The 57,671-nt window shown below is 55.1% G+C and carries 49 protein-coding genes, 1 tRNA gene and 3 pseudogenes (1 of these 53 running past the window's edge); 25 read left to right on the forward strand and 28 right to left on the reverse strand.

Features of this window, described 5'->3' with window-relative positions; genetic code table 11:
* Nucleotides 1-1,208: 1,208 nt before the first annotated feature.
* The 3 genes from FGF66_RS00005 (at nucleotide 1,209) to FGF66_RS00015 (ending at nucleotide 3,551) form a co-directional block, all read left to right on the forward strand.
* On the forward strand, nucleotides 1,209-2,252 hold the full coding sequence (locus FGF66_RS00005) for a cytochrome-c peroxidase (RefSeq protein WP_139455671.1): 1,044 nt from the start codon (nucleotides 1,209-1,211) through the stop codon (nucleotides 2,250-2,252).
* 107 nt (nucleotides 2,253-2,359) lie between these two features.
* Nucleotides 2,360-2,530 carry a hypothetical protein gene (locus FGF66_RS12455; RefSeq protein ID WP_170181108.1) on the forward strand — a complete coding sequence of 57 codons (171 nt, stop codon included), beginning with the start codon at nucleotides 2,360-2,362 and terminating at the stop codon, nucleotides 2,528-2,530.
* Nucleotides 2,531-2,969: 439 nt separating this feature from the next.
* Nucleotides 2,970-3,551, forward strand: a complete 582-nt coding sequence (locus tag FGF66_RS00015) for an SIR2 family NAD-dependent protein deacylase (RefSeq protein WP_246046422.1) — start codon at nucleotides 2,970-2,972, stop codon at nucleotides 3,549-3,551.
* A 68-nt stretch (nucleotides 3,552-3,619) separates the two neighbouring features.
* Here FGF66_RS00015 and FGF66_RS00020 read toward each other — a convergent pair whose 3' ends face one another.
* Together FGF66_RS00020 and FGF66_RS12460 are read right to left on the reverse strand one after the other, a co-directional pair.
* Nucleotides 3,620-4,096 (reverse strand): DsrE family protein, encoded by a 477-nt coding sequence (locus FGF66_RS00020; protein WP_139455672.1) that lies wholly within the window; start codon nucleotides 4,094-4,096, stop codon nucleotides 3,620-3,622.
* Nucleotides 4,051-4,416: a hypothetical protein gene (locus FGF66_RS12460; RefSeq protein WP_170181109.1), complete on the reverse strand. Its 366-nt coding sequence runs from the start codon at nucleotides 4,414-4,416 to the stop codon at nucleotides 4,051-4,053. Before FGF66_RS12460 ends, FGF66_RS00020 begins: the two co-directional genes overlap by 46 nt.
* On the opposite strand from FGF66_RS12460, the pseudogene FGF66_RS00030 reads away from it, so the two are divergent.
* Nucleotides 4,378-5,197: pseudogene (locus tag FGF66_RS00030) on the forward strand (ion transporter). The gene FGF66_RS12460 and the pseudogene FGF66_RS00030 sit on opposite strands and share 39 nt — an antisense overlap.
* A 37-nt stretch (nucleotides 5,198-5,234) precedes the next feature.
* On the opposite strand, the gene FGF66_RS00035 reads toward FGF66_RS00030, so the two are convergent.
* The 3 genes from FGF66_RS00035 to FGF66_RS00045 form a co-directional block, all read right to left on the reverse strand.
* Nucleotides 5,235-5,768: a hypothetical protein gene (locus tag FGF66_RS00035; RefSeq protein WP_139455673.1), complete on the reverse strand. Its 534-nt coding sequence runs from the start codon at nucleotides 5,766-5,768 to the stop codon at nucleotides 5,235-5,237.
* Between the two features lie 3 nt (nucleotides 5,769-5,771).
* Entirely contained in the window at nucleotides 5,772-6,110 is a 339-nt protein-coding gene (locus FGF66_RS00040; RefSeq protein ID WP_139455674.1) for a zinc ribbon domain-containing protein YjdM, read from the reverse strand.
* Between the two features lie 104 nt (nucleotides 6,111-6,214).
* Nucleotides 6,215-7,918: an SWIM zinc finger family protein gene (locus FGF66_RS00045; protein ID WP_139455675.1), complete on the reverse strand. Its 1,704-nt coding sequence runs from the start codon at nucleotides 7,916-7,918 to the stop codon at nucleotides 6,215-6,217.
* 303 nt (nucleotides 7,919-8,221) lie between these two features.
* On the opposite strand from FGF66_RS00045, the gene FGF66_RS00050 reads away from it, so the two are divergent.
* The gene (locus FGF66_RS00050; protein WP_139455676.1) at nucleotides 8,222-8,707 is read left to right on the forward strand and encodes an L-2-amino-thiazoline-4-carboxylic acid hydrolase; all 486 of its coding nucleotides are present in this window, start codon (nucleotides 8,222-8,224) and stop codon (nucleotides 8,705-8,707) included.
* A 471-nt stretch (nucleotides 8,708-9,178) separates the two neighbouring features.
* Nucleotides 9,179-9,844: a transposase gene (locus tag FGF66_RS00055; protein ID WP_139455677.1), complete on the forward strand. Its 666-nt coding sequence runs from the start codon at nucleotides 9,179-9,181 to the stop codon at nucleotides 9,842-9,844.
* Between the two features lie 103 nt (nucleotides 9,845-9,947).
* Here the strand turns inward: FGF66_RS00055 and FGF66_RS00060 are convergent, their stop codons facing one another.
* From FGF66_RS00060 to FGF66_RS00070, 3 genes are all read right to left on the reverse strand, one after another.
* Nucleotides 9,948-11,399, reverse strand: coding sequence for a type I restriction-modification system subunit M (locus tag FGF66_RS00060; RefSeq protein WP_139455678.1), 1,452 nt, complete (start codon nucleotides 11,397-11,399; stop codon nucleotides 9,948-9,950).
* 180 nt (nucleotides 11,400-11,579) lie between these two features.
* A complete protein-coding gene (locus FGF66_RS00065) occupies nucleotides 11,580-13,034 on the reverse strand; it encodes a restriction endonuclease subunit S (RefSeq protein WP_139455679.1) in 1,455 nt (484 codons plus the stop codon).
* A complete protein-coding gene (locus tag FGF66_RS00070; protein WP_139455680.1) occupies nucleotides 13,034-15,781 on the reverse strand; it encodes a type I restriction endonuclease subunit R in 2,748 nt (915 codons plus the stop codon). The genes FGF66_RS00065 and FGF66_RS00070 overlap by 1 nt, the downstream gene beginning before the upstream one ends.
* 459 nt (nucleotides 15,782-16,240) lie before the next feature.
* Between FGF66_RS00070 and FGF66_RS00075 the strand changes: the two genes are divergently transcribed.
* The 4 genes from FGF66_RS00075 (at nucleotide 16,241) to FGF66_RS00085 (ending at nucleotide 19,476) form a co-directional block, all read left to right on the forward strand.
* Nucleotides 16,241-16,636, forward strand: a complete 396-nt coding sequence (locus tag FGF66_RS00075; protein WP_139455681.1) for a VOC family protein — start codon at nucleotides 16,241-16,243, stop codon at nucleotides 16,634-16,636.
* Nucleotides 16,637-16,646: 10 nt separating this feature from the next.
* Complete coding sequence (locus FGF66_RS12465; RefSeq protein ID WP_170181110.1) at nucleotides 16,647-16,814, forward strand: hypothetical protein; 168 nt, start codon at nucleotides 16,647-16,649, stop codon at nucleotides 16,812-16,814.
* A 653-nt stretch (nucleotides 16,815-17,467) separates the two neighbouring features.
* A complete protein-coding gene (locus tag FGF66_RS00080; RefSeq protein ID WP_139455682.1) occupies nucleotides 17,468-18,415 on the forward strand; it encodes a DNA-3-methyladenine glycosylase family protein in 948 nt (315 codons plus the stop codon).
* A 179-nt stretch (nucleotides 18,416-18,594) separates the two neighbouring features.
* Nucleotides 18,595-19,476 (forward strand): SDR family oxidoreductase, encoded by an 882-nt coding sequence (locus FGF66_RS00085; RefSeq protein ID WP_139455683.1) that lies wholly within the window; start codon nucleotides 18,595-18,597, stop codon nucleotides 19,474-19,476.
* Nucleotides 19,477-19,673: 197 nt separating this feature from the next.
* Here the strand turns inward: FGF66_RS00085 and FGF66_RS00090 are convergent, their stop codons facing one another.
* From FGF66_RS00090 to htpX, 4 genes are all read right to left on the reverse strand, one after another.
* Nucleotides 19,674-20,162, reverse strand: a complete 489-nt coding sequence (locus FGF66_RS00090; protein WP_246046425.1) for a nucleoside deaminase — start codon at nucleotides 20,160-20,162, stop codon at nucleotides 19,674-19,676.
* A 286-nt stretch (nucleotides 20,163-20,448) separates the two neighbouring features.
* Nucleotides 20,449-22,080: a reverse transcriptase domain-containing protein gene (locus FGF66_RS00095; RefSeq protein WP_139455684.1), complete on the reverse strand. Its 1,632-nt coding sequence runs from the start codon at nucleotides 22,078-22,080 to the stop codon at nucleotides 20,449-20,451.
* A 291-nt stretch (nucleotides 22,081-22,371) separates the two neighbouring features.
* Entirely contained in the window at nucleotides 22,372-23,241 is an 870-nt protein-coding gene (locus tag FGF66_RS00100; protein ID WP_139455685.1) for a hypothetical protein, read from the reverse strand.
* Nucleotides 23,242-23,389: 148 nt separating this feature from the next.
* Entirely contained in the window at nucleotides 23,390-24,265 is an 876-nt protein-coding gene (gene htpX / locus FGF66_RS00105; protein WP_139455686.1) for a protease HtpX, read from the reverse strand.
* A 298-nt stretch (nucleotides 24,266-24,563) separates the two neighbouring features.
* Between htpX and FGF66_RS00110 the strand changes: the two genes are divergently transcribed.
* The 4 genes from FGF66_RS00110 to purB all read left to right on the forward strand — a co-directional run bounded on the left by FGF66_RS00110 (nucleotide 24,564) and on the right by purB (nucleotide 29,835).
* Nucleotides 24,564-25,832 carry an MFS transporter gene (locus FGF66_RS00110; RefSeq protein ID WP_139455687.1) on the forward strand — a complete coding sequence of 423 codons (1,269 nt, stop codon included), beginning with the start codon at nucleotides 24,564-24,566 and terminating at the stop codon, nucleotides 25,830-25,832.
* Nucleotides 25,833-25,863: 31 nt separating this feature from the next.
* Nucleotides 25,864-26,898, forward strand: coding sequence for a Gfo/Idh/MocA family protein (locus tag FGF66_RS00115; RefSeq protein ID WP_139455688.1), 1,035 nt, complete (start codon nucleotides 25,864-25,866; stop codon nucleotides 26,896-26,898).
* A 33-nt stretch (nucleotides 26,899-26,931) separates the two neighbouring features.
* Nucleotides 26,932-28,362, forward strand: coding sequence for a CCA tRNA nucleotidyltransferase (locus FGF66_RS00120; RefSeq protein WP_139455689.1), 1,431 nt, complete (start codon nucleotides 26,932-26,934; stop codon nucleotides 28,360-28,362).
* Nucleotides 28,363-28,530: 168 nt separating this feature from the next.
* Nucleotides 28,531-29,835 carry an adenylosuccinate lyase gene (gene purB / locus FGF66_RS00125; protein ID WP_139455690.1) on the forward strand — a complete coding sequence of 435 codons (1,305 nt, stop codon included), beginning with the start codon at nucleotides 28,531-28,533 and terminating at the stop codon, nucleotides 29,833-29,835.
* 127 nt (nucleotides 29,836-29,962) lie between these two features.
* On the opposite strand, the gene FGF66_RS00130 is transcribed toward purB, so the two are convergent.
* The 4 genes from FGF66_RS00130 to FGF66_RS00145 form a co-directional block, all read right to left on the reverse strand.
* The gene (locus FGF66_RS00130; RefSeq protein ID WP_139455691.1) at nucleotides 29,963-30,304 is read right to left on the reverse strand and encodes a P-II family nitrogen regulator; all 342 of its coding nucleotides are present in this window, start codon (nucleotides 30,302-30,304) and stop codon (nucleotides 29,963-29,965) included.
* Nucleotides 30,305-30,312: 8 nt separating this feature from the next.
* On the reverse strand, nucleotides 30,313-31,644 hold the full coding sequence (locus tag FGF66_RS00135; protein ID WP_139455692.1) for an ammonium transporter: 1,332 nt from the start codon (nucleotides 31,642-31,644) through the stop codon (nucleotides 30,313-30,315).
* 306 nt (nucleotides 31,645-31,950) lie between these two features.
* Nucleotides 31,951-33,630: a glucose-6-phosphate isomerase gene (gene pgi, locus FGF66_RS00140; protein WP_139455693.1), complete on the reverse strand. Its 1,680-nt coding sequence runs from the start codon at nucleotides 33,628-33,630 to the stop codon at nucleotides 31,951-31,953.
* Nucleotides 33,631-33,654: 24 nt separating this feature from the next.
* Nucleotides 33,655-34,077 carry an ATP-binding protein gene (locus tag FGF66_RS00145; RefSeq protein WP_139455906.1) on the reverse strand — a complete coding sequence of 141 codons (423 nt, stop codon included), beginning with the start codon at nucleotides 34,075-34,077 and terminating at the stop codon, nucleotides 33,655-33,657.
* Nucleotides 34,078-34,323: 246 nt separating this feature from the next.
* Between FGF66_RS00145 and FGF66_RS00150 the strand changes: the two are divergent.
* The 3 genes and pseudogenes from FGF66_RS00150 to FGF66_RS00160 all read left to right on the forward strand — a co-directional run.
* Nucleotides 34,324-35,030 (forward strand): annotated as a pseudogene (locus tag FGF66_RS00150) (ammonium transporter); the annotation flags it as partial.
* Nucleotides 35,031-35,141: 111 nt separating this feature from the next.
* Nucleotides 35,142-35,484, forward strand: a pseudogene (locus FGF66_RS00155) (P-II family nitrogen regulator).
* Between the two features lie 94 nt (nucleotides 35,485-35,578).
* Complete coding sequence (locus FGF66_RS00160; protein ID WP_139455694.1) at nucleotides 35,579-36,247, forward strand: TorF family putative porin; 669 nt, start codon at nucleotides 35,579-35,581, stop codon at nucleotides 36,245-36,247.
* A gap of 157 nt (nucleotides 36,248-36,404) precedes the next feature.
* Here FGF66_RS00160 and FGF66_RS00165 read toward each other — a convergent pair whose 3' ends face one another.
* The 6 genes from FGF66_RS00165 to truA form a co-directional block, all read right to left on the reverse strand.
* Nucleotides 36,405-37,538: a GNAT family N-acetyltransferase gene (locus tag FGF66_RS00165; protein ID WP_139455695.1), complete on the reverse strand. Its 1,134-nt coding sequence runs from the start codon at nucleotides 37,536-37,538 to the stop codon at nucleotides 36,405-36,407.
* Nucleotides 37,539-37,598: 60 nt separating this feature from the next.
* Nucleotides 37,599-37,802 (reverse strand): YgaP family membrane protein, encoded by a 204-nt coding sequence (locus FGF66_RS00170; RefSeq protein WP_139455696.1) that lies wholly within the window; start codon nucleotides 37,800-37,802, stop codon nucleotides 37,599-37,601.
* Nucleotides 37,803-37,849: 47 nt separating this feature from the next.
* A complete protein-coding gene (locus FGF66_RS00175) occupies nucleotides 37,850-38,911 on the reverse strand; it encodes a 3-deoxy-7-phosphoheptulonate synthase (RefSeq protein WP_139455697.1) in 1,062 nt (353 codons plus the stop codon).
* A 182-nt stretch (nucleotides 38,912-39,093) separates the two neighbouring features.
* Complete coding sequence (locus FGF66_RS00180; RefSeq protein ID WP_139455698.1) at nucleotides 39,094-40,281, reverse strand: ArsA family ATPase; 1,188 nt, start codon at nucleotides 40,279-40,281, stop codon at nucleotides 39,094-39,096.
* Nucleotides 40,282-40,486: 205 nt separating this feature from the next.
* Nucleotides 40,487-41,908, reverse strand: coding sequence for a lytic transglycosylase domain-containing protein (locus tag FGF66_RS00185; RefSeq protein ID WP_246046428.1), 1,422 nt, complete (start codon nucleotides 41,906-41,908; stop codon nucleotides 40,487-40,489).
* Nucleotides 41,909-42,227: 319 nt separating this feature from the next.
* Complete coding sequence (gene truA / locus FGF66_RS00190; RefSeq protein WP_170181113.1) at nucleotides 42,228-42,962, reverse strand: tRNA pseudouridine(38-40) synthase TruA; 735 nt, start codon at nucleotides 42,960-42,962, stop codon at nucleotides 42,228-42,230.
* A 226-nt stretch (nucleotides 42,963-43,188) separates the two neighbouring features.
* Between truA and FGF66_RS00195 the strand changes: the two genes are divergently transcribed.
* From FGF66_RS00195 to cfa, 8 genes are all read left to right on the forward strand, one after another.
* Nucleotides 43,189-44,997, forward strand: a complete 1,809-nt coding sequence (locus FGF66_RS00195; RefSeq protein WP_139455908.1) for an alpha-amylase family glycosyl hydrolase — start codon at nucleotides 43,189-43,191, stop codon at nucleotides 44,995-44,997.
* A gap of 43 nt (nucleotides 44,998-45,040) precedes the next feature.
* A complete protein-coding gene (locus FGF66_RS00200) occupies nucleotides 45,041-45,952 on the forward strand; it encodes a carbohydrate kinase family protein (RefSeq protein ID WP_139455699.1) in 912 nt (303 codons plus the stop codon).
* Between the two features lie 238 nt (nucleotides 45,953-46,190).
* The gene (locus tag FGF66_RS00205; RefSeq protein ID WP_139455700.1) at nucleotides 46,191-47,951 is read left to right on the forward strand and encodes a sodium:solute symporter family protein; all 1,761 of its coding nucleotides are present in this window, start codon (nucleotides 46,191-46,193) and stop codon (nucleotides 47,949-47,951) included.
* Nucleotides 47,952-47,953: 2 nt separating this feature from the next.
* Nucleotides 47,954-48,547: a Maf family protein gene (locus FGF66_RS00210; protein ID WP_139455701.1), complete on the forward strand. Its 594-nt coding sequence runs from the start codon at nucleotides 47,954-47,956 to the stop codon at nucleotides 48,545-48,547.
* 2 nt (nucleotides 48,548-48,549) lie between these two features.
* Nucleotides 48,550-49,491, forward strand: coding sequence for a tRNA (adenosine(37)-N6)-dimethylallyltransferase MiaA (gene miaA / locus FGF66_RS00215; protein ID WP_139455702.1), 942 nt, complete (start codon nucleotides 48,550-48,552; stop codon nucleotides 49,489-49,491).
* Between the two features lie 79 nt (nucleotides 49,492-49,570).
* On the forward strand, nucleotides 49,571-49,861 hold the full coding sequence (locus FGF66_RS00220) for an addiction module antidote protein (protein WP_139455703.1): 291 nt from the start codon (nucleotides 49,571-49,573) through the stop codon (nucleotides 49,859-49,861).
* A gap of 323 nt (nucleotides 49,862-50,184) precedes the next feature.
* A complete protein-coding gene (locus FGF66_RS00225) occupies nucleotides 50,185-50,823 on the forward strand; it encodes an STAS domain-containing protein (RefSeq protein ID WP_139455704.1) in 639 nt (212 codons plus the stop codon).
* Between the two features lie 163 nt (nucleotides 50,824-50,986).
* A complete protein-coding gene (cfa, locus tag FGF66_RS00230) occupies nucleotides 50,987-52,225 on the forward strand; it encodes a cyclopropane fatty acyl phospholipid synthase (protein WP_139455705.1) in 1,239 nt (412 codons plus the stop codon).
* Here cfa and FGF66_RS00235 read toward each other — a convergent pair.
* From FGF66_RS00235 to FGF66_RS00260, 6 genes are all read right to left on the reverse strand, one after another.
* A complete protein-coding gene (locus FGF66_RS00235) occupies nucleotides 52,122-53,330 on the reverse strand; it encodes an exo-beta-N-acetylmuramidase NamZ family protein (protein ID WP_139455706.1) in 1,209 nt (402 codons plus the stop codon). The two genes, cfa and FGF66_RS00235, sit on opposite strands and share 104 nt — an antisense overlap.
* A gap of 152 nt (nucleotides 53,331-53,482) precedes the next feature.
* Nucleotides 53,483-53,558: transfer RNA gene (locus tag FGF66_RS00240), tRNA-Met, on the reverse strand.
* 51 nt (nucleotides 53,559-53,609) lie between these two features.
* Nucleotides 53,610-55,721, reverse strand: coding sequence for a methionine--tRNA ligase (gene metG, locus FGF66_RS00245; RefSeq protein ID WP_139455707.1), 2,112 nt, complete (start codon nucleotides 55,719-55,721; stop codon nucleotides 53,610-53,612).
* Between the two features lie 72 nt (nucleotides 55,722-55,793).
* Nucleotides 55,794-56,792, reverse strand: a complete 999-nt coding sequence (locus tag FGF66_RS00250; RefSeq protein ID WP_139455708.1) for a PSP1 domain-containing protein — start codon at nucleotides 56,790-56,792, stop codon at nucleotides 55,794-55,796.
* Between the two features lie 70 nt (nucleotides 56,793-56,862).
* The gene (locus FGF66_RS00255; protein WP_139455709.1) at nucleotides 56,863-57,642 is read right to left on the reverse strand and encodes a lysophospholipid acyltransferase family protein; all 780 of its coding nucleotides are present in this window, start codon (nucleotides 57,640-57,642) and stop codon (nucleotides 56,863-56,865) included.
* Between the two features lie 9 nt (nucleotides 57,643-57,651).
* A protein-coding gene (locus FGF66_RS00260) for a pyridoxal phosphate-dependent aminotransferase (RefSeq protein ID WP_139455710.1) crosses the window boundary here: on the reverse strand, nucleotides 57,652-57,671 show its 3' portion. It continues 1,183 nt past the right edge of the window; 20 of the gene's 1,203 nt are visible here — the last part of the coding sequence; the start codon falls outside the window, past its right edge; the stop codon is at nucleotides 57,652-57,654.

Consider the following 57,671-nt stretch of genomic DNA (forward strand, 5'->3'; position numbering starts at 1 on the left):
CAACCAGTTTTCCATTAAATTCGAAGGACGGCTTCCCGTTTGATTACGACCGTTTACACACTTAGTTGAACAGACCCTGTCTTGAATTCAAAAGGGCATATACTTCATCACAAAAAAATTAAATCCAGCGACACAAGAAAACATATACGACATATAAAAAAGCCAAAAAATATACACAAAAAAATATACTGCAACCATCACAAATACAAGATAATTGTGCTATCATCTCCGCATTGTCAGATATTCCATGGATCAATTATGCTCTTCACACTGAACCACTTTATATGCCACAGAACAATTCACTCAAACCCGACAATGCGAGCCGATTTCATCTACCAAATCAGCTTCAGAATAGACTGTAACGACAACATTCAGGAATGTAATCCCTATCCAGTAACTTTACAATACTTTACAAAAAAATAAGACAGCAGAAATATTGATTGATTTTACAAATAATTTTTTTATATGATAATCTCAATTTCCAGATTATATCACACATAAGCCAAGACAAGATTGCCAAGTTGCATACCGTAATACATATATCAAATCCTCACAAGATCAACAAATTAACTTTAACTACAGCTAAATACGCTTCAAAAACAGGTTATAAGTCATTTTCAACTTGAATATCTTGCTTCTCATCCGCGTGAACCCTATACTCCCAAGAAACAGAACACAAGATACTCTTTAAAAAGTGATCAACAGAGCTGACAAGAGATCGAAGACATACTTTTTTTATTCTCGCAAGCACAACACATTATACCAAAAACATATAACAGAAGACGACCTCACTCTTTTCTTTAAGAATTTCATCGAAAAACATCGCTGACATATTATATATTCAGTTTTTAAATAATCTGATGCAATTATGAGCAGGTTACATTCTGATCAAATAACCTCTCTCTTCTGGTGGTGCAATACAGAAAAACATTCTAACAATGCGACAAAGAAGTTGACAGTACTGGCTTCTGATAAGATATTTTTCACGGTACAGAATGGCCAGTCATTGCGATGAAGGGATTAACACTTTTGAAGTCCATTGTTTTTCTCTAAATTTCACAAGCACACTACGTCAAAAACGTACAAGCAAGCACACCGCACAAAAAAAATCAAAACACCAACGATCAACCTCATGCAATAGCAGCTTCACTTTCCGCTTCCCGCTCTTTGTCCACTCGAACAATCAGTAATTCAAAAATGGAGGGTTTATGACAAAAATATCGTTCGTTGCAGCACTCGCTATCATGGCCACGGCAACGGCTTGCTCTTCGAAAACTCCGCCGAAAACGCCAGAAAAGATTCAACAGGCCATCACCCAGAAAAGAGGCGATGAACCTGTAAAAATCATTAAACCGGCAAAAGTCGCCGATCCGGCGATGGTCGAACTCGGCAAGAAGCTCTATTTCGATCCGAGACTCTCCAAATCGGGATTTATTTCGTGCAACTCGTGCCACAATCTGAGCATGGGTGGAAGCGACAATCTCAAGACCTCGATCGGCCACAAATGGAGCCAAGGTCCTATCAACGCGCCGACCGTGCTGAATTCAGGCATGAATATCGCCCAGTTCTGGGACGGGCGGGCCAAGGATCTCAAGGAACAGGCTGGCGGCCCGATCGCCAATCCCGGTGAAATGGGCTATACTCATGAGCTTGCGGTTGCTGAATTGCAGTCGATCCCCGGCTATGTGGACGAGTTCAAAGCGGTATTCGGAACGGACAAGATCGACATCGACAAGGTTACCAAAGCGATCGCCGCTTTCGAACAGACGCTCGTAACGCAGAACGCTCCCTTTGATGATTGGCTGGCGGGCGATGACAACGCCATCACCAAAGAGGAGCTTGAAGGATACGAGCTGTTCAAATCGAGCGGCTGCACCGCCTGCCACAACGGAGAGGCTCTCGGCGGAAACTCGTTCCAGAAAATGGGAGTCGTCGAGCCATACAAGACGACCAATCCCGCCGAGGGACGGGAAGCCGTCACCGGCAAGGATGCTGACCGCTTCAATTTCAAGGTGCCAACATTGAGAAACGTCGAGCTGACCTATCCGTACTTCCATGATGGAGCGGCACAGACGCTGGGTCAGGCGGTTGACGTCATGGGAAAAATCCAGCTTGGAAAGGCATTTTCACCGGAAGAGAACGCAAAAATCGTCGCCTTCCTGAAGACCCTGACCGGCGAACAACCAGCATTCATGCTGCCCATTTTGCCTCCGTCGTCCGACAAGTCACCCCGGCACAATCCGTTCAACTGATAAAAACGGCGAGCGCCGGTTGTCATTTCACTACAAAAAACAGCCTCCTGAACGAGGCTGTTTTTTTTTGTTTATGGACACGCATTTGTCGCGCTTATCTGCTGCCAATGGCCAAGAAACGCCAGACGAAATCGGCATTGAATGGACAGTTCAAGACATCGAGCCGTCCAACGGTCACCGTCAACACCACCATTTTGAGCAGCCACGGCAGAGCTGAATCCTTCGCCAGCCACGCGCAAGTCATTTCGAGAGATGTTGGGGCGCCAAATGCTGGTTGACGAGCGACACAAACACGCCAGACACTATCGCGCAGAGCGGCCCGGAGCCGATCGACGGCGAACTGGCAATAGAGCGATGTTTACCTGAGAGTGTCCGGATCAGATGGCGGAAGGGTCTCCCAGTCCTCCTCTCTCTCGTTTGCGGGATCGCTGACGGGGGCTGCCGAAGTGCGATTTTCCTTCATCATGGCGTCAGCGAAAAACAAACCAGCTCCTGCGATAAGAAGACCCGGCAAGCCGCAGGCAACGATCGACACTCCGATTGGAGGCAGAAGTAACGCGCCTCCCGTAACAGCAGCAGCTTCTTTCAACATAGCAACTCCGTTGATTCGGTAAGAGAATCTTCTCTATGAATATTTTCTTCAATATAATTACCTATACACTTCTTTGCAGCATTCCCGATAACAAATGTCTGCCTGCCAGCCGACTCATACAATCCGTGAAACCTCATGACAATGATCGACCTCGAATCATACCGCAGCATCGTCTTCTTCACCGGAGCCGGTACGATTACGAGGAGTACGCCTGCCAAGAGGCGTTCGGGCGCGATCCCGAAAAGGTGCTGTGCTTTCATGAACTCCGGCGCAGAGCGGTGCTCGACTGCCATCCGCACGACGGACACCGCCTCATCGCCGCCATGCCGGAGGCCCGCGTGATCACGCAGAACATCGACGGTATGCAACAGCGAGCCGGGTCGCGCAAGGAGGATTTCGGGCGCAGCTACGAAACCTTGCGGTGCGATTGCGGCGAGTGGCTCCGGCCCGCCATCGTCTGGTTCGGCGACCTGCTCGACGAGGCGGTCATGCGAGAAGCTTCGGCGACGGTCGGCGACTGTGACCTCTTCGTCAGCATCGGCACCTCCGGCACCGTCTGGCTAGTTGCGAGCTACCCCGCCCTGGCCCGGAAAACCGGTGCCTGCTGCATCGAAATCAATCCCGAGCCATCGGGCGCGATCGGCTACGACCTGGTCATCCGCGAACCGGCAAGCAAGGCGCTGCCAGAGCTGTTCGCCACGAAATGAGAGAGCGCTGCCGCCAATTACCGGAAACCGGATCGGCGGCAGCGCTCTGAAAAACAGATCCGGACGGATCAGAACGTCAGCAGCTTGATGCCATCCTCAGCCATGGCGGCGGCGACGGCTGGCGGCTGGGCAACCGTGACTCCGTCAATGAGAGCGGAGGGCTGCTTGCCGGTGTTCGGCAGGTAAAGCGGGCAAACCTCGACCGTGACGCCCTTGGCGATCAGCCCTTTGAGCAGCATCTGGGGTGACTTGTCGAGCGGCTTGAAAAGCTTCTCCTTGCTGCCTTTCAGCACAAGCTCGCCAGCCTTGCCGCAAACCAGTACGCGGACGGAACGGCCCTGGGTGAGCGTCTGGGTCGAAAGCACCATCGCCATCATCTGCGTCATGGAGTCATCGGAGGTGACCACCACGAACAAGCCTTTGGTGGCTGGCTGAACGGCTGCGGCCTGAGGTTCCGGGGAAGCGGCATTGAGCGTCGCGCCAAACGAAAAGATGGCGGTCAGCGCAAATGCAAGAATGGTGAACGATTTTCTGAACAGTGACATAATTTGCTCTCCTTTTCATGTTTAAGTGAATTAACGGTCTTAATATACAACAAAAACATCAGCTCCCGCGCAAGCTCGTCATGACGAGGCCATTGTTTCAATAACGTGACGCCCCGGCAAAACGCTGGGCCGACAGATGCGCCCCCTCTTTCAAACACCGCTCCCGGCCTCAAACATCCCGTTTCATAACCGGAAAAGGCCATTGTATATTTTTCACTGACGCTCACGCCCGCCATCCGGCGACAACCCTTTTTACCGAAACAAGAAACCCTGGCCCGAACATAACCCCGAAAAAGAGCATACGGCAGCAACTGCGCCATATCATCTTCGATTACGACACGATCCCGGCCAAAGCCTTCGATCTCGTGCTGATCGCGGCGATCATCCTGAGCGTCACCGTGGTGATGCTCGACAGCGTCGCGACGATTCATCAGGCATACGAACAGGCGCTCTATGGCGTGGAATGGTTTTTCACCATGCTGTTCACCATCGAATATCTCGTCAGACTGTATGCATCAAAATCGAGAGTGCGTTATATTTTCAGCTTTTACGGCATCATCGACCTGCTTGCCATCATGCCGACCTGGTTCAGCATCTTTGTTCCCGGAACCCAGTATTTGCTCGTCATCCGCTTTTTCCGGGTGCTGCGGATTTTCCGGCTGTTCAAGCCGGTCAAGTTCGTCAAGGAGGCCGAATTCGTCAAGGCGTCGATCATCGCTTCGGGTCGCAAGATCGTCTTTTTCCTCTTCTTCGTGCTCGTCACGGTGAGCATCATCGGCTCGCTCATGTACCTCATCGAGGGCGAGGAGAACGGATTCACCAGCATTCCGAAAGGGGGCTATTGGGCGATCGTCACCATCACCACGGTCGGCTACGGCGACATCTCTACCCGCAGACCGTCCTTGGCCGCACCCTTGCCGCCCTGCTGATGATCACCGGTACAGCGTCATCGCCGTGCCGACGGGCATCGTCAGCGCCGAAATGGCCGCCATGCACGAAAAGCTTGAGTCCGGACGCAACCACGGCGAATCGTGCTGCCAGCGCAACGCCCGCGACTCCGAAGCCCGCTTCTGCAAAGTCTGCGGACGGGCGCTGGAGTGAGGCAAACGCCCGTCCGGTCAGAAGCGCGTAACGTTCTTTATTCCCGAGAGTTCCGGTCGCTGAACATCACACCCGCCTTCGCCTCTTTCCAAAGGTCGCCGTATTTGAGCTTTTCGGCGTCGGAGAAGCGGATGGCTCCGGCAAGATACCACGACGCCGGGTGCTTCTCCGGGTCGTCGCCTTCGCTCTGGCCCATCGGCTTGAGCGCGGCGACCTTGCCGTCCTCGCCGCGAATCACCCTCCAGTGACCCATGATGTAGTGCGCCGCGCTGGCGGCCACCACGTCGAGCACCTCCTCGATCTCGCCAAGATCGCTGTCGCCCCGCAGCGCCAGACCGCCATAGGCGTAGGCTACCGCGCGGTGCTCATCGAGCACGAAGCGCAGAAATTTGTTCCGCGCCATCGGTTGCAAGGTCAGTCCGTCAGTCAGGTAGATGAACTGGCAGCCATCGGCGGCGACGCCGGAAATCGAGCGCGGCAGCACCCCATCCTCCTCGGCGAGGCTGAAGTACCACTCCGAATACTCCTCGTACAGCTCGCGGAGCAGCGCCATTGAATCGGCAGTTTGCATGACTCACCCCTTTTTGACGAATTCCGATTTCAGTTGCATCGCGCCGAAGCCATCGATCTTGCAATCGATGTCGTGATCGCCCTCGACGAGACGGATATTCTTCACCTTCGTGCCCCCCTTGAGCACCGACGACGCGCCGCGAACCTTGAGATCCTTGATGACCGTCACCGTGTCGCCATCCTGGAGAACGTTACCGTTCGCGTCGCGCCAGACGCGCTCCGCCTCGGCCTCGCCCGACCCGGCGCGGCTCCACTCGTGGGCGCACTCCGGGCAAACGAAGAGCGTCCCGTTTTCATAGGTGTATTCTGAATTGCATTCCGGACAGTTCGGCAGATCGCTCATGAGAGTACTTTTTTTGAAAATTAAGGCAAGGCGAAAATTGTGGCGACAGTATAACGATTTCCCGACAGCATCCATGACGCTGAGCGAGGCAAAGACGGTACTCTTCAGACGCGCGCCAGCTCCTCCATCAACGCCCTTCGCTGCGGGTAGAGCCTCCTCAAATCGGCGATAACCCCGTTCGCCTTTTCGCGCCCGCCGAGTTTTATCATTCTCCGCAAATACCGGCACGCTTCCTGATAGTGATTTCGCCCGACATTCTCTTTCAGATAATCGGCAATCGTCTGGGCGTACAATTCAACCAGCTCGGCAGGATACTGCCCGGCGAGCCTCGATTCGTACTCTTCTATGGTATGAAGCGTCGGCAACTGGCGAAGGAGATTCAACAACCGCTCCATCCACCCTTCGCTGATGAAAATTCCGGCGAGCAACTCCTGGGGAATGTATGGTTTTCTACTGCTCTCAATCTCGCCGAGAAGCTCCTCGACAAACGGAACCCACCGCTCCGGCTCGATCTGCTGCTTCAGGATGGCGTAATAGTTCTCCTGAAACCGGTTGCTCTGAAAAAACAGAAGGCGGGCGTATTGAATGACAAGCTCGCGCTCGCCCTGCGCCTCGGCGATTTTGAGCAGCCAGTCATGCCACTCGGCCACCAGCCTCGGATATTTCGGTTTGTCGTGCGCGATTCCATCCTCCGCGAGGCCGCGCACCTTGTCGAAATCGCGGCTCTCCATCGCCTTGCGGAGCGCGATCCGGCGCAGCTCCGGATTGCCGAGGTTCGCTTCGAGCCAGGCGTCAGCCGCCGCCTCGCCGCCGGTTTTCGCCATGAGTCCGTACTTGAGGCCCTGCGCGGCTTTTCCGTCGTAACCGGAACCGCCTTCACGCTCCAGCGCGGCGAGCAACGCGCGACGCTCTTCGTCGCTCTCGACCAGCTCCGCGGCCATCTCCAACATGCCAAGATGCCAGTTCCAGCCATAGTAGAGTCGCTTCTCTACTGCCTTCATGCAGTAGTCGAGCAACTGTTTTCTGATGCTCGCGTCGGGCTTCGATTGTGCGACGGCGAGCATCATAGCGCAGGCGTCGCTGATGCAGCCGGCGATCGAGCCGTCGCTGTCGTCGGCATGGTCCAGCGCACCAAGCAGCTTCTCCATAACGGCAATGCACACCAAAACTCCTTCGCGGTAGTTCCGGGCCTCGAAATGCTTGTGAGCCATTTCCAGAATATTCGCGACCCCCTTGGCGACCCGGTTCGACTCCGACCAGCCGATAAAGCCCGACCGGTCTTTGGCGCTGCGCACAATCGCCGTCAACTGCTGCGTGTAAAAGCTTTTCGAATCGCCGGAGTCGGGAGTGGCGAAGGTGGCGAGCACGAGGTTCCGGAACTGGACGCTCTGGCTCGCCTGCTCCCTGACGAACTGTTTGAGATCGCCCGGATCGACGGCTTCGAGCAAGGCATCGACCCGCTCCGCCACGGTTTTGCGCTTCGAGGTTTTTTTGGCTCCGGCGCTGTTGGTCGAGGCCTTTTTCACCTTCAGGCCAAGCTCGTCCTTGCGCAGGGAAAACAGCACCGCCGCCACGTGCTTGCAGACCGGCCCCATGTCGTACGGACAACTGCACACATGCTCGACCACCTCGCCGCGCTCGATGACGAGCTGCACGGTGTACAGCTCCGCGCCCGCCACGACAGCCTCGAACTCTCCCGGTGCGCCCTCGACAGGCTCGCTTACCTGGCCGTTCCGGAAATAGGTCAGGCCGCGTTTCAGAATTGGTTGATCGATACACTCGTCGAACCGGTTCAGAGGAATTCGCATGGCATTTTCAATGGATTGATAGTGTTCTGTTCTGCATGACCGGCGATCAACGCTGAATTTCCGGCCGATCCATCGCAACGGATGCGCGACAAACAAATCACCTTATTATAAATGCGCCATCGCCAAACGACAAGAGCCATCGCAGAAAAGAGCGCTCCGCCACGGCGCTCGAACCGGACAGTCCTGTTTTTGCTGTCGCCTTGTCGGGCAAATTTCCATCGCTCCCTGAACTTCTGGCGAGCATCGTCTGTTTTGGCGTAAAACCACAAATTCAAACACGAACCTCAAACAGGAGATGAAACGATGCAAAACGCAAAGACGGAACTGATCGAATCGGCGAGAAAAAAGTTCTCGCGATACAAAGCGCTGAGCCAGCAGCTCGGCGAGGCTGCTGCGTGGGAAGCGATGCTCGAAGGGTTCCCGGAAATCCAGAGACAGCGCATGGGGCCGTTGCTTGCCCGGCCCACGCTCGCCGAAGCTTTCCGCGAGGCTATCCCGCAGTTCAAAACCATCGGCATGGAGATGGAGGTGGTCGATATTTCCAACCGGGGCATCGATGCCGTGCTGGAAATCCAGCGAATCTGCCCGTGGCTGGAGGTGTGCAAGGAGTTCGGATTCGAGACGCCCTGCCATGTCATTTGCGAACTGGACACGGCCGCCACCCGCCGGGCATTTCCGGAGATGAACGGCGAAATCCTCTGCCGCCAGGCGCTCGGCGCGCCGGTCTGTATTTTCGAGTATGATCGCCCGGCGAAAGCCTCTTCCGGCCACGGCGCAGCATCCACCTGAAACCCGGCCCAAAAAGGATTACGCTGTTATTGCCTTACCTATCTCGACAACCCCGGATCATCGAATCTTGCGGGGAAAGATAGCTATTTTATATATACTTCACTATTTAAAGTTCTTTGCATACACAAAAAACATAAAATATTCATGACCAGAACAAACTGGATATAAGTTACATAAACTATTATTACATTTAAACATGAATACCGTATATTTATTGAAAACATCAAAGAACAGGATCCGGAACATTAACACATCTTTTATACGTTACTCCAAAGAATTGGTTGAACCTTGGCGCCTGCGGGCGCTGATTTTGTGCTGCGTAAAGGTGTCGATACAGAATGAATGAACGCGCTGAAGCCTGCTGACGGATAGTTCATTGAACTTCGATTTTTAAAGCTCTTCGCGCATACATCACAAATACATTTTGTCATGACCAGCACAGCTTATTTATGAATGTCCTAACCTCTTGTAATGTCGATTAATAATCGTTACATATATCGTTCAAAAATTTCAGAGGCAAAGTTCCGGGAGCTGGTACGCTATTTTTGCGACGATCTGGATGCAACGCAGATCACCTCGCTCAGTGGCCTGAACCGCAATACCGTGAATCGATACCTCAAGGCCATTCGGGAACGCATTGCCGAACATTGCGAGTCGGAATCGACGGTAACGAGCCAGGCCGAAGGCGACGAGTCCTTGTTTGGGCCTCATCGCGTTCAAATCAGACCTGCCGGTGACGCGACGACCAGAACCACCGTTTTCGGCATCATCAAGCAGTACAGCAAAGTGCACACCCAAATCGTGACGGATGGCGCGAAAGACTCGCCTAAAAAAGGTGTTATTGCGGGAATGGCGAGTCGTGACCGGGTGGCCTGCGCTGACGAACTGCCAGGAGGCGAAGGAGTTGAGGAGGATGCGGAGAACGAATTTGTCAGGAATCTCAGCCGAATCAATGGCATCGAGGGGTTCTGGAGCATTGCCAAAATGAGGCTCGTCAAGTTCCGTGGCGTGAACAAGAACACCTTTTACCTGCACCTCAAAGAGTGCGAATTTCGGTACAACCACCGCAACGAGAACCTGTACCTGAAAATCCTCAAAATCGTCAGGGAAAAACCGCTGTTCCAGGAATCGCCGTGAACACCCGCTCAAACCCCTGCAACCTGGCGAATTCGCCTTCCGAACTTCTCGATCAGCGCATTGCTGTTCAGATCGAAACGCTCTCCATTCTGTCTTCCTCGGCTCACTCTACCGTTTTGCCCAACGCTTCGGCGACCATCGTAAACTGTTCGAGGGCGGCTTGCAGGTTTTCGACGATTTCGGCGGCGATGACCTCCGGCGCGGGCAGGTGGTCGAGGTCTTGCAGGCTGTCGTCCTTGAGCCAGAAGAGGTCGAGGTTCAGCTTGTCGCGGCGGGTGAGATCGTCATAGCTGAAGCGGCGGAACCGGTCGGTTTCCTGGCGCTCCTTGAAGCACTGCACGAAATCGTCGAGATCGGCGGATTTGAGCGGGTTGGTCTTGAGCGTGAAGTGAACGTTGGTGCGGAAATCGTAGATCCACAGCTCTCTGGTTTGCGCCTCTTTCGAGGCGGGGCGTTTGCTGAAAAAGAGCACGTTCGCCTTGACTCCGGGGCTGTACCAGATGCCGGTCGGCAAGCGCAGGAGCGTGTGGAAGTTGAACTGCTCCAGCAACCGTTTGCGGATGCCTTCGCCAGCTTTTCCGGCCTCGAACAGCACATTGTCCGGCAAGACGACGCCCGCACGACCGTAGTCGTTGAGTATGGTCATGATGTGCTGGAGGAAGTTGAGCTGCTTGTTGGAGGTGGTGAACTTGAAGTCTGAGCGCTCGTAATTCTCGCGCTCGGTCGTAACCTGCCCGTCCTGGCCGACAACCTTGTAGCTGCTCTTCTTGCCGAACGGCGGGTTGGTGAGCACGACATCGTACCGTTCCTTCGGCAAAGTGGCGAGCGCGTCGCCCTGCCGCACCGGGCTGCCGCCGTTGCCGATGCCGTGCAGGTAGAGGTTCATGGCGCAGAGCCGCACGACCTCATCGACAATATCGATGCCCTGAAACGCTTCGTGGCGCAAGTGGCGAAGCAGTTCGCGATCCTGCTTCTGGGTTTTCATGAAGTCGTAGGCGGAGAGCAAAAATCCGCCGGTGCCGCAGGCGGGATCGCAAACGGTTTCGCCTATTCGCGGATGTACGCATTTGACAATTGCGTCAATGACCGGGCGCGGCGTGAAGTACTGACCCGCGCCGGACTTGACTTCCGAGGCGTTCTTTTCGAGTAGTCCTTCGTAAATCTGCCCTTTGACATCGACGCCAATGCCGATCCACGGCCCCTCGCTGGCGATGAGCGACACGACGCGCTTGAGCTTTGCCGGATCGGTGAGCTTGTTCTGGGCTTTGCGGAAAATGGTGCCGATCAGCCCTGGCTCCTTGCCGAGCTCTTCGAGCGAGTGGCGGTACTGCAACTCCAGCGCGTCGCCATCCCTGCCAGCCAACTGCGCCCAGCGATACTCGTCGGGAATGATCGACGGTTCGCCAAGCAGCGCCGTGCGCTCATCGTCCATCTTGAGGAACAGGAGATAGGTAATCTGCTCGACATAATCGCCGTAAGATATGCCCTGATCGCGCAGCACATGCGCATAATTCCAGACTTTGGAGACAAGTGACGAATAGTCGCGTTCGGTCATAGAGAAATTATGTTTTTTATGCTGTTCCGTCTGCTTTTCCTGTCATTCTGAGTCCGACAAAGTCGGGCGAAGAATCCAGACGATACCTGCAAGATATTCTGAATTCTTCACTTATTGCGATACCCAGCAATCTGGATTCTTCACTTCGTTCAGAATGACAACCCAGATTCTTGTTATCAGTCAAGCCATTGCCTTACGCCCGCGCCTTCCGGCGGTTTTCCGTGCGTTACCATCCTTCTCCGCCGATGCCCGTTCGGCCTGAATCCGCGCAAGAAGCTCGCTGGCCGGTTCATCCTCCGGGTCTTGCGGCACCAGCTCGCCGGAAAACGCCGCCTTCAGAATCGACTGCCGCAACATCCCGCTCCGCGCCAGCTCCGTAGAACACCACTTTTCCAGAGCATCGATTTGCGCAATAGCAGTATTCACTCGATCAACGATAATTTCCTGTTCTTCTTCAGAAGGAATCGGGATATGAAAATGAGAAAGATCACCTAATGTCACTGTTTTTTGAGCAACGCCTCTTGCGACCTTATGAGCATGAGATAATGTTATCGGTGAATTCAAAACAATCAACAAATAATCTAAATTGGCAATACCTTTGGTAGGCTTGATATGAGCAATATGCCTTTGAAACATAAACTTTTTTTCATCAACCACCTTTAATGCAATACCATAGGAGCCTACCGCAGTATAAAGAATATCACCTTTCTCAGGACGACAACGCCTTGTACAATCTTCATAGATTTCTTCAGAAACCCATTTTGAAACTTTATTCCAATCAATAAATCCATTTCTCACATCACCGATAACAACAAATGGCACACCTTCCTTCTGAAATTCGGGACTTTGATGAGTTCCGTCAGTAATTCTCTGAGCAATGACATCAAGTTCAACTATTGCCCAATTATCCGGCAGCTGAAAATATGAATGTCCTAAAGAAACCGGCTCCTGATATTTCCCACGACCTTTCCAATTATCACGACGCAACTTGAGAATTCGCTTTAAAAGAGCCTCGACGGATTCAAGCCTATGCTTGTTCTTTTCTCGCCACTCCCTCGTTAATTCACCCGTAACCGCCGCTTTCAAAACAGATTGGCGATAGACGACAAGCTGTTGCTGAACCTGCTTCAGCAGTGCTTCGCCTTTTTCGAGATCACTGAACAACGTCTCGATTTTATCAACAATTCGCTTTTGTTCATTTAAAGGAGCAATCGAAAATTCTAAATTCCAGAAAACTTCCGGATCAACATGAGGGGTTCCTGTCCCGCGTGGGCGAGAGTTGATAAATCGATATTTACTTTGAAGAAAATAATACAGATACTTAACATCGACAACCTTGGAATAAACACGAGCTAATGTTGACCCAAGAACGCCAGCGACACCAATTCCTGAAAAACCAAAACGAGAACCATCCCATACAACCAGCACATCATTTTCAGATGTCATAACTGCATTATTAACATTCGCATATCGCCTGACAGAAGCATTCTCAAAAGCGTTTATATCGACATAAGAAAGAAAACCATCTTTTGACTCTTCACTAAAAGACTTGGGTAATTTTCCTTTTTGATAAAAAACAATATCCCCTAATGGTTTAACGATCCAACCTCTTGGCAATTCCATATTTTCTCTCATCACCCTACCAACGCCGTTTGCAGTTCATCCATCAACTCCTGCATCCCAGGCTCGAACAACTGCCGGGCGGTTATCAATCCACCTTTATCGGCGAAAACCGGAATTGTCATAAAATCCTCCTTTGTTATTTCAGCATTCGCACCGATAAACTGCGCGATAGCCCGTAACCACTGCATCTGCATCTCCGTAAACTCCTTGCCCGCCCTCTTTTGCCGCCCGACCCACAAGTTGAAGCGCTGCTCCACCTTCGCGCCGAACGGCTCCAGCAGCTCATCCATGCCAAGCGCATAACGCACCAGCGAAATGATCTCCGTCAACTGCTGATCCACCGGAGCGCCCCGCACTTTCGACGCATCCAGCCGCTTGAACGCCTGCCAAACCGAAGCCACATCGAGATACCACGGCGGATCGGTCAGCTTGCGAGTCAGCTCGCGGATGGCCGCATAGGTGAGGCGCTGCCTGCCGTAGGGCTGATTATACAGAATTTGCAGGGCCAGAAGCTCATTTTTATGCTCCTCGATGAACTTCCTGAACGACTCGACCTTCCCGGCGGCGGCCTTCAGGTCATAGCCTGCGCTGAGAACCTCGTCGGTCGTGATTTCATCGATCACAATGTCCGACTTCTGCTTGATGTCCTTCAAAAGCTGGCGCAGCTTCGGATCATCGAACAGCCTGCACACCGCCTCGATCTGCTCGTTCTGCACCTTCGCGAAAGCTTCATCCGTCACCTCCCCGCCCGTTTGTAACAGAATCTTGTCGGGATCAATAGCGTCAAGCAGCTCGTTCGCCATGTCGCGCAACGACATGCCGCCGCTGGTTTCGACAATGCGCTGCCCGTCGTCGCGGTCGATCTTCCTGTCGAGCGCGGCCAGCCGTCCAGCCAGCGATGAGACGGCATCCTCGTCGCGGCGGCCCTGGGCGATCTGGTCAATCAGCTTGTCGAACGCCATCGCGCGGCGGCGCTCCAGCGGCTGGGAGACGTTCTTTTTGCCCTCCGTCACCCCGACCGCATCGACCAGAATGAAGCGCGTCTTGGTTTTGGCGTCCGGCGTGACGGCATGAAGATCGGCATCCTCGATGGAGCGCACGCCGCGCCCCTTCATCTGCTCGAAATATCCCTCGGACTTCACGTCGCGCATGAAGATCAGGCACTCGACCGGCTTGATGTCCGTGCCGGTGGCGACCATATCGACCGTCACGGCAATGCGCGGAAACGGATCGACACGGAACGCCTTGATGAGGGTTTTGGGATCGTCGCCCGTGTTGCGGTAGGTGATTTTCTTGCAGAAGCGGTTCCCCTCGCCAAACACCTCGCGCATGATATGGACGATCTCTTCGGCGTGGTTGTCGTCCTTGGCGAACACCAGCGTTTTCGGCACCCACTCGCCGGTGCGGTCGGGGAACAGCTCGGTGAAGAGGCAATCCCGAAAACACTGAATCACGGCGCGAATCTGGTTCGGCGCGGTCACGGAGCGGTCGAGTTCCCTGCCGGAATATTCGAGATTCTCGTCCAGCTTTTTGTAGCGCACGGCCCGTGTGCGGCGGTCGCGCACCGGCACCTCGAACGCCGCGCCATCGACGATGCCGCCCCGCTCCGTCACGCGGGTGCGGATGCGGAAAATTTCGTAGCCGACATTGACGCCATCGGCCACGGAGCGCTCGTAGGGGTACTCCGAAACGAGGTTCTGATTGAAAAAGCCGAGCGTATGACTGGACGGCGTGGCGGTCAGGCCGATGATGTGCGCGTCGAAATACTCCAGCACCTGCCGCCAGAGGCCGTAAATCGAGCGATGGCACTCGTCGGTGATGATGAAATCGAAGGTCTCGACCGGAATCGCCGGATTGTAGCTGACCGGCGGGAGTTCGCCCTCGTCGTTTGCCCAGCTCTCGAAGCCCGAAATCTCCTCCGCCGACTCGTCGAGTTCCTGCCCGCGCAGCATCGAATAGAGCCGCTGGATGGTAGTGATGACCACCTTGGCGTCACGGTCGATCTGGTTGCCGTGCAGATGCTGCACGATGTAGGTGTCGGTGAAGCGGTTGGCCGTGCCTGGCGGATGAAAGTTCTGGAACTCCTTGAGCGTCTGGTCGCCAAGGTTGTTGCGATCCACGAGGAACAGAATGCGCTTTGCTCCGCCATATTTAATAAGGCGATGGCTGAAGGTGCAGGCGGTGAAGGTTTTGCCCGCGCCGGTCGCCATCTGGATGAGCGAGCGCGGCTTGTCCGCCGCCAGCGAACGCTCCAGCTCCCGGACGGCCTCGATCTGGCAAGCGCGAAGCCCCGCCACATTGAGCGGCGGCATCGATTGCAGACGCACACGGAGCGTGTCGGGCTGCTTCAACAGCTCATGCAGGCGCTCCGGCGTGTGGAACGCAAACACGCGGCGCGAGCGTGGCCGTGGATCGCGCATGTCGCGAAAGAAAGTTTCGCCGCCGGTACTCTCATAATCGAAGCGCAGCAGAATGTCCCACTTTGCCAGATGCTCCGGCAACGCCTCCATGTACTTTTCGGACTGCTCCGCGACGCCGGAGAGCGTCACCCCCTGCTTCTTGGCCTCGACGACGCCCGCCGCCTTGCCATCGACAAAAAGCAGATAATCGCACGGCCCGGAGGGAAGCTGGAACTCACGCACAGCCACGCCGAGCGAGGCGTTCCGGTTGAACTCCCGCATATCCTGAACGATCCAGCCCGCCGCAACGAGAAGCGAGTCGATCTTCTGGCGAGCGATCTGTTCAGGGGTTTGTGTCATGGCTACGAAGCAAGGGTTCTTGGTATGTTGCGGTAACGATGAACTCAGGGGCGCAAAAGCAATTCACAGCACAGGAATAGAGCTGCGCGAAATTGGAAACTTTTTATAACAATTAAATATAAGCACTTACTGTCTATTCACAGCAAACGGGACAAAGAAAAAACCGCCGCAGTTTATAAAAAAACTGTCTCTAACGCCAAGTTCCATCATCCACCCCGCGCCCCTATCGATACATCACTATTACAGCGCCGATTCGTGAGTCAGTATTTCCGAACTCGATTTCAGTGAATCAATGTCATATTGAATTGCTTTGCATTACTTTTATTTTTAAAGTTCTTTACCGCAATGCTAACAAGAGCGGTTCACCCGGAATTAGAACAGAGCAAAACGTGTTATTCTACCAGTACAAACCTCCTTATAACGCAGCAGGTTTTATGCAACCTTAATGGAAAACAAATCATGAAAGCAACATCGGTTTCATCGGCGTTTACCACGGAAAAGGTGGCGGAGACGCGGGATTTTTATGTACGGCATTTCGGAGCGAAGGTGACGTTCGACTGCGGCTGGTACGTGAACCTCGAGTTCGGCAGTCCAACCGCAAGCTTGCAGTTCATGTCCGCCACGCAGCCGGAGCACAGGCTGAGCAGCAGCGCGGGGCTGATGTACAACTTCGCGGTGGATGACGTGGATGCGGAGCATCGGAGAATCACATCGGAAGGGCTGGCAGTGATCGTACCGCTCGAAGACCATCCCTGGGGCGACCGGGGCTTTGCCGTACAGGATCCGAACGACATCACGCTCTATATCTATAGCGAGCGCGAGCCAAGCGAGGAGTTCCGGCAATACTACCGGTAGCTTACGGAAGGTGATTTTACGCACCGGATGCAGCCATGCTTCGGAGAAAATCGGCAAATTTTCCCATGCCGAACGCAAGAGCCGGTTGTCGATACGGCTGAACGACAGGGCAAAGATGAGCACACTCGCCAGCGACCTGTCGATCAGCCGCGCCGCGAATAGCCCGGCGTCATCATGAATTTCAACATCATTGGCCGCACACCAAGGCAGGACTTATTCCGATAGCTGATCAGTTCCTGAACACGTGTTTCACGATCGCGATAACCCTTTTATGCCGGAGCCATCAGCAAGAAAAACGGGACTGGTTGAGCCGGTTTTTTCAGTTTTACTTGTGGTGTCAATGATCTGTATTTCAACCTGTTATTACCAAACACCTCCCCCACTGAAAAAAGTCTATTGATCTTTGAAATTGAAAGTTTTTTGCCTTTCTATCACTGTTCAATTAAGAAATTTAAAAGCACAGAAAGAGGACACAACAATCTCATAATCTCACAGCCATCTTTCCATAACGCTCTCTTTTTCAAGAAATTTTATCTACTCACTCTTAATAACACTGATAACTAATAAGACACGCCAACAACACCATTTTAACTAATCTATAAATTATATTACATTGATAGTATTAAATTATTAAACATGATACTTACTGATATAATAATTCACTATCGTAACACAAACAAACTCTTTAATACAATTTTTATAAGCATAAATCTACATTAAAATAATTCTCAAATAACATAACTTATTTCATTATAATATAATTACTTAACTTTAATCAGATAAGACTTAATATTAAAATGAATATTCTGATTATTAATCATATTAATAAAGATGAGCAACAAATTATTCAAAAGCATACTGAAAACTGACAACAGACTTGATCTTAAGCAAACACTCTTCAGTGGTCAGAGTTTTACTTGGAAAAAAATAGATCTACTTTCAGCGTATTATGTTACTAAAATCAACAAAACTATCATCTTTTTGCGTGAAATTGAACCCGGAATAATTGAGGCTTTGAGTAGCAGTAAAAAAATTAATGGATTGCCAATTAATCAATTTTTATTCAACTATTTTTCACTTGAAATTGACGATATAAAGGTTTTTCCCCAACGATTTAAAAATGATTTTCCGGAGGTATGGCGACGGGTAGAGCCGTACCATGGTGTCCGGATTATGAGGCAGGATCCGTTTGAGATAATGGTGACGTTCATGTGTGCCCAAGGCATTGGAATGCACCTGATTCGCCGACAGGTCTCCATGATTGCTGAAGGGTATGGGCAAAAGGTTGGGCTTGAAATGCCGGAAGGTGAGATGATTTTCCACTGCTTCCCTATCCCATCAGCTCTTGCTTCCGCAGACCCTGATGAGCTGGCATTATGCACGAACAACAACAGGATTCGTGCGGCAAACATCATAGCAATGGCCCGATCATTCGAGTCAGGCAAACTGGCTTTAGCGCTCGTCGGCTCGGGCGAATGCGATCTCGAAACGCTGCGCGAAACGTTATGCGCACACAGTGGAATCGGCCTGAAAATCGCCGATTGTATCGCCCTTTTCGGGTTTGGACGATTCGATACCTTCCCGATCGATACCCATGTAAAACAGTACCTGTGGGAGTGGTTCGGCATCGAAGCAGCTCGTAAAAGCCTGACCGAAAAGAATTACCGCTACTTGCAAAAAGAGGCTCGCAAAATCCTTGGAAATGAGTACGCGGGCTACGCCGGTCACATGCTGTTTCACTGCTGGCGGAAAGAGATCAAAAAGATGAAAGCGTTCTGATACTACCAGAACCGCATGGTGCAAGCCTGGCAATGGCAAACGGCAATTCGTGCCGTCATGGGCAAAGTGGACGGAATAGATGGCATGAACGATACGGATGTTTGCAGGTGGGCACGTTGAAACGGGCTTGGCGGTTAGGGTTATTGTTCGATTTTGCCAACCAGCCAACCTGATTGATTATGAAAAAAGTGCTTGTCGCCGGTTCGACCGGCTATATCGGAAGCCATGTGGTGCAGGAGTTCAAGACTCGCGGCTATTGGGTGCGCGCTCTGGTGCGTGACCCCGAAAAGGCCAAAAAGCCCGGCCCGCACCTCGAACCGGTAGTCGCCAGTTTCGCCGATGAAATCGTGACCGCCGACGCCACAAAACCGGAAAGCCTCGTCGGCGTGTGCGACGGCATCGACGTTGTCTTTTCGTCGCTCGGCATGACGCGGCCCGATTTCGTGCATTCGAGCTTCGATGTCGATTACAAGGCGAACCTGAACATCATGCGCGAGGCGATGAAGGCGAAAGTGACAAAGTTCGTCTATATTTCGGTGTTCAACGCGCAGAAGATGATGGAGATCGAGAACATCCAGGCGCACGAGAAGTTCGTGGACGCGTTGCGGGCGTCGGGTCTGGAGTACGCGGTCGTGCGCCCTACGGGCTATTTTTCCGACATGGCGCAGTTTTTGAGCATGGCCCATAACGGCTTTATGTTCTCGCTCGGCGATGGCGAGACGCGCTCGAATCCCATCCACGGAGCCGACCTGGCCAAGGTGTGCGTCGATGCCGCCGAAGGCGACGCGCGGGAGATCGACGCGGGCGGGCCGGAGATTTTCACCTACAAGCAGGTAGCCATGATGGCCGCCGACGTGGTCCAAAAACAGCCATTCAACATCTCGCTGCCGGTGTGGCTCGCTGACGGCATTGCCGCCGTCACGGGCGTCATTAACCGCGACATCCACGACATCGCGCTCTTCGCCACCACGGTCAGCAAGAACGACACCGTTGCGCCGCAATACGGCGACCACCGCCTGCGCGATTTCTTCGAGCAGATGGCCGCAAAAGGCAATGGATAATTGAGAATAAAGCGTTAACGACACTCTGTTATATCGGGACGGTTCTGGAGCCGTCCCGATATCGAATCACAGCCCGCCCGCCCGATCAACACTAATCGACGGACAACTCAGCTTCAAAGCCGACACGTTCCTGCTGAAATACCTTTCGGCTCGATGCCCGCACAATCGCTTTGGCGGCATCCGGCACACGCCAGGCGTCAGCATTTTCTCGAATTATAGATATGCCCGCCGGTTCGCGCATAGAGCTGCAAAACTTCGCGAGCGGCTTCGCGCTCGACGCCGGTGGTGACGCGAATAGCGCGGGATTCGAGTTCCTCAATCCAGTTTTCCGGTTTTGGCCCCTCGTCGAACTCGATTGCCTTCGCATCCTCGGAGGATGCCCCGGTCACGAGATGCAGGATGCCTGACCAGGGTATCGCGCCGAAGCACATCGCGCACGGCTCGGTGCTCGTCACCAGCTCATGAGCAGGCATGTCGGAGCCACCAAGATCGTACTCCCCTAACTTCAATTGCGCAATCACGATAGCCACCATTTCGGCGTGGAGGATCGATGACTTCTGAGTAAGAACCAGATTAACGTCAAGCGAAACCAGCTTGCCCATCCCGCTCTCAAACACCGCCGCCGCAAACGGCCCACCACTCCCCTCCTCGACATTTTTCCGCGACGCCCCGATAACAAATTTCACCCGCTCTTCAAGCGATGGCGAGAGATTGTATGTGCTGGCATAGCTATCAAGCCATGATGGCAGGGAAAAGTGTATGTGGTTGGGTTGGTGGAACAGATTCATGCGCTGAGTTCTCCCGCTTGATCTACCTGAGATTATTATTCGATTTTTCGACAACTAAACAGACTATTCTCTCGAACATATGGCCAATTTACGAAACAGCATGAATCGAATCATTCCCTTAAAGACATTCATAGGATATAAATGGCAACAGATTCAAGACATCAAAAACACTTATTTTTTCTTATCATTTCCGAAGATACTCAATCAACCTTTTATCCTTATTCTCAGAATACTTTCTTTTCAATAAATCTAATCCCTTTTGATCAGGCAAACGCATCAATAATCTAATCACATAACGCCTTTCATAATCTGACATATATTCAACCCTATTCTCAAAATGATTCAACAATTTTGCCAACCCTGATGCATCAACATCATACACCTTATTATCGATATAATACCTAAGAAACAAACACCTCTCATACCACCACAAATCTCTCCATTTTTCAGAATAATATCTTGTCAATAACGCACGATAAACATCATCGCTATAAGGAAGTTTTAAACATGCATTCCAGTACACAAATGACACTAAAGGGTAAATAACATCAGAACCACTCAAATATTCAATAAGTCTCTTTTTAAAATCATCACGAGACCTCATCAACATAGCCATCAAATTAATCAAAGAGCCATTATTTCTATTAACCAACTCTGGATGATCAATCATAACCTCAAAAAAGAAGTCCATATTGCGTTTTATCAAAATATCACCACTTCGATTTAACGAAATAATCATTTTTAAGATGTAATTAAAAGGAGAAAACCACCTGCACCCATTCTGTCTTTTACAGTATAAATCTTTTATTTTTGCAAATAATTCTTCTTTATCGTCTCCATACTGATCAATGAAATCCCAATCAGAAAAACACCAATATTCAAAATATTGATCGGCATTCATAATCCTTGTCTTAGAATCATTTAGATGAAGTGATAAATCCGACAACAATCGAGAAACAATCTGAGTTATTCGCAGAGAAATATTTTTATCACCACGAAATGCAAACCAAAGATCATCCGCATATCGCGTATATTGCCAATCTCTCCCTTTTGAGTCTCCAAGTAAACATTTAAGCTCATCAATAATTCTTACGTCGAAATAATTAAGGTAAAAATTTGCCAACAGTCGAGAAATCTCACCAACTTCTTCCTGAGGCAAACCAACGACATTTTCAGTATATGAGTAGTTATCAATGGTCTTAACATTTTTCAAAAGATAAAATAATAAGTCTATATCATTTTTCTTATTTGGCACGAGACTTCTAACCTCCTGCTCAAGCTTGTTCAATGGTATTGAATCATAAAAATGAGCTATATCAAGATGCATATAATAATCAAACCTATTCTCATACAACCCCTGAGCCAAATTCTGATAATCAGACCATGCTTTCCTAAATGAACACTTTAAAAACATCTCATAACTAGGATCATACACAAAACCATCCATACTTGACTCACTTAAGACAAGCTTATCTGTCAACCTGAATCCACCATAAACGAACTCAACTTCGTTTATTCTTTCAATTAATTGATCCTGTAAGCTTTTTACGCAATAATAATATACAACTACATCCGTGAGATCAAAATGCATTACAGGCCTAATAACCCCAAATCCTTTAGGATAACCAATTAATCTTGCTACACTCGGCCTGTAAACACCCCCATTAATTTTTCTTGCAATTTCATATAAATACTCATCTTTCGTCAAATCTTTAAAATCAACAACATCTTTTATAAGACTTTGCTTTGTTATATACCCCCAAAAAGCTTTATCAATCGACTTAACAAACTCTATTGGCTCAATATATCTATTCATTGTAAGTAGATTCTAAAACTTTTATTAAAAACAAAAACGGATAACTTACAGTATTTCATATATAGGATACCAATTCGCAAAAAAGGTTTTTCAGTAAACGTTGACAACTCTTTTGCCAAGTACATCAGCATATCACTATATAACATACAGTTACGCTATTCACAAACAAAAAGCTCGTCACCGGCAATCAGTCGCTGAAAACGCTACCACTCAATTCCCTATCCTCCCCACAATCTTGCCATCCCGCTTCGCCTGTCGCCCCGACCTTCTCATGAAAAATATCACCGCAAATCACACCTGTTTCGCTTCGCTCTTTTGCTTGCCTTTCGCGCCGAACAGAACCGAGAACATCAAAATCAGCAGCACCAACGTCATCAAAACAATCTCCAAAACGTACTTTGACGGCTGGATCCAGATTTCAGTGAAAACATTCCACCTGCCGAGGATTTCGACGAAGTTCCAGAAGATGAGCACCGTCGGGATCGCGTAGCGGATGGCGTACGCCAGATTGCTGATTTTCAGGAGTTTGACGAACAGCAGCACCGACCATAACAGTGAACCGAACGCGATAAAATAGGTTACAGGATGCCGATCTCCGGCGAAGTTTTCGTCGTAGGCAAACAAAAGCAAGAGATAAAAACCCCACAACAGCACGTTGAACTCCATGAACGTAACCATTGCGACATTCCGGGATGAGCGGCCCGCGCCGAGCCTGGAATCGAAACGCAACAGGCGCTGAAACCACAGGAAAAACCGGCATCCCGAACGAACGCCAAACAGATAGTAGAGCATGATGATCGCGAAAAATCCGATAGAGGAGGGCATGAGCAGATATTCCGCCCTGGTCACCACGACGCCGTTCTGCATCACCGGCTCGATACCAAGGCGGCGGGCATAATACTCGAAGCCGATCTCGATCCACCCCGACCAGGTGAACAGAGCACCGAACATGCCGAGCAAGGTCGCCATCAGCTCCTTCGAGGCGAACAGTCCCGCGAGCAGCAACCCCGCTCCGGCAAAACCGAGCAGCACTCCGGCCAGGGCGACATGCTCCTTGCCAAGCGCGTTTTGCAGCAGAATGACAGCCGCGTGACCGAGCGGCATCGTCAGCAAAACGATCGAAAAAGCTGAAAAGGCGGTGAGGGGCTTGAGGCGTTTCATAAGAGATGATGTTGAATCGAAAAATCATAGACCATCAAAATAACCGCTCCGCAACCGAAGCACAACGTCATCGTATCTTTGGCGGAAACAAAAAAAGGGCGTCCCGAAAAACCGGAACGCCCCTCCTGCCATATCCACCGTCAACGCTTCAGCGAGCGGCTTCGAGCGCGGTGATTCGCGATTCGAGCGGCGGGTGGCTGCTGAAGAGCGCCATCATGCCGCCACCGGCAATGCCGCTGGCCGCCATCTGTTTCGGCAACTGGCCCGCTTCGAGGCTGCCCAGCGCCCGGAGCGCTTCGATCATCGGGCGGCGGTCGCCCATCAGCGCTGCCGCTCCTGAATCCGCGCGGAATTCTCGTTTGCGCGAAAAGTACATCACGATGATGGAGGCGAGAATGCCGAACAGAATCTCGAATACAACACTGCCGATCCAGTAGCCGATGCCCGGGCTGCCCGATTCATCCTCGTCCCTGCGCAGAAAGCTGTCGATCGCATAACCGGCGACGCGAGCCAGAAAGATCACGAAGGTGTTGACCACGCCCTGAATCAGCGTCAGCGTCACCATGTCGCCGTTCTGGATGTGGGCGACCTCGTGCGCCAGCACGGCCTCGACCTGCTGCTTGTTCATGCTTTGCATGAGGCCCGTCGAAACGGCGACCAGCGACTTCGACTTGCTCGCGCCCGTGGCGAAGGCGTTGGGCGCGCCGTCATAGATAGCCACCTCGGGAGTCGGCAACCCGGCTTTGGAAGAGAGCCGCTTCACCGTATTCACGAGCCACGCCTCATCCTGATTGGCCGGTTGCGCGATGACCCGCGCGCCGGTGCTCCATTTGGCCATCGTTTTTGACATCAACAACGATATGAATGAGCCGCCAAAACCGATCAGGGCCGCGAACGCCAAAAGCATACCCATGTTCAGCCCATTGGCGGTCAGAAAGCGATCGACGCCCAGAAGACGGGCCGTGACCGACAGCACCAGCAGTACCGCAAAGTTGGTTACTAAAAACAGAACTATTCGTTTCATCCGCATCCTCCTGCTCTATCAGTTATGATTTGTTTGTTTAAGATATATCGACCCCTTGGGTTTGACGTTCAGTCCGGTATAGACTCGCGAAATTTATTGAAATAAAGAACAAAAAAATCACAACGCAGCTCTCGCCGCATTCTGAAAAACCAAGCGGCACACCTGACATCAAGCACAACTCAAAGGAAAACTTCGCGCGGCTGCCAGGCAGTTCCCACAATCTTGACACGACGTTTCAACATGGCGGGCGATTTTTGTATTTTGGGCTTTTTCCGCTTCACCTAACGGCTTGCCCTTCATGAAGAAATCACCGCTGGCCATCCTGTTCCTGACAGTCCTGCTCGACCTGATCGGCTTCGGTATCGTGCTGCCGCTCTTGCCGACCTACGCCAAGGAACTCGGCGCGTCGCCCTTCATGATCGGCCTGATCGCGGCGATCTACTCGACGATGCAGTTCATCTTTTCGCCGATCTGGGGCAAGGTGAGCGACAAGATCGGACGCCGTCCGGTGATGCTGTCGAGCATTTTTCTGGCCTCGATCTCCTACGTTTTTTTCTCGCAAGCGGTCACTATTCCGCTCTTGATTCTGGCCCGTTCGCTCTCCGGCATCGGCTCGGCCAACATCGCGGCGGCGCAGGCGGCCATTACTGACGTGACCGACTCGAAAAGCCGCTCAGGCGCAATGGGCATGCTCGGCGCGGCGTTCGGCATCGGCTTCATCATCGGCCCCCTCGTCGGCGGCGTACTGATGACCAACTTCGGCATCTCGATGGTCGGTCTGTTCGCGGCAGGCCTCAACTTCATCAACTTCCTGCTCGCGCTCGTCCTCCTGGGTGAAACCAACGCCCACGCGGAGGGCGTTCTGTCGCTCTTCAAAAAGCATCCCGACGCAAAGCCTCACGCCGACAACTCGTTCATCGCCTCTCTCAGTCGCAAAAGCAGCGCCTACGCCGACAAGGTTCGCGAGGCATTCAGTTCGCGGCCCGTGGCGTTGTTGATGATTATCAACTTCATCTATTCGCTCGCCATCGTGAACATGCAGGTTTCGGCGATCCTGCTCTGGAGCGATATCTACCACGCCACCGAGCAGCAGGTGGGCTACCTGTTCGCCTACGTGGGCTTCTTTACGGTGATCGTGCAGGGGGTGATGCTGCCGAAAATGACTCGCAAGTACGGAGAACACAAGCTGATGGTTCTGGGTCACGTCACCTCGTTCATCGGCGTCTTTTTCATTCCGTTCATTCCGGTCAGCTCGCTCTTCACGATCGGCCTCGGCATTCTGCTCTTCTTCGCCATCGGCACGAGCCTGGTCAATCCGCTCAACATTTCGATGATCTCGCTCTACAGCTACAAGCAGAAACAGGGGCAGGTCATGGGGTTCGCCCAGTCGGTCAACGCGCTGGCCCGCATCCTCGGCCCCTTCACCGGCAGCATTCTGTACGGCATGGATCACCGTTTTCCCTACTACCTGGCCGGAGCGCTGACCGTGGTCGGCACGTTCATTTCGATGAGCCTGTTCAAATATGACATCGAGGCGCTGGAGCCGTCGGCAAGCGTCGCAGACTGAAAAAACCGCCGCAAACGAAAAGGAGACCATCATGCGCATAGGCGTTGCAGGCGTCGGCAAGCTCGGCGAATTCCATACGAACCTGTTGAAGCAGATCGCCGGTGAAAGCCCGGATGTCGAATTTTCCGGCGTGTTCGACCTGAACCCGGAGCGGTTGCAGGAGATCGGCAAAAAGTACGGCGTGCCGTGTTTTTCCACGCTGGAGGAGTTGGCCGCATCGTGCGACGCTGCGGTGATCGCGACGACAACCAGCTCACACTACGCCATCGCAAAACAGCTTCTCGAAGCAAGTTTGCATCTCTTCATCGAGAAGCCGATCACGGCGACACTCGAAGAGGCCGACGAGCTGATCGGCATCGAAAAGGCGAAGGGGCTGACCATTCAGGTGGGCCACATCGAGCGCTTCAACCCGGCGCTGCTCGCCGTGGAGCCGTATATCGGCGAGCCGATGTACATCCAGGCCGAGCGGCTGAGCGGCTTTTCACGCCGCGTGACCGACGTCTCGGTAGTACTCGACCTGATGATTCACGACATCGATCTGGTGCTGTCGCTGATAAAATCGGACATCCGCAGCATCGCGGCCTCGGGCGTGAAGGTATTCTCGAACGAGCTCGACATGGCCACGGCGCGCATCGAGTTCGAGAACGGGGCCATCGCCAACGTGACGGCGAGCCGCCTCAGCCGGAGCAAGCTGCGCAAAATGCGCTTCTTCAGCCGCAACCCGAAGAGCTACGCCTCGCTCGATTTCACCAGCGGCAAGTCCGAGGTGTTCCGGCTGGTTCCGCCCGATCAACTCTCATCGAAGAATCCGATCAAGAACTTCGCGACGAAAAAAATTCTCGAACAGTTTGGCGAAATTCAGGAGTCGCTCAAGGATATGGCGCTCGATTACGTCAGTCCCGACATACCGAAAATCAACGCTCTGAAAGAGGAACTCGAACAGTTCATCGCCGCCATCCGCGCTGGCAGAGCGGCGAAAGTGACCTCCGAAGAAGGACGCCGCGCCTTGATGGTGGCAGGAAAAATCACCGATGAAATACGGAAAAATACGGCAGACCTTGACTGAACCCGACACGACGAATACGAGACCGACGACCGAATGCTGACAACCGGGCACGAAGCCATTCCTGAAATCATGGCGCGCATCGGAGACCTCGCCGACGAGGCATCGCTCCCCTGCTATATCGTGGGCGGCTACGTCCGCGACCTCGTCATGCAGCGCCCCTGCACCGACATAGACATCATGGTGATCGGCGAACCGGTGCCCTTCGCCCACGCCATCGCCGAAAAACTCGGGGGGCGGAACTTCGTGCTCTTCGAGCGCTTCCGCACCGCGCAGCTCGAACTGGATGACCCGCGGGCCGGGACGTTCAAGCTCGAAATCGTCGGCGCGCGCAAGGAGAGCTACAACCCCGAATCGCGCAAGCCGATCACCAGCATCGGCACGCTGGAGGATGATCTTTCGCGGCGCGACTTCACCATCAACGCGCTTGCTTTGCGACTGAACCGTCAGCAGCGCGGCGAAGTGGTCGATCTGTTTGAGGGCCAGCGCCACATCCGCGAAAAGCTGCTCAAGACGCCGCTCGATCCCGAAAAGACCTTTTCGGACGACCCGCTCAGGATGATGCGCGCCGCCCGCTTCGCCTGCCAGCTCGATTTCCGGCTCGACGCGGCCACGCTCGACGCGATGGCGGCGATGAGCGGGCGGATCCAGATCGTGTCGCGCGAGCGCGTCAGCCACGAATTCCTCAAGATCATGCAGGCCTCCAAACCCTCCATCGGGCTGAAAATCCTCTATTCGACCGGCCTGTTGAAGGAGATCATCCCGGAGGTGACGGCGATGGCGGGCATCGAGCAGGTCGATGGCCTCGGCCACAAGGACACGCTCTTCCACACCTTCCAGGTGGTCGATAACCTCGCGGAGCACTCCGGCAAGCTCTGGCTGCGCGTGAGCGCTCTCTTCCACGACATCGCCAAGCCGGTCACGAAGCGCTTCCACCCCGGCAGCGGCTGGACCTTCCACGGCCACGAGGCGGTGGGCGTCAAGCTCGTGGCTCGGATTTTCCGCGCGATGAAGTGGCCTCTGGAGCCGATGGAGTACGTGCAGAAAATGGTGCGGCTCCACCACCGCCCGATTCCGCTCTCCAAGGAAGAGATCAGCGACTCGGCGGTGCGCCGCCTGATGTTCGATGCCGGAGCCGATCTGGAGGAGCTGATGATGCTCTGCCGCGCCGACGTGACCAGCAAGAATCCGCGCAAAGTGCAGCGCATTATGAAGAACTTCAACAACGTCGAGGAGAAGATCGCCGAGGTGAGCGAAAAAGATCTGCTCGCCAAATGGCGTCCGCCGATCAGCGGCGCCGACATCATGGAGCTGCTGCAACTGCCGCAGGGGCGCACGGTCGGCATCATCAAGAGCCGCATGGAGAACGCCATCATCGACGGCGACATTCCCTACGACCGCCAGTCCGCGCTGGATTTTGTAAGTGCGGTGTACCGGGAAATGCAGGAGAAGGGAGAGAAATTGTGAATTATGAGTTATGAATTATGAATGAAAAAGAAATCCATATCATCTTCTCCCAATTGTCCCAAACGTCCCAACAGTCCCACAAGTCCCATAAAACGCAATTCCCCCTCACTTTGAAGAGCAACGAACTATATTATTACCACCGAAGCATAACACCAAAACCGAACCACTGTGATACCACGTTACTCGCCGAAGGACATTTCGGCAATCTGGAGCGATGAAGCCAAATTCGAGCGCTGGCTGCAACTTGAAATCGCCGCCGTCGAGGCGCGCATGGAGGCAGGCGTCGTTCCGTCCGACGCGCTGGCGACCATCAAGGAAAAGGCGAAGTTCAACGTCGAGGAGATTCTCGTCATCGAAAACGAGACCAAGCACGACGTCATCGCCTTTTTGACCAATGTCGCCGGTTACGTCGGCCCCGATTCGCGCTACATCCACGAAGGCCTCACCTCCTCGGACGTGGTCGATACGTGCCTGGCCATGCAGATGCGCGATGCGGGCAGGATCATTGTGGCCGACATCGAGTCGCTCATCGAGGTACTCGGCAAAAAAGCGGTCGAGCACAAATACACGCTCCAGATGGGCCGTACGCACGGCATCCACGCCGAGCCGACCACCTTCGGCCTGAAGTTGCTGCTCTGGCACGAGGAGATGAAGCGCAACCTTGAACGCATGAAGCGCGCCCTTGAAACCATCTCGGTCGGCAAAATTTCCGGCGCGGTCGGCACCTACCAGCACCTCTCGCCCGACATCGAGGCCGCCGTCTGCCAGAAGCTTGGCTTGACGCCGTCGCCGATCTCCACGCAAATTTTACAGCGCGACCGCCACGCCGAGTACGCCACGACGCTCGCCATCGTGGCCTCGTCGATCGAGAAGTTCTCGACCGAGCTGCGCCATTTGCAGCGCACCGAGGTTCGCGAAACGGAGGAGTTTTTCAGCAAGGGGCAGAAGGGCAGCTCGGCCATGCCGCACAAGCGCAACCCGATCACCTTCGAGCGCCTGACCGGCTTGGCCCGCGTGGTGCGCTCCAACTCCATCGCCGCAATGGAGAACGTCGCCCTGTGGCACGAGCGCGACATTTCGCACTCCTCGGTCGAGCGCGTCATCATGCCCGACTCCACCATCGCGCTCGTTTACATGCTGCGCACCTTCCGCGATTCGATCGAAACCCTGCTGGTCTATCCGGAGCGCATGGAGCAGAACTTCGACACCTCCTACGGCCTCACCCTCTCGCAGACGCTCCTGCTGGCGCTGACGGGCAAGGGCCTCACCCGCGAGGATGCGTACCGGCTCGTGCAGCGCAACGCCATGAAGAGCTGGGAAGAAAAGGTGCAGCTCAAGGAGCTGGTGCTTCACGACCCGGAAATTCTCGAACACATCACCGCCGAAGAGATCAACGAGCTCTTCAGCCCCGAGACGATTCAGAAGAAGCTCAAAAACAGCGTGGATATTATTTTCAAGCGCAACGGGCTGTGAGCTATCGCGATAAAAAGAGCTGTCAAAAGCAAAACCGGAATCGCCAATAACGCCAGCGGGCCACCTTTGACGTGGCCCGCTGCTGTTTCAGACGCTCATTTCAGACGGGATTGTTGCGAATCATGATTCAGATCGCGGCGCCGCCCCGCTCGTTGGTTCTGATTCTCACGCACTGTTCGAGCGGCGTGATGAAGATTTTACCGTCGCCGATTTCACCCAACCCATGCTTTGCGGCATTCAAAATCGTATCGACCGTGATATCAACGAACTGGTCGTTCACCGCAATGTCGAGCCGAACTTTCGGAATCAGGTTCGGAGCGATCTTCTGGCCGCGGTAGAACTCGATGTCCTCCTGGCGGCCATGCCCTGTCACCCTGCTCACGGTAATCCTCGTTATATCGGCCTGTATCAGCGCCTCGCGGACATGATCAAGCCGATCAAGCGTAATAATTGCAGTAATCAGTTTCATGCTACCTGTTAGTTAGGATTGATAAGGCCATACCCCTGCTCGCCGTGCATGCTGTGGTCGAGACCGGACATTTCGTCATTTTCCTTGATGCGCAGACCAATGGTTTTCTCGACGATGAAAAGAATGATCAGCGAAACGACGGCGGCATAAGCAATGGTCACGCCAACCGCAGTCGCCTGTACGCCAAGCTGCTGCCAGACCGTCCATGTGCCCCCAACCTTTGCGGCCGCATCGGCCATCCAGGAGGGACGGATAAAGAAGGTCAGGAAAAGAGCGCCGACGATACCGCCGATTCCATGAACGCCGAACGCATCGAGGCTGTCGTCGTAGCCAAGCTTGCCCTTCAGCAGGATGGCGACATAGCAAAACACCGCTGCAATTGCGCCAAGAGCGAAGGCTCCGGCAGGAGGAACCACACCGGCAGCTGGAGTGATTGCAACCAGACCAGCCAGAATACCCGAAGCGACGCCGAGGCTGGTGGCCTTTCCGTGGTGCACAAGTTCGATAACCATCCAGGTGAATGCGCCTGCTGCCGCAGCCATCTGCGTCACCGTGAGAGCGCGAGCCGTCGCAAGGTTACTGGCGATGGCGCTGCCAGCGTTGAATCCGAACCAGCCCACCCAGAGAAGACCAGCGCCCATGAGCGTCATGACCAGGTTATTCGGCGACATGGCATTTCTCGGATACCCCCGGCGAGCGCCAAGGAAAAGCGCCGCCACCAGTCCGGTCACGCCGGATGAGATGTGAACGACCGTACCACCGGCAAAGTCAATCGCACCCATCGCGCCCAGATTGAAGAGAAAACCGTCAGCAGCCCATACCCAGTGGCAGATCGGGCTGTACACCAGAATGCTCCACAAGGCGATAAAAGCCAGGTATCCCTTGAAATTCACCCGTTCTGCAAAAGCGCCGGCAATCAGGGCTGGAGTGATAATAGCGAACTTGCCCTGGAACATGGCGAACACATACTCTGGAATCTGGGTGCTCATGATCGTGTCATCGATCCCCTGAAGCATGAAGTACTTAGGCTCCCAGCCAACCAGACCGCCAAGGATGCCCGGCCCGAAGCTGAGCGCATAACCGAGCATCGGCCAGAGTACGCCGATGACCACCATCGCGCCAAAGCTATGCATCATCGTGCCAAGAACGTTTTTGGTGCGAACCAGGCCGCCGTAGAACATGGCAAGACCGGGAACCATGAGCAGAACGAGCGCTGTGGAAGTCAGCATCCACGAGGTCGTGCCCGTATCGGTCACCACCTCTTCGGCAGCCCAACCGGTGTTGTAAACCATCATTGCCGCCAGCAACAGCAGCAAGGATGAATTGATTTTTTTCAGCATAACCGTTGTGTTTAGTGTGAACGTTACTCCTTAATAATTAACGACTACGCCTTAATAATAGTTAATTTATTAAGCCTTATCAAAGAGATAATGTGAATTTTATTACAATTTTGAATTATTACCATAACATTCTAAGGCTAAAGAGGCGGCATGAACAAAAAAAAGAGCGGCACCGGCAGTCTCTTGCAGTGGTGCCGCTCTTTTTTTTCAGCAGATGAATCGGTGAGGATTTCCGTGAGATTCACGAAAAGAAGGTCGCGGGAAATCAGAGGCTAATCTTGGCGAACCGGCCTCCGAAAAAAGTTCTCAGAAAATCGTCAACTGGTCACGCATTGGTGGTTGCTGGCCCTTGCGGAATTGGCGATAGCGGTTGACCAGCGCGTTGGTCGAGGCGTCGTGGCCTTCGACCGGATCGTCCGACTCGAACTCCGGTAGAATCGCTTTGGCGAGCTGCTTGCCGAGTTCAACGCCCCACTGGTCGAAGGAGTTGATGTTCCAGACTACCCCCTGCACGAACACCTTGTGCTCGTAGAGCGCGATGAGGCTGCCGAGGTTGAAAGGGTTCAGCTCGTCGAGCACGATGGTGTTGGTCGGGCGGTTGCCGGGAAAGAGCTTGTGCGGAAGGAGTTTCTCAAGATCACTGCCCGACAGGCCTGCCGCTTCGAGTTCGGCGCGAGCTTCGGCCTCGCTCTTGCCTTTCATGAGCGCTTCGGACTGGGCCAGGCAGTTGGCCACCAGCATGTCGTGATGCTCGCCCATCGGGTTCTGGCTCTTGAGCGAAATGATGAAATCGACCGGAATGATCTCCGTCCCCTGGTGCAAGAGCTGGAAAAAGGCGTGCTGCGCGTTGGTGCCCGGCTCGCCCCAGATCACCGGCCCGGTGGCGTAATCGGTCTCCAGCCCCGCGCGGTCAACGCGCTTGCCGTTACTCTCCATGTCGAGCTGCTGGAGATAGGCCGGGAAGCGGTGCATATACTGGTCGTAGGGAATGATCGCCTGCGAGTGCGCTCCGAAAAAGTTGTTGTACCAGATGCCGAGCATGGCGAGAATCACCGGCATGTTCTGTTCGAGCGGAGCGTTGAGGAAGTGCTCGTCCATCGCGCGAGCTCCGGCGAGCAGCTCGCTGAAGCGCTCGAAGCCGAGATAGAGCGCGATGGAGAGGCCGATGGCCGACCAGAGCGAGTAGCGCCCGCCAACCCAATCCCAGAAACGGAACATGTTGGCCGGGTCGATGCCGAACTCCTCGACCTTCTCGCGGTTTGTGGAGACGGCGACGAAGTGCTTTGCCACATGGGCGAGACTTCGGGCTTCATCGATAAACCACGCCCTGGCGCTCATGGCGTTGGCGAGAGTCTCCTGCGTGGTGAAGGTTTTGGAGGCGATGATAAAGAGTGTCGTTTCCGGTTTCAGTCCACGGAGGGTTTCGGCCAGGTGGGAGCCATCGACATTCGAGACGAAATGCACCCGCAGCTTGCCGTGAGCGAACGGCTTCAGCGCTTCGGTCACCATGTACGGGCCGAGATCCGAGCCGCCGATGCCGATATTGACCACATCGGTGATGCGCTTGCCGGTGTAACCGACCCACTCGCCGGAAATAACCTTGCCGCAAAACGCCTTCATCTGCCCGAGCACATCCGCCACTTCGGAAGCCACATCGTCGCCATCGACCGTCATCTCGTAACCCGGTGGCCGACGAAGCGCGGTGTGCAGCACCGAGCGCCGCTCAGTGAAGTTGATCTGCTCCCCGTCAAACATCTCCGCCCGCTTCTTTTCGATCTCCGAACGGCGCACAAGCTCCATGAGAAGCTCCATGGTGCGGGTAGTGATCCGGTTCTTGGAGTAGTCGAGGTGAATGGCGTCGAGCGAGAGGGAAAAGCGTTCATGGCGCTCCGGATCGGTTCCGAACAGATCGACCATCGCCTGGTGGCGGGTCTCCTGATAGTGTGATTCGAGAGCGCTCCATTCGGCACTGCGGGAGAGGTACATGATTATACAGTCATTTATTATTGATTAATAGGGAATATAACGCAATACCACTACACAACCTCCCACCACCTTTTCGATCCTGAAGCTTTCGGCAAACTGGCTGACAAGAAAAAGTCCTCGACCGCCAGAAGCCTTTTCGCTCCAGCCTGAACAGATAGATCTCAGGGCGCGAACAGGCTCGAACCCCTCACCGCAATCCCTGATACTGACCTCCAGAAACCGCTCGCCCCCAGCCGCTCCGACTTCGAGCGTCATCGTGACCGGCAGCGAAGCGTTGCCGCAGTTGCCATGACTGAGTGCATTGACAAAAGCCTCGTGAACGGACAATTCGAAATCCGCGATGAAAGCATCGCTGTATCCCTCAATGCGCGCGATGGTGGCGATACAGTGACGAAGCCGGGGAATCTCTTCGAGCTTCGAACGCAGCGACAGCCAGTAATAGCTCATGGCGTAAGGCATTACATCATCAGAAGACTCATGGGTAAAAAGTACGGAGGCCAAGGGATGCAAGCAAATGGCCGCCACCATAAGGTCTTTTATTTTTTTAGTCTATTAGTAGATTTAAGCTAAATTATTATTACGTTTTTGTAAATTTTATTAATTATTTATATTTAAACCGTGCAATACATTAAATAAACAAACAACATTGTACAGTCAGCTTTATTTTTCCTGAAACCGCAACCCGATCGTATCATGAAATCATTTCTGTCAAAATCCGGAGCGATTGTCGCTGGCTCCTGCTGGCAGCGGCAACCTTCAGTCCGCCGATCCAGGCGGCAACTCCGACGCCCGATGCCGTCAACGCCTTCGCCATCGACAACTTCTTCCTGTTCATCTGCGCCGTTCTGGTGCTCTTCATGCAGGCAGGATTCGCGCTGGTCGAAACCGGCCTGAACTCCGCGAAGAATGCCGTCAACATCCTGTTCAAAAACCTGATTGACATGGCAATCGGTGGTATCATCTACTACTTCATCGGCTATGGCCTGATGTATCCGGGTGAAGCCTTCAGCGGTGGATTCTTCGGATTCGGCGGCAGCGGCATCAGCGCCGACATGCCTGAAATCGCGGGGGGCAAGCTCTATCCGGCGGTTGACTTCCTCTTCCCGGTAGCCTTCGCCGCAACGATCGTTTCGGGCGCGGTTGCCAGAAGAATGCAGTTCAGGGCCTACCTGATCTACTCGGCGGTTGTCTATCCCATCAGCGGCTTCTGGCTCTGGGGCGGCGGCTGGCTGAAAGTTCTCGGCTTCCATGACTTCGCCGGCTCTTTGCTCGTGCACGCGCTTGGCGGTTTTGCCGGTCTTGCTGGCGCAATCGTTCTTGGCCCACGTATCGGAAGATTCAACGAAAACGGTTCGCCGAACGCCATGCCTGGCCACAACCTGGCGCTCAGCACCCTTGGTTCCACAAGAATGAGGAGATGAAGGGCCTCGATATTTCGGAACACGAAGAAGAAGCTTATTATGGCTTCGAGATATTCACAACCCAGTAACGCATTAAACGGAGCCAAAGCAATGAAATACATAGTAGCAATGATACAGCCCCACAAGCTGCCGGACGTCAAGAAAAGTCTCGCTGCCGCCGGGGTTCGCAAGATGACCGTGACCAATGCCCTCGGATGCGGCGCGCAGGGAGGATATTCGGAGATTTATCGTGGCGTACCGAGCCGAGGTCAACCTCCTGAAAAAGGTCAAGCTGGAGATCGCCGTCAACGAGGAGTTTGTTGACGCCACGGTCAAGGCGATCATCAAGGGAGCAAAAACAGGTGAGATAGGTGACGGAAAAATTTTTATCTTCGACCTTCCGGAGTGCATCCGGATCAGGACCGAAGAAAAAGGAAACGCAGCCATCGGTTAACCCTGAGTACCTGTTCTTTCCGTGGCTCCCGAAAAGCGGGAGCCACCCCAATGAAAAACCACAACACCACAGATAAAAAAAGGAGTTCACATCAATGAAAAAGTCATCGAAACTGATCGCTCTCGCCGTAGCTCTGGTTGCCGGCTTCGGAACAAGCACTGCCCAGGCGGAAGGGTTCAAAATCGGCGCGGACGTCGTCAGCAGCTATGTTTGGAGAGGTAGCGATCTTGGCGATTCAGCAGCTATCCAGCCGAATCTTTCCTACACCTTCAAGAATGGACTTTCCATCGGTGCATGGGGCTCTTATGCTATCAGCGAGAACGATAGCAATGATCGTTACAAAGAGGTCGATCTGACCATCAGCATGCCGGTCGGCCCTGTCACCCTTGCCGTGACCGACTACAACGCCAACCCTGAAGATGGCAATACATTTGATTTCGGTGAAGAAGGCAACAACACCGTCGAAGTCAGCGCCAGCTACAGCCACGAGAATGTCGGCCTGATGGCAGGCGTGTTCGTCGCCGGTAACGACTACGACAATGCCGTGTACTGCGAAGCCAGCTACAAGTTCTACGACAAGGACGGCTACACCGCCAAAGCGACTGCCGGCCTCGGTAGCGAAGACTACTATGGCGATCAGGAAGGCAAGAAAATTGCCCTGGTCAACACCGGTATCGCCGTCTCGAAAGACCGCTACACCGCTTCGGCCATCTACAACCCGGATACCGAAAAATCTTACCTGGTCTTCATGGCCTCGTTCTGAGTGTGGAAACGTTCTTTGTTAGGTTAACAAAAAAGGAGCCTTCTGGCTCCTTTTTTGTTTGAAAGAATTATAAGACTGATAGTACCTATAGGACTTATAAGTCCTATAGGAGTTTTGGGAACTGCCAACTATCAACCGTCAACTGTAAATTCTTCCCTCAGATCCCCTTTTCGTAGATCACGTACTCCTTGTACGGAACGCCGCCGATCACTTTGGCGAGCTTGCTCATCGCTTCGTTGGACTTGAGCACCCAGCTCATTTCGCTGGCGAACAGGCCGTGCTTGCCGCCATATTCGGCGATACGCGCGTTCATGATGCTGTCGATCCCCTTGTTGCGATACTCCGGCAGCACACCCATCGTAATGGTGCGAAACATCGAAATGTTGCGTTTGTACCAGAGGTACTTCACCAGCCCCCACGGCGTGAATGGATTGCCGTTGACATGCTTGAGCGCTTGGTTGATATCGGGCAGCGTCAGCGAAAAACCGATGGTCTTGCCGTTTTTGTCCTCGACGAAATAGATGAAGTGCGGGTCGGCCAGCGGCTTGAGGCTTTGGGCCATGAAGTCGAACTCCTTGTCGGTCATCGGCACGAAGCCCCAGTTCTTCTCCCAGGCCTTGTTGTAAATATCCCGGATTTTTTCGACCTCGCTGTCGAAGTTCTTCATGTCCATGTCGCGCACACTCAGCCCCTCCTTTTTGAGCATATGTTGCGCAATGCGACTCAGGCGGCTGATGTCGATCATCTTCTGGTCGATGTACCAGGCAAGCAGCTCCTGGCCGACCTTGTGCCCGCTGTTCAGGCACAAGTCGTTGTAATACGGCGGATTGTAGAGCATCAGGAACACCGGCGGGCTGTCGTAACCTTTCGTCAACATGCCGCACTGGTCGTTCATCGAGGGACTCACCGGCCCCCGCATCGCGTCGAGTCCCTTGCTTTTCAGCCACATCGCCGCGGCCTCGAAAAGCGCGTCGGCCACCTTCTGGTCGTTCACGCACTCGAAAAAGCCCCAGAATCCCACCTTGTCGTGGTGAATTTCATTGTGGCGGCGGTTCTGGATCGCGGCAATCGTGCCTGCCATGACGCCATCCTTCCACGCGGTGAACATCGCCAGATCGGCATGTTCGTAGAGCGGATATCGCTCGGTATCGAGCGTCTTCATGTAGTCCGAAATCACCGGCGGCACCCAGTTCCTGTTCAAGGCAGGATCTTTTCTATAGACCTTCCACGCAAACCTGATGAACTGTTTGCGCTCATGGCTGGTCTTGACCCGCCTGATTTCGATGCTCATGATCGAGGATGGATTAGTGATGTGGATTGAGCGGCAGGAACGCCTGCCGACGGACAGGGATCATTCAAATGCGTGACCCGGTTTGAGACCCGCAGCCTTGAGAATCTTGGCCAGCGGGCAGAAGCCGGTAAACGCCGCCTGGAAAAGGTTCAGTCCGACAAAGCCGGTGAACCAGAGCCAGTTCTGGTTGTGATAGATGGAGAGCAGGACGCTGGCGATAACGAAGAATCCCGCGACGGCATAGACAACTCTATCAATGTTCATTGGTTCTGAATGGTTTTGGTTGATAAAAATTTCCGATGCCCGAACGATCAGGCTTTCGAGCGAACCTGCTTCATGAAGCCGGCTCCGTCCCGCAGCATTTTCTCGGTCTCGTCCCACGAGACGCACTCGTCGGTAATCGAGACGCCGTACTTCAGCTCGTCCGGCTTGACCGGGAAAGGCTGGTTTCCGGAGCGGAGGTTGCTCTCGATCATGACGCCAGCGATGCTCCTGTTGCCCCGCGCCTTCTGGGCGAGAATATCCTCCCAGACCTTGAGCTGGTTGCCACACTTCTTGCCGGAGTTGGAATGACTGCAATCGACAAGAAGGTATTCGGACAGCTCGGCCTTGTGAAGCTGCTTCTCGGCGTTGGCGATACTGTCGGCATCGTAGTTCGGTTTGCTGGAGCCGCCGCGCAGCACGAGATGACCGAAGGGATTGCCTTTGGTCGTGATGACGCTGCTGTGCCCATCCTGGTCGATGCCCAGAAAACTGTGCTGGTGCATGGCCGAACGAATGGCGTCGATGGCCACCTGAAGCCGGCCGTCGGTCGCGTTCTTGAAACCGACCGGCATCGACAGGCCGCTGGCCATCTGGCGGTGGGTTTGCGATTCGATCGTGCGCGCGCCGATAGCCGCCCAACTGATGAGATCGGCGACATATTGCGGCGAAATCGGATCGAGAAACTCCGTGGCCGCGGGCAAGCCCATCTCGTTCAGCTCGATGAGCAGCTTGCGGGCATGGGACAGACCGTGCTCGATGTCGTAAGTATCGTTGAGATGGGGGTCGTTGATGAAGCCCTTCCAGCCGATGGTCGTGCGGGGTTTCTCGAAATAGACCCGCATGATGATGCAGAACTCCGATTCAAGTTCTTTACGCAAGGCATAAAGGCGCGAAGCGTATTCGCGGGCAGCCTTGATGTCATGGATGGAACAGGGGCCGACAATGACCAGCATACGGCTGTCCTTGCCGGTAAGAATATCTTCGACTTCACGCCTTGCATGGCAGACGGTATCGGCTATATGCTCGGTAACGGGCAGCTTTTCTTTCAGCGCCCGGGGCGAAGTGAGGGTGATGATTCTTGAAACTCGTAAATCCTGTAATTGCTGCATTCGTAGTACTCAGAAAAATCGTCAATTATACACAATGTGTTGTAAGATAATAAAACAACAAGAATAACGGGAGCCGGGAACTGTAAATTCCTCGCGGCTCCGGCAAGCCCACAAACAGGAAAACCTGCCAAACCGGCAGGTTCTCCTGTTCCTCCAAATAGGCTATGAAAGAAAGGAGCCTGTTACTCCTTGGTAAAATCGATGTTGAGCCAACCGCTATCGAACGAAGCACCGGTGGACTCCAAGCCAGCCAGGAAGATCGGGAGCGCCACGATCTTCTGGTAGTCGCCGATACGGATGGTCAGGTCATCTCCAAGCTTCATGATCTTCGGCTCGAGACCCATGCTCTCCATGAATGGAAGCTTCACGCGAACCTTATAATGGCCGTCCGAGACTTTGGAGATGTTGATCGGATCCTCCGTGAAGAAGATATCGAGCGGGTTATCGGTTCCATAAACCTTCTCGCCAACCCTGCGAAGCATCTCCAGACCGACGACCTCATCGTCGAACAACGGCACCTCGGCGATCGGAATCGGAGCGAAAGCGTCGTTGATCTGCTCGATGTACTTCTGCTGGATGGCGCGCCATTTCTGGAAGTACGGGTCGGGGCTCTGGTCAGGCATGACGCGGTTGATGGTGATGCGATCAACCGTGATGCCGTAGAGGTTCAGGTAGGTCAAGGCACGCATCGACTCCTTGATGACCATCTTCTCGGGGTTCATAACCAGGCGCATGGTGGTTTTGGTGCCGTCGGCGAGCAGGTCGATGATCCCCTCGGTCGAGGAGAAGAGGTTGTCAACCTTCTCATAGACCTCCTCGGGAGCCACGAAATCGTCGAGCTTCTTGACCTTCTTGGAGAGCGGGCGGATCATCGGCTTGACCATGTACTTCTCGATGTTGCGGATCATCTTGATGAACCAGCCGAAGGTCTCCGGCAGCGAAAGCAGGCGAAGGGTTTCGCCGGTCGGAGCGCAGTCAACAACGAGAAGATCGAAATCTTTCTGTTCTTCGTTGTAGCGTTTGATGTAGGAGAGCGAGAACAGCTCCTCCATGCCGGGAAGCACACCCATCTCTTCGGCATAAACGCCTTCGATGCCGCGCGAGGCCATCAGGTGAGCGAAATGCTCGCGAACCACATCCCAGTTCAGGTTGAGGTCGCCGAAGACGCTCACCTCCTGTCCCCAGAGGTTCTCGGCGATCTTGACAGGCGAAGGCCCGAGTTCTATGTCGAGAGAGTCACCAAGGCTGTGGGCCGGGTCAGTCGACATGATGAGGGTTTTGTAACCCATATCCGCTGCTCTCAAGGCTGTTGCCGCAGCAACTGAAGTTTTGCCGACGCCGCCCTTACCGGTGAAAATGATATTACGCATACGCTGTTATGTTATAAGTACCCTTTATAGGTGGTTGAAGAAACTGGCCGTCTCACAGAAAACTGGACTTACGGTGCGCGCGAAAATTGAATGCTTAAGATAAAAAAAAACTGGCAATGACAAGAAGAACAACTGCCAAAGTATCACCGATTCCGATCAGAATCGCCAACAGTTTGTGTTGCCATTGAGCGCATCAGCCGCCCCTTCATTTACGCTTCTTTTTCGCCCCACCTTTCTTCCCGGCTTTTTTACCGCCCTTGCTCTTCTTGAGGGTCTTGCTCTTGCCGGAACTCTTGCTCGCCTTTGCTTTCAGCTTGCTTTTTTTACCCTTCAGCTTTGAGACAGATGATTTCCCGGAGCCTCGCTCGTTGATGGCCTTGAACACCACCAGCTTCTGGCCTGATTTCAGCCTGGAGCTTTTCAGATTGTTCCAGTCGATAATCTGGCTGACCGAAACGCCGTATTTGCGGGCCACGCGCGAAATTGTTTCGCCTCTGCTGACCACATGCGATTTACGGCCCCGACCACTGCTGATCACTTCGTCCTTGCGCTCGATATCACGAACCATCGTATAAAGGCGCGTCTTTTCGGCGACCAGCTCAGGCTTGTAGGTATAGATATTCTGCTCTTTTTGCAGGAATGTCTGAATGTATTGCTTTGGCAGCCTGATCATGTTTGGCCTGGATTCCGGAGCCGGAACAAGACCTGCTTTATATTGCGGATTGAGGAATCTGATATCCTCCATCGGCACACCAAGCACCTCGTTGAGCTGTTCGAAGGTGAGCGCATCCCTGACCGGAACCCTGCCGGTTTCGGAATAGAGGTATCCCGGTTGCGCCGGACGGATATTGTGCTCGCGGTAATAGTTCATGACGTAAGTCACCGCAATGAAAGCTGGAACGTAGCCGCGCGTTTCCTGCGGAAGGTAGGGCCATATCTCCCAGTAATCGCGCGCGCCGCCAGCTTTTCTTATGGCTCTCTGCACGGCGCCGGGTCCGGCATTGTATGCCGCGAGCGCCAGGAACCAGTCGCCAAACATGTCGTGCAGGTCGCGAAGATGCTCGCTCGCCGCCACGGTCGCCTTGTTGGGATCGTAGCGATCTTCGATGAACGACGAGGAGTGCAACCCGTACATTTTGCCCGTACCGCTCATGAACTGCCACAGACCGCGCGCCCCGGCGCGTGATACCGCCGTGGGGTTCAGCGCCGACTCGACGATGGCAAGGTTCTTCATTTCGGGAGGAATGCCGTACTTCCTGAACGATTCGTCGAATAACGGAAAATAGATATGGGTCAGGCCAAGCACCTTCGAGACGAACTTCCGCTTGTCAACGGCATAGACGCGGATGTAGCCCCTCACATGCTCGTTGTAAACGAGATCGAACTCGCTGTTCCTGGCCAGGTTGGCGATTCTGGAAGCGTAAACCGAGTCGCTGAACTGTGGAATGAACTCTTTGGGGAGATAGTCATAAGTCCCACTTTTTCCGGCGGGCGAAAACCGCTCATCCTGAAAATAGGTGGTGGTGACCAGGCTGTCGAGCATCTCCGAAACACGCGAAGCTCTCGAATTCGACGTGCTGTCGGACTCCGCGCCGAACGATACGGAGGAGATTGCGACAAACTGCAAGAATAGACAGACAAAAAAATGCCTGAACGGTAAAAAGCTTTTCACAAGCCGGGCCGGGTTAACAGATGAGGGTGCAAGGGCAGCCTCGGATTCAAGACAAAAAAAGAATGAGCTGGAAACATAACCAGAGAGCATGATTAATACAAGCAGCCAAAACAAAGAGGCGTAAAACCGGAACGGAGGAGTATTCAGCAAGAGAAAAAAAACGAAAGTCCAGCAGCCCGGCGACAAAGCAATCGTTCTCCACAATCCACCGCGAACCCCCGCCACTCATAATTCATAATTCATAATTCATAATTCATAATTCATAATTCATAATTCAATCATACCCGACCTTCCACAAGAAAAGCCCCGCAGCGTCGGCGGGCTTCAGGTTCGGCAAGCGGCGACAGCTTTCGAGCATCCCCACAAACTCCTCCTCTTCAAGACGACCCATCCCGGCCTCGATCATCCCGGCAACGAGGAAGCGCACCATGCTGCGAAGAAAGCGGTTCGCCTTGATGCGGAAGACATGGTAGCGCCCGGAGCGGCACCACCTGGCCTCCGTGACGGTGCAGATCGTGCTTTGCTGATCGGAGTCCTCTTTCGAGAAGGCCGCGAAGTCGCGGGTTCCGGGCAGCATCGCCGCCAGCCGGTTCATCGCGGCGACGTCGGGCTTGCCGTAAGAGCAGCCCGCGAAACGGCTGTCGATGGCCGACGGGCGTTCGAGCAGAAAGTAGCGGTACCCGCGCGACGTGGCGCTGAAGCGGGCGTGGAACGACTCCGGCGCTTGCCGCATGGCGGTGATTCGGATCGTATCGGGCAGGAGCGAGTTGCACGAATGGATCAGGCGGCCAAGCGGCATCGGCGAGCCGGTCGTGAAGCTCGCCACCTGCCCGCGAGCGTGGACGCCCTTGTCGGTTCTGCCCGCGCCGATGATGCCGATTTTCTCCTGCGTGATTCTGCCGAGCGCCGCCTCGATCGCGCCTTGCACCGTCGTCAACGCGCCAGACTGCCGCTGCCAGCCGGAAAAACCGGTTCCATCGTACTCGATCTCCATTTTGATAGTTCTCATCGTTCCCGCCATACGCTTCACAAATGCCTGAATGGTTCTGCTTATCTTTTCCCGATAATAATTATCTTTAGCAATTTTTCGCCTCTATCTACCCAGAAAATCTGACAGCTTGACAACGCCCACCCTCGACATCATCCTCGAATCGCTGGAATCGGCAAAGCGCCGCCAGCCCACCGAACCATACGCCGTGCCGAACCTCTGGCGCGCGGGCGCGACCGGTGTTTCGATGGTCGATCCTTTCGACTATTTCATCGACGCTATCGGCGCGATCAGGGCCTCGGCTCCGGTTGAGCCGGGCGTGGCGGCTGCGAGCGACCGGAACTGGAGCGCCTCGGCGACCGTGTACAACCTCTTCGTCCGGTACAACGCAGCTTTCGACCACGACCGCGACGGGCGCATCGGCACGGAGCCGCTCGCGGGCGGATTCCGGGAGACCGGCACCCTGCTCAAGGCCATCGCCATGCTGCCTTATATCAAGCGAATGGGCGTCAATACGCTCTATCTCTTGCCGCTGACGAGTATCGGCAAGGTCAACCGCAAGGGAGAACTCGGCTCGCCCTACGCAATCAAAAATCATTACAAGCTCGACGAAACCCTCGGCGAACCGGCGCTCGACCTGCCGGTGGAGACGCAGTTGAAAGCGCTGGTCGAAGCGGCGCATCACCTCGGCATGAGGGTCGTCTTCGAGTTCGTCTTCCGCACGGCATCGATCGACAGCGACTGGATCGGCGAGCACCCGGAGTGGTTCTACTGGCTCCGGACAGATCGCGACCCGGCGAGCTACGGCCCGCCCGCATTCGACCACAACACCCTCGCGCGAATCTACGAACAGGTGGACAAGCACGACTTCCACGAGCTGCCGGAGCCGGACGAGGCGTATCGCAGCCGCTTCGCGCCAACGCCAGAAACCGCCACGCCCGGCGAAAATGGCTACACGGGAACGACCCCGGACGGCGGCGAGTGCCTCATCGCCAGCGCCTTCGCCGACTGGCCGCCGGACGACCGCCAGCCGCCGTGGACCGACGTCACCTACCTGAAGCTGCACGATGCGCCGCGCTTCAACTACATAGCGTACAACACGATACGGATGTACGACGAGGCGCTCGAACGCCCGGAGTTCCGCGCGATGGCGCTCTGGCAAGAGATCACCGGCATCATCCCGTGGTGCCGCGACGAGTTCGGCATCGACGGCGCGATGATCGACATGGGCCACGCGCTGCCGCCGGAGCTGAAAGCCGCCATCGTCACGGAGGCCCGCCGGGGCAAACCGGAGTTCGCCTTCTGGGACGAGAACTTCGACCCGTCGCCGAAACTGAAGGAGGAGGGGTTCAACGCCGTGCTCGGCTCGCTGCCTTTCGTCATTCACGACGTGCAATACATCAAGGGACTGCTGAATTTCCTGAACCGCAACGGCGTGGCGATCCCGTTTTTCGCCACTGGCGAAAATCACAATACGCCGCGAGTGTGCCACCATCTTACAGGAAAGGAGGCGGGACGACGGCGAGCGCTCTTCCTCTTCACGCTCGGCGCGGTGCTTCCGGCAATGCCCTTCATCCACTCCGGCATGGAGATTTGCGAGTGGCGTCCGGTCAACCTCGGCCTGAACTTCACCGACGACGACCGCCAGCACTTCCCCGCCGAGACGTTGCCGCTGTTCGCCCCCGCCGCCTGCGACTGGTCGGAATCCAACGGCTTCGCCCCGCTCTGCGACGACATCCGCCGGGTGCTCGACATCCGGAGCCTCTACCTCGACCTCGTCCGCCGCGGCGAAATCGGCTCGATCATGCAGCCCTACATCTCCGACCCGGCGCTTTTGACTGTCATGCGTAAATCCGGCGAGAAAACGCTCGTCTTCGCGGGCAACAGCAATTTCGACGACGCTGTTTCAGGCACGATGGAGTTCGATGAAGAGGCGATGGAACTCGAAGAGCTGATCACGGGACGGAAACTGACCGTCTCCGACCACAAGGTGACGCTCGATTTCGCGCCGGGCGAGTGCATTCTGTTCGAGCTGCCGGGCGCGGCTGAAGAGTAATTCCAACACGACATTTTCCAGTAACCCATTTAATTATCATATCATGTCACTTCTCGTCATTGGATCCCTCGCTTTCGACGACATTGAAACCCCCTTTGGTCGCTCCGACAACACCCTCGGCGGCTCATCGACCTACATCGCGCTTTCGGCGAGTTACTTCACCGATCCGATCAGGATGGTCGGCGTCGTCGGTTCCGATTTCGGGGAGGAGCACTTCGGCCTGCTTCACTCAAAAAATATCGACACGAAAGGCATCCAGATGGTCGAGGAGGGCAAAACCTTCCGCTGGGCGGGGCGCTATCACTACGACATGAACACCCGCGACACGCTCGACACGCAGTTGAACGTCTTCGCCGCGTTTGATCCGCACGTCCCGGCGCAGTACCGCGACTCGAAGTATGTGTGCCTCGGCAACATCGATCCCGAATTGCAGCTCAAGGTGCTCGACCAGATTTCCAACCCGGAGCTGATCGTGTGCGACACGATGAACTTCTGGATCGAGGGCAAACCCGAAGAACTGAAAAAGGTGCTCGCGCGGGTTGACGTCTTCATCGTCAACGACAGCGAGGCCCGCCTGCTCTCCGGCGAGCCGAACCTGGTCAAGACCGCGCGCATCATCCGCGAGATGGGGCCGAAAACCCTCATCATCAAGAAGGGCGAACACGGCGCCTTGCTCTTTACCGACAACGGGATTTTCGCCGCCCCGGCCTTCCCGCTCGAATCGATCTTCGATCCGACCGGCGCTGGCGACACCTTCGCGGGCGGCTTCATCGGCCACCTGGCCCGCTGCGGCAGCACGAGCGAGGCCGAGATGCGCAAAGCCGTGCTCTACGGCAGCGCCATGGCCAGCTTCTGCGTCGAGCAGTTCGGCCCCTACCGCTACAACGAACTCGACCTGCTCGAAGTCGATGACCGCTACCAGAGCTTCCTGGAGCTGTCGCGCATAGAGGGGTAACATCGTTTGGGGCGAACGACACGCTCGCTCTTTGGTAAACTTCTGTAGGGGCGAACCTGTGTGTTCGCCCTTGCGGGTAACAGCAGTGGACTTAGTGGACGCAATGGACAAAGGCGAAAGTTCTCCATCTCTTATTCGTCCCATTCGTCCTGTAAGTCCCATTCGTCCTGTAAGTCCCATTCGTCCCATGAGCAAGCTCGCAAGAACCATAACCGTGCTTTACCAAACCCAACCACCAATGGCGCAACTTACCCTGCTCGATATTGCGATCATCGCGAGCTACCTGCTTTTGACGCTGTTTGTCGGACTTTTCTTCTCACGAAGAGCCTCCGAAAACGTCGGCGAGTTTTTCCTCTCGGGGCGCAAGCTGCCGTGGTGGATCGCGGGCACCGGCATGGTGGCGACCACCTTCGCCGCCGACACACCGCTCGCCGTGGCCGGATTCGTGGCCAAAAATGGCATCGCGGGCAACTGGGTCTGGTGGACCTTCGTGTCGGGCGGAATGCTCACGGTATTCTTTTTCGCGCGCCTCTGGCGACGGGCCAACATTCTGACCGATCTCGAATTCATCGAGCTGCGCTACAGCGGCAAGGCCGCGAGTTTTCTGCGCGGCTTCAAAGCGGTTTACTTCGGTCTGTTCATCAACGCAGTCATCATCGGGTGGGTCAACCTGGCCATGTTCAAGATCATCAAAATCATGATTCCCGGCCTCAACCCGGAACTTGCCATCGTGGGGCTGGTGATTTTCACGGCGATCTACTCCGGCATGTCAGGCCTCTGGGGCGTCTCGATCACCGACGCCGTGCAGTTCGTCATCGCGATGGGCGGCTGCATCGTCCTCGCCGTGCTGGCGGTCAACTCACCGCAGGTCACGGCGGCAGGCGGGCTGAAGCAGGCGCTACCCGGCTGGATGTTTGACTTCTTCCCGTCGTTCTCGTCGGCTGTAAACACTTCGCAGACAGGAGCTTACGCGCTCCCCTTCACCGCCTTCGCCGCCATGGCCTTCGTGCAGTGGTGGTCATCGTGGTATCCGGGCGCGGAGCCGGGCGGCGGAGGCTACATCGCCCAGCGCATGATGAGCGCGAAAGACGAAAAAAACTCGCTGCTCGCCACCCTCTGGTTCACCATCGCCCACTACTGCGTACGCCCGTGGCCGTGGATCGTGGTCGGCCTCGTGAGCCTCGTGATGTTCCCGAACCTGCCTGTTGGACAGAAGGAGGACGGCTTCGTGTATGTTATGAACGCCGTGCTGCCCGCCGGACTGAAAGGCCTGCTCATCGCAGCCTTCATGGCAGCCTACATGTCCACGCTCTCGACCCACCTCAACTGGGGCACAAGCTACCTCATCAACGACCTCTACAAGCGCTTCGTCAAGCCGGAGGCCGAAGAGAACCACTACGTTCTGATGTCGAGGATCGTCACGGCGGTGACCGCTATCTTCGCGCTTTATATCACTTTCTACGTGCTGGAGACCATCACCGGCGCGTGGGAGTTCATCATCCAGTGCGGCGCGGGCACGGGCTTCGTGCTGATCATGCGCTGGTTCTGGTGGCGGCTCAACGCCTGGTCGGAGATCACCTCGATGGTTGCGCCAATCGTGGCGTACACTTGGGTGAGCCGCTTCACCACGCTCGCCTTCCCCGACACGATTTTCGTCATCGTGCTCTTCACGATTGTCTGCACACTCGCCGTCACCGGGCTCACCAAGCCGACTGACCGCGAGAAGCTGTACGCCTTCTACCGCACCACGCGGGTCGGCGGAGCGCTGTGGAAACCGGTAGCCGACGAACTTCCTGACGTAAAAGGCGATACCGGCTTCCCTGCCCTCTTCGCCGACTGGTTTTTCGGCATCGTGCTGGTTTACGCCACACTTTTCGGCACCGGCAAACTGATCTTCGGCGAGCCACTTACCGCCGCGCTCTACTACGCCGCCAGTGCAGTCGCAGGAGCGATGATTTACCGAGACCTTTCGAAACGCAACTGGAAAACCTTCGACTGACGATGAGCGGACAAAAGCGACTTATCCTCGCCTCGCAATCGCCGCGCCGCAAGGAGCTACTCGCCATGACGGGCATTCCATTCGAGACGGCCTCGGTCGAAATCGACGAGACCTTCGATCCGGCGCTTTCGGTCGAGGAGAATGTGCTCGCTGTCTCGCGAAAAAAAGCCGAAGCCGTGCTACGCACTTTATCGTCGGCGGACGCGAACGCTGTCGTGCTGGGATCGGACACCACGGTGGTGCTCGACGGCGCGGCGCTCGGCAAGCCCGGCGACTTCGACCATGCCTTCGAGATGCTCTCGGCGCTGCAAGGCCGCAGCCACGAGGTGCTCACCGGCTTCTGCATCCTGCACGACGGCAACGCGGTGATGAACTATGCCCGCACCACCGTCGAATTTGGCGTAATAACGCCCGGCGAAATCACCCGTTACATCGAGGTGATGAAACCTTTCGACAAGGCTGGAGCCTATGGCATCCAGGACCCGCTGCTTGCCTGCTTCGTGACGCGCATCGACGGCTGCTACTACAACGTCGTCGGCCTGCCGGTCTCGAAAGTCTACGCAGCGCTCAAACCGCTCTTCCCCTCCGAAGGCTGACGATGAACGACAAACCGGTTCTCGTGATCCTCGGCCCCACCGCTTCCGGCAAAACGGAGCTGGCCTTCCGCATCGCCCGCCAGATCGGCGGCGAGATTGTCTCGGCGGACTCGCGCCAGATCTATCGCGGCATGGACATCGGCACGGCCAAGCCGCCACGCGAGATGCTGGAGGAGATCAGACACCACTTCATCGACGAAAAAGAGATCGGCGAACCCTTCAGCGCGGGAGATTTCGCGGAACAGGCGGCGGAGCGAATCCGGGAACTACGTCAGCGCGGCATTACGCCAATAGTCGCGGGCGGCTCGACGCTCTACATAGAAGGCCTGCTCAAAGGCTTCGCCGAACTCCCGCCCGCCGACCCGGAGATCAGGGCGCGGCTGACCCGCGAACTCGAACGTCACGGCGCGGAAGCGCTCTACCGCCGACTCGAAGCGCTCGATCCCGAACAGGCCCGCACGCTCGACCCCACCAAGAGCCAACGCCTCGTCCGAAGCCTCGAAATCATCGAGCTTTCCGGCCAGACCGTCACCGCCTTGCAGCGAAAAACCACCGGCCCGTCCACCGGAATCGACTTCACCGTCATCGGCATCGACCTGCCCCGCGAGCTTCTCTACGATCGCATCAACCGCCGCACGGCAGCCATGATGCAAGCTGGACTCGAAGCCGAAGCCCGTCGCCTCTACGACCAGTTCCGCGACCAGTGGCGCAGCAAAACCCTCAACGCTCTGGCCACCGTCGGCTACCGCGAACTCTTCGAGCACTTCGAGGGCCTGCACGACCTCCAGACCGCCGAAGTCCTCATCGCCCAACACACCAGAAACTACGCCAAACGGCAATTGACCTTTTTCAGAAACCGACTGGATATGGAGTGGGTGGCTGCGCCGCTGGACGAAGCCGGGGTTGATGCGTTGGTGGAAGTGATTTGCCGGAGGATTGGGTAAAGCGCTTTTTCCAAGATAATTCCACGAAATAATTTTCTTCCTGAATACATCACCTGTAACAATATCAAGGAAGGAAACTATGAACACGGTGACAATCCGGGATTTTGACCCGGCACACTACCTCGACAGCGACGAAATGATTGTCGAATACCTCAAGGCAACCGCGGAAGACCCGAATCCGGAGGTTTTTCTTGGAGCCTTGGGCGACGTCGCCAGGGCGAAAGGCATGGCCGAGATCGCGAAAAAAACGGGCCTTGGCCGAGAAAGCCTCTACAAAGCTCTGCGTCCTGGAGCGCATCCGCGATATGAAACTGTGAAAGCGGTACTCAAAGCGATTGGCGTGGAACTGACATTCAAAGCGGTTTCGTGAACAGACTCGAACCGACATCGCGAATTGACCGCTATGTTTTGCTCTTGTAATCGTTTGTCAAGTAATCGCATTCAATGCCTTGCGAGCAGCGAGCGATTACAGTTTGAGCGTAGGGCCGCACAGTTTTTTTGAGACCTCTCCCCACCCCCAACATTTTACGCCGTCACAAAAAAATCATTTGAATGAATCGAATTTTGTACGATAATAGGGAAAGGAGACGCTTCGCATCGGTGTCTCAACCATCCCTCAACTGACGCGGAGCGGAAAAGGCAGAGCAAGTGCCTTTTATAAAATAAGTTACCGTATTTCCGCTGGAGTTCTGTATGAAACACTCCGTATCTACCCGCAAGGAATTGACCATCCTCAAGCTCGAAGAACCGGTTTTCGATGTCCGCCATGCCAACAGTTTCAAGGCGACTATCGACAGCATGGTCAGTAACGAGACCAGTAAAAACGTCATCATCGATTTTTCACAGGTCAAAGCGATCGATTCCTCCGGCATCGGCTCGATGCTTCTTGCCCACCAGCGGGCCAACAGCTCCGATGGTCTGGCCATTTTCGTCTCGCTCTGCCAGCAGATCAAGGACCTGCTCAAGCTGACCAACCTCGACAAACAGCTCTACATCTTCTCTTCGATCAACGAGGTCATGACGCTCATCGAACCGGCCCTGAAGGGTAAACGCAGCAGCCGGTCACGCCAACCGCAGGTTCAGGACGAAGGCGTCGATGAAATCGACGTCGAACTTGAAATCCCGGACGAGGTCTTCGACAGCGAAACCTTCTGCGACATCGAAGACGAAACGGAGGAGAACCCCGAACTCGAAGAACTCGATGAGCTCGAAGAATCCGATGAAGACGAAAAACCACGGCAGAAAAACAATCCCCCCGAACATCCCTCCGCCAAAAAACGTGGCCGCCCGAAAAAGAGTCCCCAGAACGGCAAGGAACAACTGAAAACCTGAAGCTGCTCGAACAAATCCCCTCCTTCGATCTTCACGCTGTCTGGCAGTGCCGGGCGAGTGTTTGATATTTCGTATTTTATGCTTTATTTTTTAGAGTAGTTTTTACATCAGTTTATCCATTTCGTGAAACAGAACGTTTCCCCGGAAACCGGAGGACTGCGCCATGCTCGACCACCTTTTCCAGCAACGCCTCGGGAACCTTCTCGATACGGCAAACATAGTTATCGACGGCAACTACCCCTGGGATATCCGGGTACACGACAGCCGCATGTTCAGAAAAACTGTTCTTGAGGGAAACCTTGGATTCGGCGAGTCCTACATGGAGGGTTGGTGGGAGTGCGACGACCTCGAAGAGCTGTTTTTCCGGATACTCTCGGCGGGCGTCGACCGGCAACTTGTCACGCTGACCGTCGTCATGGAGTATCTTCAGGGCGCGTTGATCAATCTGCAAAAACCGGCTCGCGCCTTCACCGTCGGCAAGCGCCACTACGATGCGGGCAACGACCTGTTCCGGGCGATGCTCGATCCGTGGATGATGTACAGTTGCGCCTGCTGGCGCGAGGCCGACAGTCTCGAAATGGCGCAGGAGAACAAGCTGTGCCTTGTTTTCGACAAACTCGCCCTCGAACCGGGCATGAGGCTGTTAGACATTGGCTGCGGCTGGGGCGGTGCGGCGCGGTTCGCCGCTGAACGGTATGGCGCGAAGGTGGTTGGCGTCACCGTCTCGCAGGAGCAGGCGAGTTTCGCCAGAGCGTTCTGCAAGGAGTTCGACGTCGATATCCGGCTGATGGATTACCGCCAGCTCGAAGGCTCGTTCGACCGGATCGTTTCGATCGGGATGCTCGAACATGTCGGTTACAAAAATTACCGTACCTATTTCGATATTGCCCGAAGCTGCCTCAAGCCCGAGGGGCGGATGCTCGTGCAGAGTATCGGCAGCAACGCGCCGGTAACGGGCACCGATCCATGGATCGAGAAATACATCTTTCCAAACTCGATGCTCCCATCAGTCAGCCAGATTTCCGGCGGTTTCGAGGGGCGTTTCGTGCTCGAAGACTGGCACTCGCTCAGTTACGATTACGCTCTGACGCTCAAAGCATGGGAGCGTAACGTGACGCGCAACTGGCCGAGCCTCAAAAGCAGCTATGACGAAAAATTTTACCGCATGTGGCGCTATTACCTCCTGAGCTGCGCGGGAGCCTTCCGGGCGCGCACGATCCAGCTCTGGCAGATACTGCTCACCCCATCGGGCATCAAGGGAGAGTGCTGCATTCCGCACCAGCCAGCGAGGCGGAGCTTCAGGGATAAAGGTAACGGTTTGGCGAAGTCGCTTCGAATGCCCGCACCTGGACGCGGACAGCACCGAGAATTTCCCCGATCGGGCGCTGCTGCTGAATCATGAGGCGGTAGCGGCTGGTTCCGGCGAGCTGGTCGAAAAAAGCCGCGTGGCGGTGCAGGCCTGTTTGGCTTGGCCAAAGCTTTTGCAGTGAGAGCAAAATCGCCGTGGAGGTCAGGAATGGATCGAAGCGCTCGCGGTCGGTCACCTTCAGGCGGACGCCTTGGCACTCGACGCCGGAGAATTTGCTCCTCTCGGGCGTGAAGCTCGTCCGGTGGAATTCGACGCCGGGCAAGCGGTACTGTTCGAGTTCCCGGATGAGCGCTTTGCTGTCGATGAATGGCGCGCCAAACATCCGGAACGGAGCGTCGGTGCCGCGCCCTTCGCTGACGTCGGTTCCCTCCAGCATGACGGTTGCAGGATAGAGCAGCAGCGTTTTGAAATCGCGAAGGTTCGGCGATGGCGGGCGGAAACGGAAGCCCGGAAGATCGTCGGCGAAGCGGTCGCGCCGGTAGCCCCGCATCCGGACGACCTGCAACGACAGGCCGGGAAAGCGGCGTTTTTGCAGCCATGCGGCGATCTCCCCCACGCTCATGCCGTGAATGAACGGCAGCTCAGCCGCGCCGACGAACGACTCGAAGCGCGGCTCCAGCACGAAGCCGCTGGCCGGAAGCGGCGCGAGAGGATTGGGCCGGTCGAGCACCATGAAGGCGACGCCCGCTTCGCTGCACACCTCCATCGCGAGCTTCATGGTGGAGATGTAGGTGTAGCAGCGCACTCCGGCGTCCTGAAGGTCGAACACCAGCACATCGATGGTTTTCAGGAGCTGAACATCCGGCTTCCTGGAGTCGCCATAGAGCGACCACACTTTCAGGCTGTTGCCAACCCCGGCATTGCCCACCTTCTGGCCAGCCTCGTAATCGAGAGCGAAGCCGTGCTCGGGAGCCATCAGGAATTTGAGATCCACCCCGTTCCGCAAGAGCACCCGGTACCCCGGCTCCCCGGAACGCGACACCGCCGCCGCGTTGGTAATCAGCCCGACCCGCTTGCCTTGCAACGGGGCGCACTTTTGCGCATCGAGCACATCGAGGCCGTAACGGAATGCCTCGGCGCGGGCTGCGGGGGCAGCAAAAAAAACCAGGAGAAAAAAAAGAAAAGCAAAGCGGCCCATGAGAAAATAGCCCTGAAGTTGTTCGGTAGTTTGGCATCCTTCCCATAGGACTTATAGGTCTTATAAGAAAAAGAGTTGCACGAAGGCAATATACCCCGCCGCACCGCCGAAAAGCCAAAAAAAAGACCGCGCAACATGGCGCGGTCTTTTGCTGGTGGTGGGGACAGGACTTGAACCTGCAACCTTCGGGTTATGAGCCCGACGAGCTACCAATTGCTCCACCCCACGATGTATAGTGTCTGAATGTACAACATTCATCGTCTATTGCAAACTTTATTTTCAGGATACCTGATTTCCGCAGATTCCCTCGCCCTGAGGCTCGAGCAAGAAGAGGCGGCCATCGGCGCCCTCGACGGCGAGAATCATGCCCTGCGACAGCTCGCCTCGCATGGTACGGTCGGCGAGGTTGGCCACCAGCACGACGCTCTTACCCACCATCTCTTCGGGCGTGAAGTGCTGCGCGATACCCGAAAGCACCTGGCGCTCTTCCGAGCCGACCTGCAATTGCAGCTTGAGCAATTTGTTGGCCTTCTTGACCGGTTCGCAGGCAATGACCTTCGCGACGCGCAGATCGATCTTCTGAAAATCGTCGAAGGTGATCTCCGGCTTGAAGGTCATCGGCGCGGGCTGTTCGGCGGCTTCGCGGCGTTCCGCTTCGGCAAGCAGCGCCTCGATCTTCTTCATCTCCGGCTCGATGTCTTTCTCTTCGATCTTCGAGAAGAGGATATCGGACAATCCGAGCAATTTGTGGCCCTTTTTCAGGCCCGGCTCCAGCGCCCTGCGCCAGACCGGATTGCCGGGTTCAACGAGGTCGTCGATCCTGCCCTCGAAGCCGAGCATACGCCAGATGCGGTTGGCGGTTTCGGGCACTATTGGCCAGAAAAGCAGCGCGAGCGTGTGGCAGAGGTTCAGCGATACGGCCATCGTGCGGCCCGCCGCTTCGGCGTCAACCTTGATGACCTTCCACGGCTCGCTCTCGGTGAGGAAGCGGTTGGCGAAGCGGGCGATCTCCATCGCCTGACTCGCCGCTTCGCGGAAGTGAAAGCCGTCGTAGGCCGCTTCGAGCTTGCCGAAGCTGCCCAACCAGTCGATGCCGAGGCCGTCCCACGCTTCGAGATCGATCTCCGCAGGCACCTCGCCGCCGAAGCGGGCGTTGGTGAAGTCAATCGAGCGCTTGATGAAGTTGCCGAGCGTGTCGGCCAGCTCGCCGTTGGTGCGGTTCTGGAAGTCACCCCAACTGAAATCGCTGTCCTTGTTCTCGGGATAGTTCATCGCGATGCTGTAGCGCAAGGTGTCCGCCGGGAAGCGTTCGAGGAACTCGCCGAGATAGACCGCGTAGTTGCGCGACTTGGAGAACTTGCGCCCCTCGAAGTTCATGAACTCCGAGGCCGGCACGTTGTCGGCCAGCTCGTAACGCCCATCGACGCGCTCCTCGTTCCAGGCCATCAGGATCGCCGGGAACATGAGCGTATGGAACACCACGTTGTCCTTGCCGATGAAGTTGATGATGCGCGTATCGGGATCCTGCCAGTAGCGCCGCCAGAGTTCGGCGTCGCCCTGCTTCTCCGCCCACTCTTTCGTGAAGGAGATGTAGCCGAGCACGGCGTCGAACCAGACGTAGAGCACCTTGCCCTTCGCCTCCTCGGAGTCGAGCGGCAGCGAAATGCCCCAGGCGAGGTCGCGGGTGATGGCGCGGTCGGCGAGGCCCTGGTTGAGCCATGTGCGCGAATAGTTGACGACGTTCGAACGCCAGTCGCCGGTATGCCGTTCGACGTAATTTTCGAGCTGCTTCTGGAAGCGCCCCAGCGGAAAGTACCAATGCAGCGTTTCGCGCAGCTCCGGCGTGGCGTCGGAGAGCTTGCTCTTCGGGTCGATCAGCTCGGTCGGGCTGAGATGCGTACCGCACTGCTCGCACTGGTCGCCGTTCGCGCCGGGCGCTTTGCAGACCGGGCAGGTTCCGGTGACGTAACGGTCGGAGAGAAAGCGCCCGGCCACCGGATCGAAGAACTGCTTTTCGGTTTTCCTGACGAAAATCCCCTTTTTCTCGATCTCCGCAAAAAACTCCCTGGCCGTCGCGTGGTGCACCGGTGAAGTGGTGCGGCCATAGTAATCGAAGGAAATACCGCATTTGGCGAAAGCGTCGGCGTTCATCGCGTGGTAGCGATCCACCACATCCTGCGGCGAAATCCCCTCGCGGTCGGCGGTGATGGTGATCGGCACGCCGTGCTCGTCCGAGCCGCCGATGTGAATCACGTCGTGGCCGCAGAGACGTTTGTAGCGTACGTAAATATCGGCGGGCAGATAGACCCCGGCGAGGTGGCCGAGGTGCACCGGGCCGTTGGCGTAAGGAAGAGCGGTGGTAACGAGAGTTCTTTTGTATGTATGAGTCATGGATAACAGAAAGTCGTTCGATGATGACAAAATCACGTCACCCGGTGGTTTGCCGGGTGATGGAAGAGTGTTTCAGGCCTGTCCGCCCTGGCGGCGGCCCGTCATGCTGTTGTACTGGTCCAGCGAAATACGCCGCTTCTGGCCCGTACTGACGTAGCGTATCCAGATGCTTTTCTTCTGCTGATCAACCCCCTCGACCACGGCGTTACCGTCCCTGACGGCGAAGGTGGTGCCGACGGCGGGCCATCCGTTCTGCCTGCCGTTACCTTGACCGTTGCCGCATTTGCCGTTGCTCTTCGAAAAGCCGAGACAGCACTTCGGGCGGTTGCAGAGGCCGATGGTGTTGAACGAGAAGTTGTCGCCGTTGATGCTGTCCGGCATCTGCGGCTTTTCGGCGAAAGGATTGGAGTGAATTTTCTGCATCCAGGTCGAGCAGCAGAGCGCGCAGCCGCACGATCCCTGGGTGTTGGTACGCCGCGCCTCCTCGCGCGTGGTGATCTGCACCATCTGGATGCGCGCCTTGAACTCCCCCGCCAGATCGCGCACCAAGCCCCGAAAATCGACGCGGTGCGTGGCCGTGTAATAGACCGAAAGCTTCTGCTGATCGAGCCGGAGATCGATATCGACCAGCTTCATTTCGAGCCGGTGGCGTTCGATCCGGTTCAGGCAGGCGGCCCTGATTTCCGGCTCTCGCTTGCGAATCTCGGCGAACTCCTGCACCTCCTCCTCGGTGGCCCGCCTCATGATCGCCGGAAGCTTGTCGATCTCGCTCGTCTGCCCCTTGAGCTGAAGCTTCCTGAGGGCAATGCGGCCCGTCGAGTAGATGATGCCCATGTCGAAGCCGCCATCCGCCTCGACAATCACCGGCGTGCCGATGGCCAGCTCCTCGCCGCTCGCGCCGACATAAAACTCCCTGCGGCACCCCTTCATCTCTATTTCAACCACAGGCACGGAGATTTCGGGAAGATCGTCGGGATAGAGACCGGACGCCTGCTCCTCCAGCATTTTCGACAGTTTCAGCCTCACTTTGGCATTGTCGCCAAGCAGGCAACTGCATAGAACCGTACTCATATATTGATATCCTTTATCTATTTTCGCCACGCCATTCAGATGAACGCGGCGACATCGTCTCTCTATAGTTTCACTTCTCACTCCCTGCCGGACTGCCTTTTCCGAAAAGGCCACGGAAAGCCTCCACGCGGCGGTTGATCGACTCCGATCCGCGCACAACGACCTCGAAGCCGTCGAGACTCCGTTCGACGACCGCTTGCTTCACCTTGTCGAGATGGGATTCGGTCGCCGCCTGCATCAGTGCCGTGAGAGCGTCAAGCCCGTTCCAGTCAGATTTTTTCAGCAGCTCTGGCGACCCGAAGGACAGGAAAAGTTCAGGTTTTTGCTCCTCAAGATATTCAATACGGCTGACAACTGAAACAAGGTAAATTGATTCCCTCTTTTTGAAAACACGCTGGGCGATGCCAGCCGTTCCCCGGAAAAACAGGAGGGGACGTTTATCGACATGCTCGATCTTGCCTTGAGGAAAAATCCAGAGCGCGTTCTGGCGGGCGGATGGCGAGAGCAGGCGCTCGGCGGCGTAATCGAGCGTACCGATGGCGCTCCGGGCGTTGCCACGGTCGATGGAGAATGCGCCGAGGCGGGTGAAAAACTGGTGCTTTTTGAGCTGCGCGTACTCGATGATGATGTAGAGATTCTGCCGGAAATACAGCTCGGTGCAAAGCTGCGACCAGAAGCCGTCCCACCAGTAGGCGTGATTGCCGTAGAAGATGACCGGCGTATCGAGCTCCATCTCCGGCAGCTCCGGCGGCATCTGCACCCTCAGCGAGTGGAAATGGCGCCTGAACTGCCGACGGGAGTACCATCCGAACCAGCGAGTGTAAGCCCGGCTCCGGCGAACCTTCAGCATGGGCGGTAGTTAAGCGAAGGCCTTTCTCA

The sequence above is a fragment of the Chlorobaculum thiosulfatiphilum genome (genome assembly GCF_006265165.1).
GTDB classification, from domain to species: Bacteria; Bacteroidota; Chlorobiia; order Chlorobiales; family Chlorobiaceae; genus Chlorobaculum; species Chlorobaculum thiosulfatiphilum.

Bases quoted from the DNA above. Each gene is read 5' to 3' on its own strand.
- FGF66_RS00145 (WP_139455906.1), bottom strand. From the start codon at position 34,077: ATGAGCTATTACTGGCTGTCGCTGCGTTCGAAGCTCGAAGAGATTCCC.
- FGF66_RS00255 (WP_139455709.1), bottom strand. From the start codon at position 57,642: ATGCTGAAGGTTCGCCGGAGCCGGGCTTACACTCGCTGGTTCGGATGG.
- FGF66_RS00250 (WP_139455708.1), bottom strand. From the start codon at position 56,792: ATGAGTACGGTTCTATGCAGTTGCCTGCTTGGCGACAATGCCAAAGTG.
- FGF66_RS00080 (WP_139455682.1), top strand. From the start codon at position 17,468: ATGAGCAACAAATTATTCAAAAGCATACTGAAAACTGACAACAGACTT.
- FGF66_RS00115 (WP_139455688.1), top strand. From the start codon at position 25,864: ATGCGCATAGGCGTTGCAGGCGTCGGCAAGCTCGGCGAATTCCATACG.
- miaA (WP_139455702.1), top strand. From the start codon at position 48,550: ATGAACGACAAACCGGTTCTCGTGATCCTCGGCCCCACCGCTTCCGGC.
- FGF66_RS00175 (WP_139455697.1), bottom strand. From the start codon at position 38,911: ATGCAGCAATTACAGGATTTACGAGTTTCAAGAATCATCACCCTCACT.
- FGF66_RS00195 (WP_139455908.1), top strand. From the start codon at position 43,189: ATGGTCGATCCTTTCGACTATTTCATCGACGCTATCGGCGCGATCAGG.
- FGF66_RS00160 (WP_139455694.1), top strand. From the start codon at position 35,579: ATGAAAAAGTCATCGAAACTGATCGCTCTCGCCGTAGCTCTGGTTGCC.
- FGF66_RS00040 (WP_139455674.1), bottom strand. From the start codon at position 6,110: ATGAGCGATCTGCCGAACTGTCCGGAATGCAATTCAGAATACACCTAT.
- FGF66_RS00085 (WP_139455683.1), top strand. From the start codon at position 18,595: ATGAAAAAAGTGCTTGTCGCCGGTTCGACCGGCTATATCGGAAGCCAT.
- FGF66_RS00235 (WP_139455706.1), bottom strand. From the start codon at position 53,330: ATGGGCCGCTTTGCTTTTCTTTTTTTTCTCCTGGTTTTTTTTGCTGCC.
- FGF66_RS00120 (WP_139455689.1), top strand. From the start codon at position 26,932: ATGCTGACAACCGGGCACGAAGCCATTCCTGAAATCATGGCGCGCATC.
- FGF66_RS00095 (WP_139455684.1), bottom strand. From the start codon at position 22,080: ATGAATAGATATATTGAGCCAATAGAGTTTGTTAAGTCGATTGATAAA.
- FGF66_RS00100 (WP_139455685.1), bottom strand. From the start codon at position 23,241: ATGAAACGCCTCAAGCCCCTCACCGCCTTTTCAGCTTTTTCGATCGTT.
- FGF66_RS00170 (WP_139455696.1), bottom strand. From the start codon at position 37,802: ATGAACATTGATAGAGTTGTCTATGCCGTCGCGGGATTCTTCGTTATC.
- FGF66_RS00220 (WP_139455703.1), top strand. From the start codon at position 49,571: ATGAACACGGTGACAATCCGGGATTTTGACCCGGCACACTACCTCGAC.
- FGF66_RS00070 (WP_139455680.1), bottom strand. From the start codon at position 15,781: ATGACACAAACCCCTGAACAGATCGCTCGCCAGAAGATCGACTCGCTT.
- htpX (WP_139455686.1), bottom strand. From the start codon at position 24,265: ATGAAACGAATAGTTCTGTTTTTAGTAACCAACTTTGCGGTACTGCTG.
- FGF66_RS00130 (WP_139455691.1), bottom strand. From the start codon at position 30,304: ATGAAACTGATTACTGCAATTATTACGCTTGATCGGCTTGATCATGTC.
- FGF66_RS00205 (WP_139455700.1), top strand. From the start codon at position 46,191: ATGGCGCAACTTACCCTGCTCGATATTGCGATCATCGCGAGCTACCTG.
- FGF66_RS12460 (WP_170181109.1), bottom strand. From the start codon at position 4,416: ATGGCGCAGTTGCTGCCGTATGCTCTTTTTCGGGGTTATGTTCGGGCC.
- FGF66_RS00110 (WP_139455687.1), top strand. From the start codon at position 24,564: ATGAAGAAATCACCGCTGGCCATCCTGTTCCTGACAGTCCTGCTCGAC.
- pgi (WP_139455693.1), bottom strand. From the start codon at position 33,630: ATGTACCTCTCCCGCAGTGCCGAATGGAGCGCTCTCGAATCACACTAT.
- FGF66_RS00060 (WP_139455678.1), bottom strand. From the start codon at position 11,399: ATGACCGAACGCGACTATTCGTCACTTGTCTCCAAAGTCTGGAATTAT.
- FGF66_RS00165 (WP_139455695.1), bottom strand. From the start codon at position 37,538: ATGAGCATCGAAATCAGGCGGGTCAAGACCAGCCATGAGCGCAAACAG.
- FGF66_RS00210 (WP_139455701.1), top strand. From the start codon at position 47,954: ATGAGCGGACAAAAGCGACTTATCCTCGCCTCGCAATCGCCGCGCCGC.
- FGF66_RS00065 (WP_139455679.1), bottom strand. From the start codon at position 13,034: ATGAGAGAAAATATGGAATTGCCAAGAGGTTGGATCGTTAAACCATTA.
- FGF66_RS00020 (WP_139455672.1), bottom strand. From the start codon at position 4,096: ATGTCACTGTTCAGAAAATCGTTCACCATTCTTGCATTTGCGCTGACC.
- metG (WP_139455707.1), bottom strand. From the start codon at position 55,721: ATGACTCATACATACAAAAGAACTCTCGTTACCACCGCTCTTCCTTAC.
- FGF66_RS00050 (WP_139455676.1), top strand. From the start codon at position 8,222: ATGCAAAACGCAAAGACGGAACTGATCGAATCGGCGAGAAAAAAGTTC.
- FGF66_RS00005 (WP_139455671.1), top strand. From the start codon at position 1,209: ATGACAAAAATATCGTTCGTTGCAGCACTCGCTATCATGGCCACGGCA.
- cfa (WP_139455705.1), top strand. From the start codon at position 50,987: ATGCTCGACCACCTTTTCCAGCAACGCCTCGGGAACCTTCTCGATACG.
- FGF66_RS00055 (WP_139455677.1), top strand. From the start codon at position 9,179: ATGTCGATTAATAATCGTTACATATATCGTTCAAAAATTTCAGAGGCA.
- FGF66_RS00200 (WP_139455699.1), top strand. From the start codon at position 45,041: ATGTCACTTCTCGTCATTGGATCCCTCGCTTTCGACGACATTGAAACC.
- FGF66_RS00225 (WP_139455704.1), top strand. From the start codon at position 50,185: ATGAAACACTCCGTATCTACCCGCAAGGAATTGACCATCCTCAAGCTC.
- FGF66_RS00045 (WP_139455675.1), bottom strand. From the start codon at position 7,918: ATGCGAATTCCTCTGAACCGGTTCGACGAGTGTATCGATCAACCAATT.
- FGF66_RS00075 (WP_139455681.1), top strand. From the start codon at position 16,241: ATGAAAGCAACATCGGTTTCATCGGCGTTTACCACGGAAAAGGTGGCG.
- FGF66_RS00135 (WP_139455692.1), bottom strand. From the start codon at position 31,644: ATGCTGAAAAAAATCAATTCATCCTTGCTGCTGTTGCTGGCGGCAATG.
- FGF66_RS00180 (WP_139455698.1), bottom strand. From the start codon at position 40,281: ATGCGTAATATCATTTTCACCGGTAAGGGCGGCGTCGGCAAAACTTCA.
- FGF66_RS00035 (WP_139455673.1), bottom strand. From the start codon at position 5,768: ATGCAAACTGCCGATTCAATGGCGCTGCTCCGCGAGCTGTACGAGGAG.
- FGF66_RS12455 (WP_170181108.1), top strand. From the start codon at position 2,360: ATGGCCAAGAAACGCCAGACGAAATCGGCATTGAATGGACAGTTCAAG.
- truA (WP_170181113.1), bottom strand. From the start codon at position 42,962: ATGAGAACTATCAAAATGGAGATCGAGTACGATGGAACCGGTTTTTCC.